Source organism: Gemmobacter sp. LW-1 (assembly GCF_001303875.1).
GTDB classification, from domain to species: domain Bacteria; phylum Pseudomonadota; class Alphaproteobacteria; order Rhodobacterales; family Rhodobacteraceae; genus Gemmobacter; species Gemmobacter caeni.
In genome coordinates, this window is sequence record NZ_LJSC01000048.1 from 58,163 (window position 1) to 103,162 (window position 45,000).

Genomic DNA, 45,000 nt, shown 5'->3' on the forward strand with positions numbered 1-45,000 from the left:
TCCGAGTCCGGCGCTCTGCCCTTAGGCAACACCGCCGGATCGCCGCTTTCCGCAAGCCACTCGATCAGGCCGGGCCAGTCGGCCTGCGGCAGCAGAAGATCGGCAAAGCCGCAATAGATCGCATCGCCGGGCGTCATGCGCGCGCCGGTCAGGCCCAGATACAGACCCGTCCGCCCCGGCGACCGGGCCAGAAGCGCGCTGGCGCCGACATCAGGCACCAGGCCGATCCGGGTTTCAGGCATAGCCATCTGCGTGGTCTCGCCCAGGATCCGGTGGCTGGCATGGCCGCCGATCCCGATCCCGCCGCCCATCGTATAGCCCTGCATAAAGGCGATGATCGGTTTCGGATACAGAGCGATCAGCGCATTCATCCGGTATTCGTCGCGGAAGAAATCGCGGCCAAAGGTGAAATCGCCCGCCTGCGCTGCCCTGACCACCGCGACCACATCCCCGCCAGCGGAAAAGGCACGATCACCCGCCGCATCGAAGATCACCAGCGCCACCGCCGGATCCGCCCGCCAGGCGTCAAGCGCGGCCAGGATCGCCAGGCACATCTCACGCGTCAGCGCGTTCAGCCGCGCCGGTCGGTTCAGCGTGATGCGCCCGGCACGGCCTTCGCGGCGGATCAGAACGGCGGGTTGGAACGGATCAGGCACGGGCATCTTCCAGCATCATCCTTGCGGCCTTTTCGGCGATCATGATGGTCGGGGAGTTGGTGTTGCCGCTGGTGATTGTCGGCATGACCGAGGCATCGGCGATCCGCAGCCGCCCCAGCGCACGCATCTTCAGCCGCCGATCGACGACCGAGCCGCCATCGCTGCCCATCCGGCAGGTGCCGGTCGGGTGGAAGATCGTGGTGCCGATATCGCCTGCCGCGCGGACCAGATCGTCGCGGCTGTCATAGGCCGGGCCGGGGCGAAACTCTTCCGGGCGGAAGCGGGCAAAGGCCGGTTGCGCGGCGATCTGCCGGGTCAGCCGGATCGAGCGCGCCGCCACCTCGCGGTCGCCCTCGGTCGACAGGTAATTCGGGCGGATCGCGGGTGCGCTGCGGAAATCGCCGCTTTTCACATGCACCGAACCGCGGCTTTCGGGCCGCAGATTGCAGACGCTGGCGGTGATCGCCGGGAAAGGATGCACCGGGTCGCCGAATTTATCCAGACTGACCGGCTGCACATGCCATTCCAGATCGGCACTGGCCTTTTCCGGGCCCGAGCGGGTGAAGATCCCCAGCTGGCTGGGCGCCATCGCCATCGGGCCCGAGCGTTTCAGCAGATATTCCAGCCCGATCACGGCCTTGCCGAACAGGCTTGAGGCTTTTTCGTTCAGTGTCGGCACGCCATGCACCTTGTAGACCAGGCGCAGTTGCAGATGATCCTGCAGGTTCTCGCCGATCCCGGGCACCTCTTTGACCGGCGCGATCCCCGCTGCGGCCAGCACCTCACCCCGGCCGATGCCCGACAGTTCCAACAGCTGCGGCGAGCCGATGGCACCGGCCGACAGCACCGTTTCACGCAGCGCCCGCGCCTCCTTGCGGCTGCCCTGATGGTGGAAGACGACGCCCCTCACCTCGCCTTCCTCGATGATCAGCCGTTCGGCCTGAGCGCCGGTCAGCACCCGGAGATTGGGCCGCCCCACTGCCGGGCGCAGGAAGGCTTTCGTGGTGTTCCAGCGGACGCCGCGACGCTGGTTGACCTCGAAATATCCCGCGCCCTCATTGTCGCCGCCGTTGAAATCGTCATTGCGCGGGATGCCAAATTCCAGCGCCGCATCGCGAAACGCATCCAGCACCTCCCAGTGCAGCCGCGCCTTCTCCACCCGCCATTCGCCGCCCGCGCCATGCAGCGCGCTGGCGCCAAGATGGTAATCCTCCTGCGCGCGGAACAGCGGCAGCACATCCTCCCAGCCCCAGCCGGTGCAGCCCGCCTGCGCCCAGCCGTCATAGTCCTGCGCCTGGCCCCGCATATAGATCATGCCATTGATCGACGAACAGCCGCCCAGCACCCGCCCGCGCGGGTACAGCAGCGACCGGCCGTTCAGCCCCGGTTCTTCCTCGGTGCGGAAACGCCAATCGGTGCGCGGGTTGTTGATGCAGTAGAGATACCCCACCGGAATATGGATCCAGGCGTAATTGTCACGGCCGCCCGCTTCCAGCAGCAGAACCCGGGTTTTCGGATCGGCCGAAAGCCGGTTCGCCAGCACGCAGCCCGCGCTGCCCGCCCCGATCACGATGTAATCATAGCTTTCCACTGACACCCCCTTCTCGCTGCCCAGCCCCAGCGCGGCCTGCATCGGGTCGCATCCCTGCAAGGGAAGCGGCCGCAGCCGAAGCTTCGATATGTTCATAATTGTTCAGGCCCTCCTCCGGACCGTCTTAGGAAAATGCGTCAGGATTTCTTTTCGGACAAGCCATTCAGGCTGATTGATTTCTCACAGGATGTGTACGAAAACGAACAGCATGACGCAGTTCAACTGGGACGACATGCAGTTCTTCCTGGCCCTGGCCCGGGATGGCCAGCTTAGCGGGGCCGCGCGCCAGCTTGGGTCATCGCATGTCACGGTGGCGCGGCGGATAGACCGGCTGGAGGCCGCGCTGCGCCAGCGCCTGTTCGAACGCTCGGCCCGAGGGTATGAGTTGACGGCCAGCGGCCGGCGTCTGGTCGAAACGGCTGAGCGGATGGAAGAAGCCTCGGGCGGGGTCATTCCCGGCGCGGGGCCGGGCCAGGGCCTGACCGGCAATCTGCGCCTTGCCGTGCCCGAAGGCTTTTCCAACTTCTTCAGCGAACATATGCTGGCGGCCTTCACCGCGCGGTTTCCCGATCTGTCGCTGGAACTGATCACTCTGACCCAGGTGATCTCGCTGTCGCGGCGCGAGGCAGATTTGACCGTGACATTGGACCCGGTGACGCGCGGGGGCTATCGCTCCGAGCGGCTGGCCGATTATCAGCTAAGGATTTATGCGGCCAAATCCTATATGGCCGCGCAAGAGCCGATCCGTTCGCGGGCCGATCTGCTGAAGCATCGCTTCCTGGGCTATATCGAGGAAATGCTCTTCGCCACCGGCCTCGACTATCTGGGCGAGGTGCATCCCGGCCTGCGACCCGCCTTCAAGAGCTCCAGCATCTACAGCCAGATGATCGCTGTGCGGCAGGGCAATGGCCTGAGTGTCCTGCCCTGCTACATGACCAAAGCCTGCCCCGATCTGGTGCCGGTTCTGCCCGACGAGATTGCGCTGACGCGCACCTACTGGCTGACCTGCCATCGCGACACGCGGCAGATGCGGCGCGAACGGGCGGTGATCAGCTTCCTCACGGAAGAAATCCTCCGCCACACCGATCTCTTGCTGGACCCCGCAGTCTGAACGCTCAAAACGCCGCGCGATACAGCGCCAGCGCGTCGGATTCGGTCACCGGAACCGGGTTGTTGCCCAGAAGTCGGGTCTGCAGCATGGCATCCGCAGCAAGAACAGGCAGACTTTCGGCACTGACGCCCACATCGCGCAGCCGGCGCGGCGCGCCGGAGCGGTCCATCAACGCCTCCATGCCGGCAATGAAATCCGTGGCCGCAGCGCCAAAGCCCAGAAGCGCACCCAGTTCGGCATAAAGCGGTGCTGCGGCGGGCAGGTTGTGACGCAGGACCGGCCCCAGCATGAGCGCATTGGTCAGCCCATGCGGCAGGTGATAGCGGCCCCCCAAGGGATAGGCCAGCGCATGCACCGCGCCGACCGGGCTGTTGGCAAAGGCCTTGCCGGCGAGGCAGGCACCATACAGCATCGCCTCGCGCGCAGGGCGGTTCTGCCCATCGGTGCAGGCGGTCACAAGGTTCGCGGCCAGCAGCCGCAGGGCCTCGCGCGCATAAAGATCGGAGAGCGGGTTCTTCTTGTGCCGCGAAGTATAAGCCTCGATCGCGTGGACCATCGCGTCGATGCCGGTGGCGGCGGTCTGGCCCGGCGGCAGGCCCAGAGTCAGCGCGGCATCCAGCAGCACCAGATCGGCATAAAGCTGCGGAGCAACGACGCCCATCTTGGTGGTCTCACCCGTGGTCAGGATGGTGATATTGGTCACTTCCGACCCGGTTCCGGCGGTGGTGGGCACCTGAACCAGCGGAAGACGACCGCCCTGCACCTTGTCGATGCCGTAAAGCCCCGCCAGCGGCTGGTCACTGTGCAGCAGCACCGCGGCCAGCTTGGCGATATCGAGCGACGAGCCGCCGCCGAAGCCGATCACCAGATCGGCCCCTGCGGTCCGGCCCAGCGCCACACAATCGAGGGCCGCCGACTCCGGCGGATCGGCCACCGTGCCGTCGAAGACGCTGACCCGGAACCCCGCCTCTTCCAGCGTGGCCAGGGCTGGCGCGATCACCCCCAAACGCACCAGCGGCGCATCGGTGACCAGCAACGCCCGGCGCGCCGAAAAGCGCGCGGCCAGCAGGCCGCCCAATCGCCGGGCGCCGTCCCATTCGATCTTCAGGGCGCCGGGCGCGTCAAAGGTGAAATCCTGCATCATGGCCCTCGCCCGGTTCAGATCGTCATATGGCGGTCGACCACCGCGTCGGTCAGGCCCGAGATATCGCCGCCTTCCACCACCGCGCCCTTTTCCAGCATCGCAAAGCGCGAGGCGGCACGGCGCAGGAAGCCGATATTCTGCTCGACCAGGATCACCGTCAGGCCAAAGTCGCGGCTCATCCGCAGGATCACCTTCTCGATATCCTCGACGATCGAGGGCTGGATGCCTTCGTTCGGCTCGTCCAGAAGCACCACATCCGGCTCGGCCGCAAGCGCCCGGGCGATGGCCAGCTGCTGCTGCTGCCCGCCCGACAGAAGCCCGCCGCGCCGGTCCATGTTTTCCGCCAGATAGGGGAACAGTTCGGGCACGATCTCGGGCACGGCGCGCTTGCCCGCACGGTTGGCAAAGCCGCCCATCACGATGTTTTCGCGCACGGTGAAATCAGGGATGATGCCGCGCCCCTGCGGCACATAGGCAATCCCGGCGCGGGCGCGCATATGGGTGGGCGCCGCCGAGATGTCGCGCCCGCCCAGCCGCACCACGCCCTTGGCGCTGTCGGTCAGGCCCATGATGGTCTTCAGCAGCGTCGTCTTGCCGGTGCCGTTGCGCCCCGCAATGCCGGTGATCTTGCCCTCGGGCACCTCGAGGCTGATGCCATTCAGCGCCCGCGACCGTCCATACCAGCTTTCCAGATTGGTCAGGCTCAGCATGCGGAAATCTCCTGTGACCCCAGATAGGCGGCGCGCACGGCCGCATCGCTTTCGATCTCGGCCACGGTGCCTTCGGCCAGAACGCGCCCCAGATGCAGAACCGTGATCTTCTCGGCAATGTCGCGCACGAAAGCCATGTCATGCTCGACCACCAGCATGGTGTGATTGCCCTTCAGCCGGTTGATGATCGCGGCGGTCTTGCCGGTTTCGGCCTGGGTCATGCCGGCGGTGGGTTCGTCCAGCAGAATGACCTCGGGGCTTTGGATCATCAGCATGCCCAGTTCCAGCCATTGGATCTGGCCATGGCTCAGTGTGCCGGCCTCGGTCTTCATCTGGTCCGACAGGCCGACCAGCTCGATCACCTCGTCCACCCGCGCCCGGTCGGCCGCGCTGCGCCCGATGCGCAGATTCGAAAAGACGCCGGGATGGCGCGACTGCGCCACTTCGATATTCTGCCGCACCGTCAGCCCGGTGAAGATCGAGGGGATCTGGAACTTGCGCCCGATCCCGGCCCGCGCGATGCGATATTCGCGCAGGTTGGTGACATCGCGCCCATTCAGCAGCACCCGCCCCGCGGTTGACCGGGTGCGGCCGCTGATCAGATCCATCAGCGTGGTCTTGCCGGCGCCATTCGCGCCCAGAAGCACCCGCAACTCGCCCTTCGCCACCTTCAGCGACACGCCATCCACGGCGCGGAACCGTCCGAAGCTGACGCCCAGACCTTCGGTCTGCAATGCATAGACGGTCATTGCCGCACCTCTTGATTCACGGCCTCGGGGCGCTGCCGCCCGGTCAGCCGGCGCATCATGTCATGGGCAAAGCCGCCAAGACCCTGGGGCAGCCAGATCACCACCAGCACGAAGATCAGGCCGACGATCGCCTTCCAGGCCTCGACCAGGGCTTCGGTTTCCGAGGCCCGCGCCTCAAGCACGTTGATCAGGATCGCCCCGATACAGGCTCCCAGGATCGAGCCGCGCCCGCCCACGGCCGCCCAGACCACCATCGACACCGAGAAGGTCAGATCCAGGAACGAGGGCGAGGCGAATTCCGCCACCACCACATAAAGCATCCCCGCCAGCCCCGAGATCGCCGCCGAAACGGCGAAGAAGAAGGTCTGATAGGCCGGCACGTCATAGCCCAGATACAGCGCCCGGGTCTGGCTGTCGCGGGTGGCCTGCAGCACGGTGCCGGCGCGGGTCGCAACCAGAAGCCGTGCCAGCGTCAGCACCACGATCAGCGCGATGGTGATGACGTAATAGGTGGTCACCGCATAGGGATCGAGCTCGGTTCCGAACAGGTTGAAATAGCCCAGGTCGGTCAACCCGTTGAAGCCGTTGGTCACGGGCTGGGCATCGACCAGCAGAAGCCGCGCCAGCAGCACCAGCGCCAGGGTGATGATCGACACGAAGACGCCAGAGATCCGCTGGCCGAAGATCAGCTTGCCCAGCAGCGTCGCCACGATCACCGGCGCGATAATCGCCATCGCCACCCCGAACCATTGCGACTGGAACGGGATCCACAGCCAGGATCCGGGCGTGATGCAGCACAGATCGGTCGAGGCGCCGGGCTGCGCATTCCACAGCATGAAATCCGGTACCGGCTGGTCGGACCCCTGTTGCAGGCTGGTATAGCTCGCGAGCTTCAGCGGCATCGCCATCGCATAGGCGCCGAGACCGAAGAACAGGCCCTGCCCCAGGTTCAGCACCCCGGCATAGCCCCATGTCAGCGCGATGGCGGCGCCCAGCATGCCGAAGCACAGATATTTCGCCACCCGGTTCAGCCAGAAGTCATCGCCGGTCAGCGGCAGCGCCAGCAGGACGGCGAAGAACAGCAGATAGGCCCAGATGCGGTAATTGGTCAGAAGGGAAGTCATGCCTCAGCGCCCCTTGAAGCTGAACAGCCCGGCGGGCCGGAGAAGGATCACAAGGATCACCACCAGCAGGACCGAGGCCCGCCCGGCAATCTCGTTGAAGAAGATGGCAACCAGCGCGTTGATCTCGCCCAGGATGCCAGCGGCGGCCACCGTGCCCAACAGGCTGCCCACGCCCCCGGTCACGACGACCATGAAGCCGTCGACCACCATCGTCGCCCCCATGTCGGGCGAGACCGAGCGGAAGCCCGCCATCAGCACCCCCGCCACCCCGGCGAGGCCCGAGCCAAGCGCGAAGGTGATCGCATTGGTGGCCTTGACATCAATGCCGCAGGCGGCGGCCATTTGCGGATTGCGGATGATCGCGCGCACCTTCATCCCAAGTGGCGTGCGATAGAGGGTGAACCAGGTCAGCCCCGCCAGAACCAGCGTCACCAGCACGATGAAGACGCGATAGCTGTTCAGTTGCAGCCCGAACAGGCCCAGTGTGCCTTGCAGGAACTGCGGCACCGGCACGTTTTGCAGGCCCGAGCCCAGACCCTCGACATGGATGCCGAAAAAGCTCAGGCCGAATTCCAGCCGGATCGCCTGTTGCAACAGGATCGCGATGCCCCAGGTGGCCAGAAGCGTATCCAGAAGCCGCCCGTAAAGCCGCCGCACCACCAGGCGCTCCAGCCCATAACCAAGCGCGGCGGTGACAAGGAAGGCCAGCGGTATCGTCAGCAGCAGGTTGGTGCCCAGCCAGATATTGGACAGGACCGCGACATAGGCGCCGATCATGACCATCTCGCCATGGGCCATATTGATGATGCCCATGGCGCCATAGGTGACCGCAAGGCCCAGCGCCACGAGCAGAAGGATCGAGCTGAGGCTCAATCCGATGAACAGAGTATCGAACACAGGCGACCGGCCTTTCGCGGAGGGTGGCGGCCCGGGCAGGCATGACCCGCCCGGGCACGGCAGATCAGAGTTTCGAGCTGTCGAGACCGGCGGCGGTGCAGAACAGGTTTTCTGCCGTCTCGCCATAGCCGGAATACGGCAGCGGCTTGATCGGCTTGCCATAGCTGTCGACGATCTTGCTCTGGCCGTCGTCCTGCCACTGACCAATATTCGGGGTCACCCAGGTGTGGAGGTTGTCGGGATCAACCTTCACCGGGCCACCGGGCGCATCATATTCCTGCCCGCGGATATTCTCGCGGATACCGTCCGCCGAGAAATCCCCTGCCTTCTCAACGGCCTGTTTCCACAGGAACAGCTGGAAATAGGCCGCTTCCAGCGAGTGATAGGTGATCGCTTTGGGATCATTCACGAAGGCGCGGTAGCGCTCGATGAAACTGCGGTTTTCCGGCCGGTCGATCGACATGAAATAGGGGAAGGAGGTGTAGCTGCCCGCCGCATATTCCGGCCCCATCGCGGCGATCTCGATCTCCGAGGTCACCGTGGCGCAGATCGGCAACTCGGCATGGCTGAGGCCCTGATTGCGGAATTCGCGGTAGAAGGAAATGATCGAATCGCCCACCACATGCGACAGGACCACATCGGCGCCGGACTCCTTGATCTTGTTGACCATCACCGCCCATTCGGAATGGCCAAGCTCCAGATATTCATCTGCCACCCATTCGGCACCGCCCGCCTCGATCAGGCTTTTCGAGACCTTGGCCATCTCGCGCGGATAGACATAGTTCGAGCCGACGATGAAGAATTTCTTCTTGCCCAGCGTGTTGATGATCCAGGGAATGTAGTTCGAGAGCTGCTGGTTCGGCACTGCGCCAAGGTAAACGACATTGCGCGAGCATTCGAAGCCCTCGTAATGGGTCTGGTAGAACAGCATCGCATTGCGGCGTTCAAAGATCGGCAGCACCGCCTTGCGGCTGGCCGAGGTGTGGCAGCCAAACACGGTCTGCACCTTGTCTTTGATCACAAGCTTCTGCGCTTTTTCGGCGAAAGTTTTCGGGTCAGAGGCACCGTCTTCGACGATTACCTCGATCTGCTTGCCCAGCACGCCGCCGGATGCATTGATCTCGGAGGCCGCAAGTTGCACGGCGCTGGCCAGCATCTTCTCGACCACGGAAAGCCCGCCGGTCTGCGAGTAAAGCGCGCCGACCTGAATAGTCTCAGCGGCGCGGGCGCTGCGGATATAGCCCGGCATGGCCAGAGCGCCCGCCGAAACCGCAGCAGTGGTCAGAAACTGACGACGTTTCAGTGTCATTGTTTTTCCCTGTTGTTGGTGGCCATGCACAGGCAAAGGCCATGCCTGCGATGGGGTTTCTTATGCTGGAATTACGACCGACAGCGCTGTCGAAACAAAAAAGCCCGCCTCGCTCCTGCAGAACGATTGCGGGCTGCATTGCCTATGGAACGGTCAGCCTGAGGCGGACCGTGCGGAGGTGGCCGGACAAGCCGGGGACCATCCTGAAGCGAAGTTAATCCGATTCTTTCGGATCGGACAAGAAAATTTCTTCCCCCACAGAGGCAATACCTGCAATTTGGGTGTGAGCACCGGCGATGATATCCTGAGCCACCGCTTCAATCGCGATACGGCGGCTCATGGCTTCGGCACGCAGCTCACGATGGGCCTGGTCCTCGTCGATATTGCGGGTGGCCATCAGGATGGTCTTGGCGCGGCTGACCGCCTGTTCCCCCTTGACCTTGCGCTTGTAGCGGCGTGCATCGCGGGCAAGGTTCTGGGTCTGGGTCCAGATATTGCGGGCAATCGCCAGATTGGTCAGCAGACCGAAGGGCTTGATCGGCCGCCCGATCACCGCCATCGCGCCGCTCTCCAGCACCAGTTGCAGCGTGGCGGGGTTTTCATAGCTGACAATTGCCAGAAGCGTGGGCGCTGGATTTTCCATGGTGCGAAACAGACGCCGCAGCGCTTCGCGCTGGTCATCGACAATCGCCACCAGCAAAATATTCGTGCCCTTGGGCAGCTTTTCCGGCACCGGCCAGACCAGCTGCGGCATGCAGCCGATCCGCCGCAGATGGTCGGTCAGGGCCATGCCCTCCTCGTCCATCGGATGCAGGACGACGACCGAGAGATTGCGCAATTCCTTAAGGAAGGCGTAGCTCATCATGAACCTCAGAAGCGCGCGGCGCTGAACGGAAAAGCGATGGGGTCGGTGTCTTCGGGCAGGCCCGAGATCCGCACCAGATAGGGGTCGGGCGCCACACGCTCGGTGGGCTGGCTGACGATGTCATAGGGGCCCTGCTCGCGGATCCGGGCGACGCGCGGCCAGAGATGGGTGTGATTGGTCAGCCGGTCCACCCGCACCGCCCCCTGCGGCGCATCGACCTCGACCTCGTACAGCGCCGGCAGCAGCGCCTCGATCCCGTCTTCGCCTGCCAGAGCCAAAGCCGCGGCGTAGAGATGAACCGAGAAATAGGCGGCCTCGGCGGGGGCTGTGGCCGGGATCGGCCCGCCCGCTGCCAGCCGGAAGGCGCGGGCGAAGGCCAGCGCGGCAGGGATGCGCAGCGAATCGAAGAACGGCGCTGCGATCACATGGCCGTCAGCCACGCCGGGCGGCATCCGCGCCACATCCACTTCGCTGGTCGACTGGCTGGCGATCGGGCAGGTCTGCGGATCGAATCCCGCCTCGCGATAAGCGGTGTAGAAGGGGATGATCCCGTCGCCCACCACGGTGGAATAGATCATATCCGGCTTATGGTCGCGAATACGGTCGATGATCTGGGTCACATGTTTATGCTTCAGATCCAGCGGCACATAGATCTCGTCGACCACCTCCCCCCCGCGCGAGCGCAGCAGGTCCGAGACAATGCGGTTCGATTCGTAGGGATAGACGTAATCCGAGCCGACGAGGAACAGCCGGCGCCCGAAGCTGCGATGCAGATAATCGACCAGTGGCACCGAATTCTGGTTCGGTGCCGCGCCGGTATAGACGCAATGGCGCGAATATTCGAAGCCCTCATACAGGGTCGGATAGAACAGCAGCGCGTTGTAGGCCTCGATCTCGGGCAGCATCGCCTTGCGCGTGCTGGACATATGGCCGCCGAAAATTACCTGAATCCGCTCGTCGCGGCACAGCTCCTGAGCATGGCTGCGATAGAGCGCGGGCGTCGATTTCGGATCGCGGAAGACCGCGTGCAGCTTGCGCCCCAGCACGCCGCCCATCGCGTTGATCTCGGCGATGGCAAGCCGCGTCGCCGCCAGCTGATTGCGTTCGATCGCACCTGTCACGCCGCTTTGCGACATGATCACGCCGATCCTCCAGGGGTCGTCTGTCATGCACCCGTCCGAAACCCGGCCCGGCTCCTCCGGCCCGTAAAAAAACAAAAAAGCTCTCGCCCGAAATCAATCGGAAGAGAGCTGCCCTGCTCAAGGATAGGATCATCAAGACTGAAGCCGAGCCGCTTGTCAAACCCCATTGCAGCAGATTCCGGCGCTGGCGCAAGATGGTGACAAATTGCGGCAAATTCTGCCTTGACGACAGGCAGAAACGAGGATCACATCGGATTGATCGTTCGCTTGCGGCTTCTGTGGTCCCTTGGTTCCGCCCGCCGCCAGCGGCCACGATCCCGGCATGGTAATAGCGCCAGGCCGTCGGGCAAGGCTTTGCCACGCCCCGCCTGACAAGGATGTCAGAGTTTCACCCGCATCGACCGGAAGACGGTCTCGGCCAGGGCCATTGGGCCTGGCGGCCGATATCGCTCTGATCCTGCGCTTTCCCTTCACCGTCCCGCTCTGCCTCCCGGCAGAGCGTCAGCTGCGCTTTTTCGCGCGGAAAGGCCCGAAATGTCTACCAACGCTGAGACCCCGCAGATCGATCTTGGCACTTTGACGATCACCCAAGCGCAGGCCGCCTTCGCCGATGGCAGCCTGACCTCCGAGTCGCTGACCCGCGCGTCAATCGCGCAGATGAAGGCACTGAACGGCAAGTATAATGCGGTGATCTTCGAATGCGACGACGCGCTGGATGTCGCGCGCGACATCGACCGCCGCCGCGCTGCGGGGGAAAAGCTCGGCCCGATGGCGGGGATTCCGGTGGTGATCAAGGACACGGTCGATATGGTCGGCTATCCCTCGACCGCAGGTTGGCGGCTTCTGTATTCCGGCACCGGCGGCGTCGATCTGATGCCCGAACGCGATGCGCCGGTGGCGGCGCGGATGAAGGCGGCGGGGGCGGTGATTCTGGGCAAGACCAATGTGCCGATCCTCAGCTGGACCGGCACCCATGCCAATGACAGTTGGGCCGGCCCGACGCTGAACGTGGTGCGGGAAGATCGCGCCCCCGGCGGCTCCAGCGCCGGCACCGCCAGCGCCGTTGCCGCGCATTTCTGCCTGACGGGCCTCGCCGAAGAAACCGGCGGCTCGATCCAGAACCCTGCCTCGGCCCAGGGGCTGGTGGGGATCAAGGCGACGATTGGCATGGTACCGAATGCTGGCGTCGTGCCGCTGTCGGGCAATCGCGATATGGTGGGCCCAATCGCGCGCACGGTGGAAGATGCGGCGATCTGCCTGGACGCGATTGCGGGCTTCACCACCGAAGACCCCAAGACACTGGCTTCGGTTGGCCATATCCCGCAGGGCGGTTTCGCGGCCAACCTGTCGAAGGACGGGCTGAAGGGCAAGCGCATCGGTCTCTATGGCCCGGGCTGGCGCAAGGATGTGCTCTCGCCCGAGACGGCGGCGCTGTATGAGCGTGCGAAAGCCGAACTGGCGGCCGCGGGGGCGGTTCTGGTCGAAGACCCGTTCTCGGGCACCGATTTCAACACGCATCGCCAGATCACCCCCGGTACGCCCTTCTTCGACGGGCGCGGGCTGGAATCGCTTCCCTACGATATCAGCTGCTATCTGAAGCGTCTGGGTCCCGATGCCGCACTGAAGACCTGGGAAGACTTCGTCGAGGCGACCAAGGCCGAAGATCCCTTCGCCAAGGGCGCGATCCTGGGCTATCTGCACGAACTGCCCGATTTCGCCGCAGTGCTGAAATCGCCCGCGACGCCGCCCGCGATGCCGCAATTTACTGCGTTGAAAGACACCTATCTGCGGCTGCTGCGCGAGGTCTTCACTCGTCACGATCTGGACGCGCTGGCCTATCCGCAGATGCTTGAGGAACTGCCGGGCCTGCATTCCGGCGATGCGATCCGCGAAACGACGGTGGGCGAGTTGAACATCGCCGGCATCCCCGGAATCACGGTTCCAGCGGGCTACTACGCCTCGGGTGCGCCGTTCGAGCTGATCTTCCTGGCTCAGCAATGGGACGATGCGGCGATCATCAACATGGCCTATGCCTACGAACAGGCGACGCTGCACCGCAAACCGGCGGTCTGACGCAGGCCATCTGTGAAAACGTATATCGGCCGCTCCTGATGACAGTTTCAGGAGCGGCCTTCGGCACAACGCGACGGGACAGGATCAGGCCATGAGGGCGGCGGCGGATTTGCGCAGCAGCGCCTGATCCGATCCGCAGACGAACAGCGTCACGCCCCTGGCGTGCCAAACCGGGATCTGCGCCGGGTCGCCCACGAAAAGCCCCACGGCGCGGCCCGCCGTGCGACATGCGGCGACCACCCGGTCGATGGCCGCGTCAAGCTCGGGCGACGGGAAGCCTACCCCCATGGACTGCGACAGATCCGCCGGCCCCACAAAAAGCAGGTCCACGTCATCGATGGCGGCCATGGCGTCGAGATGCTCAAGCGCGCTCTCGTCCTCGATCTGCACCATCGCGACGCTGGTCCGGTCGCTGGCCTCGCGGTAGGCGGGGATGCTCATGCCGCCATAGTTTCCTGCCCGCGGCGAGGGCGAGAGCCCGCGCTTGTTGCGCGCGAAGCGGACCGCATCGCAAACCGCCTCGGCGCCCGCGGCGTCCAGAACGTGCGGGACCATGACGCCGGTCAGTCCGAGGTCGAGCAGCGGCGCGATCCAGTCGGTGCCTTTGCCCCAGCGACGTGACAGCAACGGCAGGCCCACGGCGCGCCCGGCGAGCGAGAGCATATCCATTTGCCCCAGCTCGATCGGCGCGTGTTCCTGGTCGATCACCGCGAAGTCGAGCCCGGCATGGCCGAGGATCTCGACCACATGCGGCGAAGGTGTCTTGACGAAGGTGCCAACGAGCAGCTCGCGCGCCCTCACCCGGTCCCTGAAGGTGGTGGTCATGGTGGTGTTCCTCCCTGCTCTGTGACCTCAGGCGCCGAGCGCCTCGATGACCAGCGCGATACCCTGACCGCCGCCGATGCACATGGTGACCAGCGCGTGGCGACCGCCGATGCGCTGCAATTCGTGGATCGCCTTGACCGCGAGGATCGCCCCGGTGGCCCCCAGCGGATGGCCAAGCGCGATGGCGCCGCCGTTGGGGTTCACCTTCTCCGGATCGAGCCCGAGCAGCCGATTCACCGCGATCGCCTGTGCCGCGAAGGCCTCGTTCGATTCGATGACGTCCATGTCGGCAATCGTCAGCCCCGCCCGCGACAGCGCCAGCGGCACCGCCTCAACAGGGCCGAGCCCCATGACCTCGGGCGGCACACCCGCCACGCCCCAGGACAGGAGTCGCGCCATGGGCGACAGGCCGCGGGCCGTGACCTCGTCCTCGCCCGCCAGAACCAGTGCCGCGGCACCGTCATTGATACCGCTGGCGTTGCCCGCAGTCACACTACCGTCCTTGCGGAACACCGGACGCAGCCCGGCAAGTTGCGCGGCGGTGGTGCCGGGGCGCGGGTATTCGTCAACGGCCACGAGGGTCTCGCCACTGCGCGAGCGCACCGGCACCGGCACAATCTGCGCGGCGAAGCGCCCCTCGGCCAGCGCCACCCCGGCACGGCGCTGGCTTTCGGCAGCGAAGGCATCCTGATCGACGCGCGAGATGTTATGACGCTCGGCCACGTTCTCGGCGGTGATGCCCATGGCGCCGCAGCCGAACGGGTCGGTGAGCGCGCCCATCATCCAGTCGGTGGCGCCCGCATCCCCCATCTTGATGCCATGGCGCATGCCGTCGACCGAGAACGGCGCAAGGCTCATGGCCTCGGCGCCGCAGGCCAGCGACAGGCGGCTTTCACCCGCACGGATCATCCCCGCCGCGGTCGCGATGGCCTGCGCACCGGACCCGCAAAGCCGGTTGAGCGTCAGCCCCTGCGAGCTGTCCGGCAGCCCCGCCCCGATGCCGATGGCACGGCCAAGATACAGGTCGCGGGGCCTGGTCGGGATGACGTTGCCCACAACGGCGTTGTCGATCTGCTGCGCCTCGACACCGGCCCGGCGGATCGCCTCGGTGGCGGCGAGGATGCCGAGCGCGTCGGGCCCGAGCGACGACAATGCGCCGCCGAAACTGCCGATTGGCGTGCGTGCGGCACCGAGAATGAAAACATCCTGCATGACATGTCCTTGTCTGCGCGCGACGTGGCACCCTGCCCCGCGGCGCGGTTCGCTTGTGCGGTGCGCGAGCGTCCTTATGCGCGGCGTCAGCCGTCGAGGCCGATCACCTGCGCCGCGTTCGTCGAGACCATCGGCTTGATCTGCGCGTCGGTATACCCCAGCTCCAGACAGGTCCGGACCGCAGTGCGAAAGCCCTGCAACGGCGAGATCGTCCCCACCTGCCCCAGATCCGAGCACAGGATCGTCCGCTCGGGGCCGACGAGGTCGATATAGGCCTTGAGCTCTTCGTTGGAGCGGTTGCGAAACTTCGAGCCCTCGACGAAGAAAGCCAGCGAATGCTCGACCTGCGCGCCCATGTTCGCGATCTCGAGCGTGTCCTCCATCGAGGCGCCGACGATATCCTCGGGATGGGTGAAGATCAGCCGCTCGACCCCTCGCTTCTTCGCCTCGGCGAAGACCCTCTTCGTCTCGCTGACGTGGATGTGGCCGCTGGCCAGCGCCAGCCCCGTGGCGGCGCAGACATCCAGGATATCGAGCAGCTCGGGCAGCATGGCACCGTCGGCATCAAACAGCGGCACGGCACGCGCCGGGCGGATCTTCTGCGTCGAGGCCGGGTGCGACCAGTCGGACGAGGCCTCCCATGTGAGGTGGTTCTCGGCGGCGAGGGTCGGAAGCCAGACCACCTTGCCGCCCATCGCAGCGGTGTGCTCCACCGCATAGGGGTTGAGCCCGCCCACCACGTTGTTCAACACGATCCCCGAAAACACCTGTGTGCTCAGTTCAGGGTGGTGCGCCTTGATCAGTGCGGCACACATCACACCGGAATAGTCGTGGTCCTTGGTGACCACCGCCGAGAAGCCCGCGCCCGACAGCTCGCGGGCCAGATCGAGATGATCCACCGCGCGGGGCGCGATCGACGGACCGCTGTGGACATGGGGGTCCACTGCCCCCTGGAGGATCTCGGAAATGCGCGCCTCTTGGTCCAGCGCCAGCCCGTCCGCGGATGTCATCGTAGTGCCTCCCATGTGCTCTGCCCGGGGCAACTGCCCCGCGTTCGGTCATCGGCCTTCGACAGGCGTCGGCCAGATATGACTTTCAGCTTGTCCCGCTGAGCGAAACTATGTTCTATTATTTTTCAGATGGCGCCCGTGTCAAGCGGCGAAGTTTCAAGCGCCGGTTCCGGCGCGCCCCGGCGCAGTCGGTTGCAGCCTTGCACAGGGCGGTTGTAGAACCTCTTGGCGCGGCCAGAACCAGAAGGAGGCAGGATGCCGGAAGACGACAAGAAAATGGCCGAGGGGCTTCAGTCCGTCATTCTGACGATGCAGATCGTTGACCAGGTGGCGCGGACCGGCAAGGGCGTCGGGGTCACCAGCCTCGCCACCGCGCTCGGCACTTCCAAGAGCCGCATCCACCGGCACCTGCAGACGCTGGTGCAGCAGGGCTATGTGTTCCAGCACGAGGATTCCGAGCGCTATGAGATCGGCCACCAACTGGTATCTCTGGGACAGGCGGTGCTCGACAACAGTGGGCTCATCAGCTCGACCCGCGACTCACTTCTGGCGCTGCGCGACCGGCTCGGGCATTCCGCCGTGGCCTCGCAACTGACGCCGGACGGGATGCTGGTGATCGCAACCGTCCCCGGCCGCTCGCCCATCGAGATCGGCGTCCGCGTGGGCTCGCTTTTGTCCTTCCATGGCTCGGCGCAGGGCAAGGTGGCGACGGCGTTTTCCTCCGAGGCTTTCCAGCGGCGCGTGCTGACCGGCGCGTTGACCGCCTTCACCGAGCACACGCTCACCGACCCTGCCCTGCTGGCGGCCGAGTTCGAGGTGATCCGCCGCCGGGGCTGGGCCACCGCGCCCAACCAGGCGGCGCTTGGGCTCAACACCCTGGCGAGCCCGATTCTCGACGGCTCCGGCGCGGTCTGTGGCTCCGTGGGGATCGTCGACCTTACCCAGTCGCTGGCCGCCGATCCCGGCCCTGAACATACGGCCGCAGTGCTGGAGACCGCGCGGCAGATCTCGGTCCTTATGGGCCATTCCGGCCCGCTTCCCTTCGGCTGACACCCGCTATCCCCCGAAAGCAAGAGCGAGATTTGTCATCCGGTCGCCCCTGAGGCGCCGGAAAAGACGGGATTACGCCTGCCCGAAATGGGCCAGCCGACGCCGCATCAGCCGCATGGGCGCTCCCCGAACGCGAGGACTTGACAGCCCCGAGCGAGCATCCGTATGTTCCGTTTGCGAGAACGTTGTTCTGCTAAAAGAAACACGAACCACTCCGACCATGGCAAGAACGTCCCCGAGCCGGGGCCGCGGGACCGCCACCGGAATGCGAGGATAGCCCCTGCAAGGGCTGTGCCCGACGGGCTTGACGCTTTCACGGCACTGTCCGGAGAACGCGGAAGATACGAGAGACGGGCGGTCGGAGGGGCCGCCGGGAAAGGGAGAAGATGTACGACAAGTCCGATCCGCGCGCGTCGCTGGCCGCTTCGAAATCGGCGAGCATGCTGAACCAGACCGGCCTCGTGGCAGTCGAACAGGGCGCAACCTTCTACGACAGCGCGCCGCAGCTCTCCGACGCGTCGGGCCGCACCTGGTTGCACAGGGGACACAACTTCCTCGTGGCCTATAGCCTTGCCGAGCCGGGCGCCGTGTTCGCCCGTGACCCACAGGAAGACGAGTACTGTGTGCTGCTGCCGCAGAACGGTGCCGAGATCGAATGGAACGGCGAGACCGTGCAGGTCCCGGGCAACTCCATTGCCTTCGTGCCCGCCGGTGCCAGCCGTCTCACCAGCCGCGAGGGCGGCGAGCTCGTGCGGCTCTTCACCACGCGCAGCGCCGACCTCGTCGCGCTCTGCGGCAATGCGCGGGGCTATGACGTGCCGCGCCGTCACATCCCGCCGCTGCAGGACTGGCCAGCCCCGCCGGGCGGCTGGAAGGTCCGGCACTATTCGCTCGACGTGACCCCCGAAGCAGGCCGGTTCGGGCGTATCTTCCGGTGCACCACGCTGATGGTGAACGTGCTCGACCCGTTCGACGGGCCGCGCGATCCGTCGAAGATGTCGCCGCACCACCACGACGATTTCGAACAGGGCTCGCTGGCGCTGTCGGGTTCCTTCACCCATTACCTGCGCTGGACCTGGACCAGTGACATGGCGGACTGGAAGGAGGACAAGGCGCTGGAGATGGGGGCGCCGTCGCTGTTGGTGATCCCGCCGCCGGTGATCCATACCACCCGGGCCACCGGGCCGGGCCGCAACCTGCTCGTTGATATCTTCAGCCCCCCGCGCGCGGACTTCTCGGCGAAACCGGGATGGGTGCTGAACGCCGGGGATTACCCGAAGCCGGCCTGACCGGCCACGACTTGCGCCGGCTGGGCCGGCCCTGCGACCGGCGCAGGCAAGAGGAAGAGGGCCGCGCCGGGCCGCCTATCACGCCACCGAGGGAGGAAACCACAATGATCATCCACAGAAGAACCCTGCTGACCGGCGCCGCCGCCATGGGCATGGCGCTGGCCGCCCCCCATGTCGCCCGCGCCGCCGGGCGCCGCATGCGCTTTGCCCATGCCGCCAACGAGGTGCATCCGGGCCACCGCCTGGCCACCAGCTTTGCCGAGGCTCTGGAAGAACTGATGCCCGGCGGTTTCGAGGTGCAGATCTTCCCGAACCGCCAGCTGGGCGATGACAAGCAATTGCTGGAGGGGGGTGTCGCCGGGCTGATGGATGTGGTCGCCGTCTCTGGGGTGCTGATCCCGCTGGTCACGGGACGTCAGGCGATGAACGCCTGGCAGATGCCCTTCCTCATCCGCGACTACGACCATTTCGGCGAGCTGGCGCTCGGCGGCGTCGGACAGAAGATCCTCGACGATCTGCGCCCGGCGGGGCTGGTGGGCCTCGCGGTCGCCGACACTGGCCAGCGCAACTTCCTGTCGATCAACAAGGCTGTCACCACGCTCGCGGATTTCTCGGGGCTCAAGACCCGCATCGTGCCGGTGCCGCTGCACCAGCAGATCTGGGAGACGGTGGGCACCGCGCCCGTCGGCCTGCCCTATGGCGAGGTCTATGGCGCGCTGGAAACCGGGGTAATCGACGCTGTCGAGATCAACGTCTCCTCGATGCTGGGCGAAAACCTCTGGGAGGTCGGCAAGCACTTCACGCTGACCGGCCACTACCCGTGGCACATGTCGACGGTGATGTCCGAACGCTTCTTCGAAGGGCTCAACGACGAGGAGAAGGCCGCCGTGATCGAGGCCGGCCGGCGTTCGGTCACCGCGACGCTCGACTATGCCAAGACGCAGGATCTCGAGGGCCGCGAGGAGCTCAAATCCAAGGGCGTCGAGATCGTCGAGCTGAGCGAGCTCGACCAGATGCGTGATCGCGTGTCTGACCTGACGGCGGAGTGGTCCGGCAAGGATCCTCTCATCGCCGAGCTGGTCGCGGCAGCTGGCACGCCTTCCTGACACAGCCATCCCGCGAGGGCCTGAGCGCCACCGCGGGTCACCCTCACAGGGAGGATGAAACCGATGCAGGACAGAACCGGGCCCCTTACCCGCTTCGTTGCAAGCTACATATGGCTCGTGCGTACCCTCGCCGGGGTCAGCATGCTGCTGATCGTCGTGATCATGCTGGCGCAGGTGTTCTGGCGCTACATTCTGGGAGGCAGCCTGATCTGGGCCGAGGAGCTTTGCCGCTACCTGCTGATCTGGCAGACCTTTCTCGTGCTGGGCCTTGCCTTCTCCAAGGGCGAGTTCGTGGTGCTGGAGTTCGTGCCCTCGCTGCTGAGCCCGCGCCTGCGCTGGCTGCTGAAAGCGGTGATGGCGGTGCCGATCGTGGTCTTTCTCGGGCTCATGGCCTGGTACGGCTGGGATTTCGCCTCGCGCTTCGATCGCCAGACCATCCCCGCACTCGATTTCATCTGGACCGCGCTTTCGGGCGAGGCGCTGGGGCTCTCGATCCGCTGGGTCTATGTGAGCGTGACCGTGGGTCTCGCGCTGCTGGCGCTGCATGTGCTCGGAGACCTGGCGGTCAGCTTCCGCCGCCAGGTCATCAACAATCTCGAAGACACGGCGTCTGACGCCGACTGTACAGCGGCCGGAACCACATGAGCAGCTTCTTCCTCCTTTTCGCGGGCTTCCTCGCCACTGGCGTGCCCATTGCGCTGGCGCTCGGCATCGCGGGCACCGCCTATCTCTACCTCTCGGGCAACGGCATGATGGCGCTGATGCTGCCGCAGCGGATGATCGCGGGGGTCGACCAGTTCGTCCTGCTGACGATCCCGCTGTTCCTGCTGGCAGGCGCGCTGATGAATGTGGGCGGCGTCACCGAACGCATCGTGACCTTCGCCCGCGCCATGGTCGGCCACCGCCGGGGCGGCATGTCCTCCGTGTCGATCCTGTCCTCGGGTTTCTTCGCAGGGATCTCGGGCAGCGCCACCGCCGAAGCCTCGGCGCTTGGCTCGATCCTGATCCCGTCGATGGCCAAGCAGGGCATGCCCCCGGCCTATGCCGCGGCGCTGATCGCAGTAAGCTCGGTGATGGGGCCGATCATTCCGCCGTCGATCACCATGATCATCTACGGTGTGTTGTCGGGCGCCTCGATCGGGCAGCTCTTCCTAGCGGGCATCATGCCGGGCATCGGCATCGCCGTGGGGCTGCTGATCTACGCGAGCTGGCGCGCGCGCCGCGACGGCTTCCCGGTCACGCCCCGGATGACAGCGCGCGAGCGCCTCGCCGCAACCCGCCGCACCCTGCCTGCGCTGCTGCTGCCGCTGATCATCCTTGTGGGCATCAAGGCGGGGATCTTTACCCCGACCGAGGCCGCCGCCGTGGCGGTTGGCTATGCGCTCATCATCGGGTTCGTCTACCGTGACCTGACGATCGCGCGGGTCTGGGACGCGCTGATCGCCACCGCGCTGGTGTCGACCTCCATCCTCTTCATCACCTCGATGGCCAGCATCGTCTCCTTCGTCTTCACGCTGGAACAGGTGCCGCAGCTGATCGCCGATGCCATGCTGTCGCTGACCGAAAACCCGTGGATGATCCTGCTGCTGCTCAACATCTTCCTGCTGGTGCTGGGCATGTTCCTCGAGCCGATCTCGATCCTCATCCTGACGATGCCGATCCTGATGAAGTTCCAGGCGCTGATCGGCATGGACCCGGTGCATTTCGGCACCATGGTGGTGCTGAACGTGGTCATCGGCATGGCGACGCCGCCGGTGGGCATCCTGCTGTTCATCGCTTCGGCGATCTCGGGCGAGCCGGTGGGCAAAGTGATCCGCGAGGCGATGCCGATGGTGGGGGTCTGCCTGCTGGTGCTCACGGTGATCGCGCTGGTGCCGCAGGTGTCACTGTTCTTCCCGAGTTTCCTGAACTGAGGACTGACATGATCGCTCGCAACATCCTCATCGTCGTGGCCCACCCCGACCCGGCCTCGTTCAACCACGCGCTGGCCCGGGGCACCGCTGCGGCGCTGCGACAGGCCGGGCACCGGGTCACGGTCTCCGACCTCGCGGCCGAGGGCTTCCGCGCCGACGTGGGGGCCCATGACGTGACCGAGCGCGCCGACGCCGGGCGTTTTCATGTTCAGGCCGAGCAGGCCAATGCCGCCCGCCACGGCACCTACGCCGAGGACATCCGCCGCGAGCAGGCACGCGTGGCCGAAGCTGACAACGTGATCCTGCAGTTCCCGGTCTGGTGGGGTGGCCCGCCGGCACTGATGAAGGGCTGGATCGACCGGGTGCTGAGCTACGGCTTTGCCTATGTGGACGGACGACGCTTCGAAACCGGCCTGTTCCGGGGCCGCCGCGCGATGATCAGCGTCACCACCGGCGGCACACCCGAACGGTTCTCTGAGAACGGCGTCTACGGCCCGATTGATCCGCTGCTGATGCCGGTCCGCAAGCTGGCGCTGGAATACATGGGCTTCGAGGTGGCCCCCCTGCAGGTGGCCTACGGCGTGCCCCGCACCTCGCCCGAGGCCCGCGCCGCCCATCTGGCGGCCGTGGCGGAGGCGGCGCTGCAACTGGCGGCGCTGCCGGTCGAACGCACCGACGCCTGGCGCACCGCACTCGACGACGTTCCGGAAGGAGCCTGGGCGCGCAAAGCCTAGATTCCTGCGGATTTGTCCCCGCGTATGCGGTGGAGCCGATCAGAGGGTGATGCGCCGATGCACGGCCCAAGGTCTATCCCCGCGTATGCGGGGGAGCCGATTACGACTGGCGATGCCTACAATCTCACGGGGGTCTATCCCCGCGTATGCGGGGGAGCCCGTGGTGACTTCGACTTCTTGCTTGATCGTGCGGGTCTATCCCCGCGTATGCGGGGGAGCCAGTTTCGGGGATGCGGTGGCAATCCGCACGGAGGGTCTATCCCCGCGTATGCGGGGGAGCCTTCGGGATTCGGCCGCGCCGCATGGCGCGGGGGGGTCTATCCCCGCGTATGCGGGGGAGCCGAAGTCACCGCGCGCCTGCATAGCCTTCACCTGGGTCTATCCCCGCGTATGCGGGGGAGCCACTGAGGCGATTGCGGCGGCCCGTCCAACCTTGGGTCTATCCCCGCGTATGCGGGGGAGCCATGATCACGCCGGATACATCCTGTTTCGGCACGGGTCTATCCCCGCGTATGCGGGGGAGCCGATGCCGGAATGAAGGTGCCGGACCTGCCCGAGGGTCTATCCCCGCGTATGCGGGGGAGCCCGCTCGTCTCTGCCGATACCCGGCGCACATGGGGGTCTATCCCCGCGTATGCGGGGGAGCCTTTCTGCGCCGGTAGGGACGGTGTTGGAAGAGGGGTCTATCCCCGCGTATGCGGGGGAGCCTCAGGCTCAGGCTTCTGTTGCTCCTGCGGTCCGGGTCTATCCCCGCGTATGCGGGGGAGCCAATGGGTGATGGAACGCTGGGGCATTCAGGAAGGGTCTATCCCCGCGTATGCGGGGGAGCCCAGCGCATCCTGACCGGCGCGCAGGGTGGCGAGGGTCTATCCCCGCGTATGCGGGGGAGCCCCGATGCCCGCCCGCGCCCCGTCATCCAACCCGGGTCTATCCCCGCGTATGCGGGGGAGCCGCACTTTGCGGTTGCCGTGCCATGCCATAACGGGGTCTATCCCCGCGTATGCGGGGGAGCCCGCTACATGCCGGTGGTGGTGCGTGGTGTCAGGGGTCTATCCCCGCGTATGCGGGGGAGCCTTGAGCAAAAAGCCTCCATTGGGGGCTGAGTGGGGTCTATCCCCGCGTATGCGGGGGAGCCATCGCAGCTTCGAGTCGGGCGCGCCAAGGTGTGGGTCTATCCCCGCGTATGCGGGGGAGCCTCTTTGAGCTATATCTCTGTATTTCCACGAATGTCAAAGAGCATGAAGGCGAGTTGGCGTGATATTACTTTCGTTTTACGAGCAAGATGCCATCCGCATCCACAATGGTCTTGGCGGGCTCGCCCAGGGTTTCCATACGCAGGCTGCCTACCGCTTTCGTGTCACGCCATACCAGCGTCAGCGAGCCGCGGCCGAGGTCGGTCCACCAGTCCTGCATGACCGACCAGACCCGGGTGCGCACAGCGGCCGACATCTCGGGGGCGACATAGACGCCCGGGGCGATTTCCAGCATCACCGAGGTGAGGAAGCCGCGGTAACGCATCTCGACATCGCGGGTGACGATCATGGTCAGCGGCATCAGGGGTCCCGCCCTTCGATCAGGGCCTTGATCCGTTCGATCATCTCGGGAATCACGCCCTGCCGGGAGAGCGCGGCGCCTGTCATCCGGCGCGTCACCCGCTCGATGTTCTCGGAAGGGCGCTCCTCAACCAGCTTAGCCGCCTTGAAGGCGCAGGGAATGGTCAGGCTGTCACGGTAGAGATCCGCGATATCCAGAACAAAGCTCTGGCCCGGGTCTTCATGGATGAAGCCGAGTTGCGGGATGGTAGCCGTGGCGCAGACAGCGATCGCCGCAGCGGCTTCGACGGCACTGGCGGCGTGGTTCAGCGCCTGGTTTGCCAGGTCGGCAGCCATCGGGGCGCCCCGGTCATAGCGCCGGCCTTGCCACCTGATCCCGATCCGCTGTGCCTGCAGGGCATAGGTTTCCTTCATGCGCGCGCCCTCGATCCCGCGCAGGACATTAAGATCGGCATGGGGAAAAACCTCTGACAGACGCAGGGCATACATGCGCCGGGCCGTCATCACGCGCAGGTCATCATCGGCCCAGATCCGGGCCTGCAGGCGGGCGAGGCCCGAACGATCCGGGATCAGCGGCGGCGCGGTGTAAAGCCGGACGCCATCTTCCCCGACGGCGGCAAGCGCGGTGCGGGCATGGGCCAGCAGGCGCAGTGCATCATGGCTGACTGTCGATCCGGGCCCCAGCAGGATGATCGAAACCCCTTGCAGCGGGATGGCATAATCCCCCGGATCAAGCGCATCCGCCGCCGTTACCTCGCCCTGCAGAAAGGCGAGGGTGCCGTCCCGGGCAGTCAGCGCACCGCGCGCAAGATAAAGGCACCCGGCCCGGTCGGCATGGGGCACCTTGGCACTGTCAAGTCCGAGCCGCCCTTTCAGCATCAGGTCGCCCTTTGCGCCGGGCGCAGCAGAAGCATGCCGTAGCCATAGCTGCGATGGCGCCCCACGCCCCTTGCCAGCAGCGCGGCAAAGGCGGCGGGGTCGGCAATCGTCACAGTCCCGTGAAACACCGCATCGGGCCCTTCGAGCCGCTTGCCGTCCCGCTGGATGCGAGATCGCTGAAAACTGACCATCCGGGTGGTCGCGATTTCCAGATCGGCGGCCGGGCCCAGCCGGACTTGCAGCCAGTCGCGATAGGCATCTTCCCGAGTGGTGGTGGCGCCACGCAGGACAGCGGCCAGAAAGGCATCGACCTCTGCGCCCTTGCGGAAGCCCACCTCTGCGCCCGTTTCGTCCCGGCCTGCGAGTGCAGAGGCAAGGCGCACGACCGGGCGGATGCGCAGATCAAATCCGATGCGCTGGCCTGCCGCCCATGTGGTGACTGGCCGGGGGATAGACCGCAACCGGCCCAGCTCGACCACGGCCGCCAGATCGGGGATCAGGCTGAGCTGCGCCTTCCGACGAAGGGTTGCGGCATCCTCGGCGGCATAGGCATAAAGGTTGCCGCTCTCTGCCCCTGGGGCCACCATCAGGCGAAAGGGTTGCAGCATGGCCGGCCCGAAGGTTTCGCCCAACAGGTGATGCAGGGCAACCCCTTCATCAAAGCCACCGCCCAACCTGCGCGCGCCAGCCCATACATGCAGCGCCCTGAGCGAGAGCGGAAGTTCCACCAGATGCAGGGTCATGGGATCATCCTTTCACAGACCCTGCGGCCGCCGCCGTGCAGGCCAGTCACCCAGTTGCGCAGATCCGGCAGATCGAAACCGGGATCATCCCCCGTCATCGGCCAGAGCGCACGCCCTGGCGTGGCAAGCGCCAGCAACGCCGCTTGCACATTATCTGCATCGATCCAGCCTGCAAACAGGGGGGCCGTGGGCAGGCAGGGCTTGCGCCCGATGAACAGCGGGCGGGCCGGGCGCTCCAGCACCGCGGCAAGCCTGTCCAGATCGGGACCATCGCCCGGCAGCAGCCGCAGCACTACCCGGCAGTCGTGATCGGCCAGATAATCGCGGCGGCGGCGGTGCGGGCTGTCATATGTGGCGCCCGCCCGTTCATCCGGGCGGCCCCATGTCGTCCAGCCACGATCATTTCCGCCCAGCCTGGCATTCTGGTTGTCCGTCAGGACCCTGCCTTCCCGAGCGATCAGCGCACCAAAGATCAGCCGATCCTGGAGGGCCTGATGCGCGGCACCATCTTCACGGCGCCAGCCAAGCGCATTGGCAAACAGCCCGGTCAGCGCCGAGGCTGATGGAAAGTCACGGGTCGGCCCGACATGGTCGATGGACACGTCGCCAAAGGCCATCAGCGGCGCGGTCAGGCGCAGATGCAGCCAGCGCAGGGTCATGCCGCGGGTCCGGCCAGCTGCGCGGGCAGTTCCCTGGCGAAGCCGGCCAGATCGGCCAGCGTGCCAGGGGCCGCGCCGGGAACCTCGGCATTGGCCAGCGACATCACGCGCCGAACCTCGCCGGTGGCATAGGCGGCGTCCAGTGCCGCCAGATGGTCCGACAGCGCCGCAACCGCCTGCCCGGTTTCCGCGGGGCAGGGGCTGCGGAACGCCTCGGCCAGCGACCGGGGCTGGCGGTCGCCCGCCTCCACCAACAGGAGGGACGCGCGGGAATAGGGGGCGGTGGACCCCAGCTTGGCCCCCGGCGAGACTTCGGCGATCAGATAAAGCAGGTTGTGCAGAACATCACCCGCCAGCCGCGCATCGCCACCCAGGTTCGACAGCAGGCCGGGCAGATCGACCACGACATAGCCATAGAACAGGCCCGAGGTCAGCTCGGTTTCCTGAATGGTATCGGCGCCGGTATCCTCGTCCCGCGCCAGATCGTCGGCGGCGATGAAGTAATCGCCCTCTGCCTCTTCGGCGTGCACGGTGAAGGCATGGGCGACATGCACCGGTGCGTCGATATTGGCTTTGGGGTCAGAGGTGACCATCCGCCCGAACAAAGCACCCGTCAGACCGCCGGGCAGTTTTGCGCCTTCACTCATCGCCCGGAGATTGGCCTTGTGGGTCTTGTTCCATTCCTTTGCCAGCGCTGCCGCCGCCTTGGCGTCACCACCGGCCTCGGCCACCAGCCGCCTGGCCTCGGCGGTCAGATAGGCCACCTCCACCTCGCCCAGCAGCAGGGTCTGGCGGGATTTCTTGTCGGTGCCCTTGTCACCGTAAACCGCTGTCAGCATCGCGTCCCTGATCGGTTTCACGACCGCCGCGTCAACATCTGCCGCCCAATCGGCGAAAACCTTGCGATCCACCGTTTCGCGCGACCGGAACGCATCATCAGCCCCCGCGATGCGGTGCAGGCTGTGGGGGTCATCGGCCAAACGCCAGTGCCGCTTCAGGCATTGCGAACTGACGCGGGTGCGCAGATGCCCGCCATAGGGCAACCGCTTTGCCAGACCGGAGTCATCCCGGTTCAGCAGCGCCGCCGTATAGGGTGCCAGAAAATGGATCTGAAGGAAGCGCGGTTCAGTCATTTTGGATGTCCTCGGTCTGCGATTTGTCAGATTGCTTGTAATAGGCACGGGCCAGATGGCTGCCATCGTCAGGCCAGAACACGGCGCGGGCCAGATCGACGGTGTTCAGGCCGGTGGTCTTGCGGGCGATCATGCGGATGGCCCGTTCCAGCGCATCGTCGCGAGCGGCCCCGCGAGCCGCGATCAGCCGCGCCAGCCGCTGCTCGCTGAAACCCGCGTCGTGCAGAACCGCCCCCAGCGGCCGCTTGTCATCATGGACCGAGCTTTCCCGGCTGGCGGGCGTCATCAGAGCCACCAGCCGGGTGAAGCGCAGCCAGCCAGCCTCTTGCCAGCGCGGGATGCCCAGCCGCGCGACCTGCCGCCAGAACAGCGGCGAACCCGCAGGCCCCATGCGCCGCGCATCGGCCTTTTCCCCGGCATCGGCTGCGGCGATCGCGGCTGCGATCGCCAGCGCCCGGCTTGCCCTGTCATCGGTGTCGTCATGCATCGGCCTTCTCCTGTCTGTAAACCCGCATGGCGACATACAGCCCCCGCGCCAGCGCCTGAGCGCCCCGAACCTCGGCCCGCGGGCGCATCAGGCTGGCGCAGGGAATACCCGGCAGCGCCGCGTGAAATTCGGCGCGGGCCTCGGCGGCCAGCCGCTCCAGGAACGCAAGCCGCAGCGGCGCGAAATCGGCATCAGCCTTAATCGCCAACCGCAGCCAGAGTTCGGGAAAGAACAAGGCATCCGCCTTGCGTCGCAGCGCCGCCCGCGCGGGAAGGCTGCGGGCGTAATGCGGCTTGCCCAGCTTCTCTCTGTCGCCCCCGGCGGCCACGGTCGCAAGACCATTGCGCAACGCCAGATCGACTGCGGCGATATCTTCCAGGATCTCCGCCGCCACCAAAGCCGGCTTTTCGCCGAAGATATGTGCAACCATCGCCTTCGGCACCGGCACGACGCGGGATTTGAAGCCGTCGGTCTTGGAGTTGCCGCGTGAAAATGCCTCGGCCACCAGAAGCATCGGTTCCCGGGCTTCTTCGGCATGGCTGCGCGCCAGCGGGGGCGCATGCCATTCGCGGTTGTCCTTCTTGAACAGCAGGCGCACCAACAGCTCGTGCGTCCAGTCCTGTTCGCCCAGGGTGAAGCTTTTTCCTTCCGCAACATGCAGAGGCGCCCAAGGGTCGCCGGTATTGCCCTTGGCCTCCTTGCCGGCAACGCGGGGCCCCTTTGAGGTACTGCGTTCCGCGAGGATACGGCCATCCTGCACGACCAGCCGCACCCGACGGCAGATTTCGATGAACAGCGGATCAAGCGCTGCCAGTTCCAGCTCCCGCCCCTCGGGCCAGGGTTCGGGCCACAGAAGGGCCTTGCCCTCCGGCCCCTGCCGCGTCGCCAGCAGGCGGGCCACATCGCGCGCCCACCAGGCCGAGGGATCGACCTGCGCCGAACCCACCCGCGCCGGGGCCAGCCCCAGCATCACCCGCGAGGATGACCCGCCGTTCATCCGGGCGATGCCATAGTTTCCGGCGCCGCCAAATCCTTCCATCGTCTGCAGGCTGACCAGCGCAAAGATCCAGTCCTGCGGTGCGGCCTGTCGGGCGATCTCGCGCTTGATGTCATGGTTGCGCGAGGTGATCAGCATGTCGAGCGCATCGGGGGTCGCCACGGGCGACCATTTCAACCCGCCTGGATCGGCAGGTTGCAGAAAGGCGGGCAGGTTGCGATCGGCGCCCACCAGGTGCCAGGGCGCATCGCCCGGGAAAGCGGCGGTCAGCCCGCGCAGGGCGGCACACCAGCCCTCCTCGGCCAGCGGCAGCTCGTGCTGCCCGGCCTTATCCAGCGCCAGAACCGCGAGCTGCACGAGAAACATGTGCCAGGCCGGGCGCTGATGCGGGCGCAGCGCGGGAAAGCCCTGCACCTCGCCGCGCGCCATGGAGGCCAGCAGACCGGGCAGGCTGTGCCATCCCCGGTCGGTCTGGATCAGCGGTTCGTGCAGCAGATCATGGGTCATCCGTCGCTCCTTGCCTCAACCCTTCGGAACCGTAGGTCATCACCCTGTCAGAAACAGTCACCCGCACCGGCGGGCCTTCTTCGACGCAGACTTCCTCGTGCCCGGTCAGCCCGCGTGACCAATGGGCCGGCAGGGCCAGGCGGGTGATCGGCGCGCCGAAGGCACCCAGAGTGCCGGGGGGTAGTCGCAGCACCACGCCCTCTTCGCCCAGCCGGGTGCGGATATTTTCGTCATCGGGAAAGCATTCCAGCGGCTTGCTGCGGTTCAGCAGCAAAAGCCCCGCTGTCTGCATTTCTGCAAGGGCCTTGCCAGTCACACGCTGATAATAGGCCTGCCAGCCCCGCGCCTCGGCCAGCGACGAAAGGGCATCGGGGTGGGTTGCGGCCTCGACCAGCTGGCGGTTCATCGCGGGGATCTGCCAGACCGGGTGTGTCTCGATCTGGTCGAGCGTCGCGGCCAGCCCGGGCACATCGACATAGACCCCCGCAAGGCTTGGCCCGCCCTCGAATGCGCCCAGCCCATTGTCGGCCGCCCGCGTCAGCGGATCAAGTCCGCCTTCCGGGCACAGCACCACCGCCCGCGCGGTCTGATACCCCGCAGGCCGGGGCCGCTTGTGGCGGTGCAACCGCCCGAGGCGCTGCAGCAGAACATCCATCGGGCAAAGATCGGTGATCAACAGGTCGGCACAGAGATCCAGAGACTGTTCCAGCGTCTGGGTTCCGACAACGATCCGCCCCCCCAGCACGCTGTCCTTGCCGATCGCCTGTTCGACCGCATGATCGAGCAACGCACGATCCTCGGCGGCGAAACGGCTGTGATGCAGGGTTGGGATGCCATTCACGGCCAGGAGCAGATCGGCGGCCTGCGCATGGCAGGCGGCAAAGGTTTCCTGCGCCCGCGCCACCGTATTACGAATGACCAGCACCCGCGCGCCCTGTCGCGCCGCCCGCACCGCCAGATCTCCTGCAGCCGCGCCAGACCAGCCCGCCTGCGCCCGCACTTCGACCGTCTTGGCGCCATTGGGGTCGGGCGCCACCGGATGCAGCCCTGCCGAGGTCCAGGCCGCCGGATAGGCAAGCGCCGTGTCACGGGCAAGGCTGGCGGGGGCTTCGCCACGCCACCGCCGCCGTGCCGCTGCACCCAGAGTAGCCGACATCAGCAGCACATGCCCGCCCAGCCCAAGATGGCTGCGCACAAGGTTAAGCTGCACTGCGGTCATGTAGGGGTCTGACGCATGCACCTCGTCGATCACCAGCAACGCGCGCGACAGGGCGGTGCCGCGCAGATGCGCATATTTCACCTGCAACCCGCCAAGCGCCACCTGATCGACCGTGCCAACCGCCACCTGCGCGGCCAGATAGCGGGCGGAATGTTCCGCCGCCCATCGCGCCGGGTTCTCCCGCTCATCCTCCCAGAGCATTGTAAAATCCGGCAGGCGCGTGCCCTTCGCCTCGCCCGCCATGACTTGCCCAGGAATGGCCAGCACCGCCTCGGGGGCCGGATCGAACATGCGTTTCAACGCGGCGTTCACACGGCCGTGCAATTGCCGGGCGGCAGCCCGGGTCGGCACGGCGAAATAAAGCGCCTCCACCTCGCCGGCCGCAACCAGCGCAGCAAAGCGCCACAGCGCGGCCTCCGTCTTGCCCGATCCGGTTTCCGACTCCAGCAGAATGAGCCGTTCATCCTGTGGAATATCCCCCAGCGCCTGCTGTGCGGGCCTTGGCGCAGGATGATCGGAGATCAGCGGCCAGCCGACGGCCGCCTTCAGCGTCAGCTTGTCGGCGAGCCCGATTTCAGAGAGATGTCGCGCGGCCCGCGTCTGTGCGGTTGCCCAGTAATCTGGCTGGAACTGCGCAACGAAAGGAAAGGCCCGGCGATCCGATCCGACCCAGTCGGCCAGAGTCAGAAGCCCGCAGATGAAATGCAGGAATGCCGGTTCTGGTGGCGGGGGCCGGGCGACCGCGATCTCCGGGAACCATGCCCGCAGGGCCCTGCCCATGACCGCCTCCTCGCCCCGCCAGTCATAATCCGCAAGCATGGGAAATGCAGCCGCAGCCTGCCCGGAGCCGGGTTCAGGAACCGGCCTGCCATGATGCGCCAGGATCGCGGCAAACCAGTCTTGCACCCCCGGCCAGCCGGCCAGCGTGGAGATCACGCCATCCAGAGACCCGGCCTCTGTCTGCATCAGCCAGAGCCAGCCGCATTCCAGATGCCCCCTCAGCCGCAGGCCATGGCCATCGGGCCAGGCCTTGGCCTGAAAACCCGGCGCAAGCTTGCCGATGTCATGCAGAAAGGCGAGTGCTGAAAGGCAAGCGATCTCCTCGTCCCTGATCGCGCGCGCCAGGGCGCGCTCCGCGCGCTCGCGTCGATGCGGCTGGCGGAGAAGTGCCGAAAAAACAGCTGCGACATCGGCGGAGTGGTGCGCGAGGTGATGATACGATCCCGCGGCACGATCGGCTTTTCCCCAGGCTGCGGGCATCGGAACATGCATATCAAGACAACCAAAAAAACTAATGTTTGGAAAAAAACATCCCAGAACAGTATGAAAACAGGAATTTACTCCAACCTGCAATCAAATTCCTGCGGCACCGTGCCGGAGGCGCGAAGCGGTGCGGGCCGTCGGGGCGGCCATTGCCCGGCGGACACCTCGGACGGGCGAAACGCTCTTGCGGCAGGTTGACCTGCCAGGGGATTTTTCTTCCATCTGCGATTAGAGTCCGGCCTCTTGAGAGGACGGATGATGAAGAAGGCACGACTGACGGAAGAGCAGATCATTGGCATCCTTCAGGAGCATGAGGCAGGCGCGAAGTGCGCTGATCTCTGCCGCAAGCGCGGGATGTCGGAAGGCACGTGTCTCAGTGTGGAAGGCGAAATATTCCTGGATGACGGTGTCGGAGGGCCGCCATTATTGCGCCATTGGTCCGAGCGACAATGGCGGCGCGGCTGAAGGCGCTGGAGGATGAGAATGCCAAGTTGAAGAAGCTCCTGGCCGAGCAGATGCCCAACATGGCGGCGATGCGCGAGCTTCTCCAAAAAAAATGGTGACGCCCGCCGTGAAGCGCGAGCCTGTCGCGCATCTGAAGCCGATGCAGAATGGGTTTGTGGAAAGCTTCAACGGCAGGATGCGGGACGAGCTCTTGAACGAAACGCTGTTCCGCAACCTGGCACATGTGTAACGCGACAAAAACATGGGGTTTTTTAAGAGAGTGCGTTGCCCTATCCGTCGCTAGGTGTCGTTACCGTAGCCATCCGTCTTTCCTCAATAAAATAAGGCTCTTGCCGAGGCTATGAGGCTGTGGCGACGTGTCTGGGCGGCTCCGGGGCGGTGATCGCTGTCGCGGCGAAAATACCGGGCCAAACAGGTGGCCAGAGCGTGATCCGCGCCCTCGCTGGCGTCTGCAGGCCAGCCTGCGCGGGGTGGGCTGCGATTGCCTTGGCCTCGCTCGCGGCGTCTGGCGCGAGGTCGTCGGGCGGGAGCCGTTCCCGATCCCGCCTTACAGCCGCGATTGGGGCGAGATCTGCCCGCGCGAGGTGCAGGCCGACGGGGCGCGGGCGATGATGCCGGAGATCGCAGCAGCCGATGCGCCTCCCGGTGCACTGATCCTCTTCCGGATGATGCCGCGCGCTATCACCAAGCATGTCGGGATACTCACCAGCCCCGTCACCTTCCTCCACGCCTATGAACGTCTGGGCGTGATCGAGGAACCGCTGACCTCTGCCTGGCGGCGTCGCGTTCGCCTTCCTTTTCCCTGCTCGTTGAGACCTTCCGATGGCCACGCTCGCCCTTGGCGCTGCGGTTGCAGAAGATGAAGGGCGAGGTCGTCGATCGCGCCCGGGCGACGGCGATGGTCTTCGATCTGGCTCGTCGGGAACGCAACGCTTGGCTCAACTGGCCGCCACGCGTAGCTGCCGATACCGGCTGCAGATGCCGCCGCTGAAGGCGGCCTTCGAGGATGATCACATCGCGCTGATCGCCGACAGCGAGCATGTCTCCGACCTGCGCATGGTGAAACTGATCCGGGGCATCCCCCGCGTGCCCCCCGTCCGCGAGGGCGAGAAGGGCAGGAAGCGCCACGGCGATTATGCCATCGCGCTGGCGCTGGCATATTTTGCCAGCCGCATGCGCTGGGTCGAATACGGCTATGTGCCGGTCCATGACCAGAGGGTCGGCCACAACGGCGGCCCCGCAATGTTCGGGAGCGAAGAGGAGGGCTGGTGGCGCGGGCCGCTCGGCGCCCGGCTTCGCGGGAGTATCTGACCATGGCCCGCAATCTGATCCTGACCGACCGCTGGGGCTATGAGGTGGATCGCGCCAGCCTGACCCGCGATGTCGGGGCGCCGAGCCTGTCGGGCGCGCGCTCGCCGCTGACCTCCTATCCGGGCGACGGGCTGAACCCGCTGCGGCTGGCGCAGATCCTGCGCGCGGCGGATCACGGCGATCCGGTGCGCTATATGGAACTGGCCGAGGTGATCGAGGAACGCGACCCGCATTATCTGGGTGTGATCGGCACCCGGAAGCGGTCGGTCTCGCAACTCGACATCACGGTCGAGGCGGCCTCGGACGATGCCCATGACGGCAAGCTGGCGGATATGGTCCGCGACTGGGTCAAGCGCGACGAACTGCAGCAGGAACTGTTCCATATCCTCGACTGCCTGTCGAAGGGCTATTCCGCCACGGCGATCATCTGGGATCATTCCGAGGGGCAGTATCTGCCGAAGGAGCTGGCCTGGCGCGATCCCCGGATCATCCGGTTTGCCCGTCACGATCTGGCGCGGCCGCTGATGCTGGATGACAGCGGGCGCGAGGTGCCGCTGCCTGCCTTCCGCTTCGTCTTTGCCGATATCCCGGCCAAATCCGGCATGCCGACCGGCCGCCTGGTTGATATCGACCATCTGCGCAGTGATGTCGCGCGGGGTGTCATCCTTGTGGAGGGGCGGCTCTGAGGTCGGGTTGGGGTCGAACCAACATCGATCGGCCGAATGACGGCAAACCCCCCTTACCGGTCGGGCACACGACCTCAGAAAGGCAAATATAGTCATGTTCACGATTGAAATAAAGGATGCGGAGGTCGAGCGGGCGCTGGCCGGGCTACAGGCGCTGCTGTCCGATCTCAGTCAGGTGATGCGCCAGATCGGCGATGCGCTGGTGCAATCCACGCAGGACCGGATGCTGATCGGCCAGAGCCCGGACGGATCGCCCTTCGCCCCGCGCGCGGCCTCGACCCTGAAAGCCTATGAGAAGAAGGGCGGGAAACCCGGCCCCTATCCGCTCTGGCTGGAGGGGGACATGCGACGGGGCATCAACTTCCGGTCCGGCCCCGACTTCGTCTCGGTCGGATCAAATGCCCTGCAGGCTGCGGTCATGCAGTTCGGCGCGAAACAGGGCCAGTTCGGCGCCCGCATGGGCCGGACGAAGCAGAAAGACGGCGGCCCCGCCTCCCGCGACTATTTCCACCACCTGCCCTGGGGCGACATCCCGGCCCGGCCTTTCCTCGGCCTCTCCGACACCGACCGCTCCAACATCCTCGATATCGTCCGCGAGGCCTTCGAGGCGCAGGTGGGAGGGTGATTTGGACCCTCACCTTCAAGGGGTTGGTCATCGCTGCGGGGCGGCTTCTCCGAAGCAGCCTTTCGACACATTGTGCAGCATTTTTGTTTGCCAAAAGACTGTAATGCGGGACAAAGCGTTCATTCGCTGCTGAAGGTAATTGATGAGATACTTGCTCAGCTCCGTGCTCATCGCCCTGTCTACACATACAGCCTATGCCGAAGAACTGCTTCGAGCCGATCAGCCGTGGTGCCCATCGGTTGCAAACTGGCGGGTGCCGGAATGGGGAGATCCAGACTTGGTGCCCGATGGCGGCCTTGTGCGGGTAGGGGCGCGCATATTTCGATCCTGCACCAGCCCGCATAGCTCCTCCGAAGCTCCGCGCATCATTCGGCTGACACTCAATCCCGCGCTGATACCGAAGACTCTGAACCGACACGCGTGGCCGACCCTAACCTTGTCGGATTTGCTGCCAGGCGGTGAATGGCTACCTTCTATGCTGAGGAGTTATGTGGCCGTCGGCACAAGGATGTTCGGTGGCACCATATACAGAGAATATAGGCACCAAGAGAGTGTTAAGGTCGAGCACTCCAACCGCATCTTCGTGTATGAACCCACACTGAACCCAAATCTCGATCCCGAGCCGGATCACGCGATAAGCTGCCCAGACAAGGGTAGAAGTGCAGGACTTAGCGTCACTTGTTTCGTGTTCGTGTTCCACGAGGGCATCCGGGCATCCATAATGATGATCGGTGATGGAGAGGGCTTCCCACCCGTGCCGCGCCACGAGTTTCCCCAGATCGCAAGGGATATGCAGCAGGTGTTGTTTATCGCCGATGTGACGGTACGGATATCGCCCCTCAAAGCTAGCTTGCCCCAATTTAACTGATGCCCGAATGACCGCACCGCCGTATCGATCCGGTCGGTCCAAAGCGGGCACTCGTGACGATTGCAGCCAACGGCAGCTTCAAGCCCTCAGCGGCCATTCGCCCTTACTTGACCGGGGTTGCCAATGTGCCGTACGAGAACTTAGGGTTCGATCAGATCCCGAGAGGGCATGGAGATGCTGAAAAGGCTAGCTTTCGGCTTTCTGGCCTTCGCTTCTGCCGCGCATTCCGAGGAATCCTCTTCCGCCATTGGGCCGGTTCTTATAGGTGGTGACACCCGCTCCGAATGCGAGGCGGCATTGGACATGGCATCCGCAGCCTTTCTTTCGACAAGTCCTGTGCTCACTTGGCCCGTACCGGAGCCGGATGCAGGATTGGCTGCGCTGGTTCTGCGCCGCAAGGATCGCGATATCAGCGGTGGCGATGGAATTTGGGCCGATCCTGAAGTCTTCGAAAGGATGGAAGGGGACGAGCGGTTGCGTATGATCTTCCACTGGCAACGCGAAGCGCAGGACGGTCGGCGTATCCTGGTGGTCGAGACTCCGTTTAGCTGGCGGGGCAGTTTGTATTACCTGTTCATCTTGGACGGGGCGCTTGCCCCAGAGTCCTTTCCGCAAATCTATCGTGATGCCACTCGGGCAAATTTCCGCCCTCCGATGGATGGCCCGCCGATCCCGCTGCCCGTTCTATATCAGGGCAGTTGGGCCACTCCGACGATCCTGCGCGACGCAAGGTCCGGTGTCCTATGTCGCACTCGGCCATTTGCACCGCCCGCAATCGCTTGACGGCGGACGGGTGCGCTATTCCGGCTCTCCCTTCCCGCTTTCCGCCGCCGAGATCGCCTATGACCACGGCGTCACGCTTCTAGATCTGGATGAGGGCTTCGCGCCACGCCACATTCCAATGCCGCGTCCTGTCGCCATGCACCGCCTGCCTCCGCGCGGCACGGCCCCGCTGGCAGAAGTCGCGGCCGCAATGGCGGCACTGAACCTCTCGCCCGATACGCCGCGCAATGCGCAACCCTTCGTTTACCTGTCGCTCCTTGCCGACCGCCCGGTGACGCAGATCCTCGCCGAGGCCGAGGCGTTGATTGAGGCTTTGCCGCTACGCCTCGCGGGGCTCTCGATCATCCGGCCAGAGATTGCCGCAATCCCGGACGCACCGCCGCCCGACCTTTCCGAGACCACGCCCGAAGACCTGTTCATCACCGCCTTCCGGCAAGCACATGGGCAGGATCCGGGCAGCGCCCATCTGGCCGCCTTCCGCGACGCCCTGTCCGAAATCTGATCCCGGAGCTCCCCAAAATGCGCATCCTTTCCATCTCCGGCCAGAATATCGCGAGCCTTGCCCAGCCCTTTTCTGTGGATTTCACCACGGAACCGCTGGCGGGCGCGGGCCTTTTTGCCATCACGGGCGAGACAGGGGCGGGCAAATCCTCGATTCTCGATGCGATGTGCCTGGCGCTTTACGGCGATGCGCCGCGCCTTGCAGGCGGTGCGGCAACAGATGAAGTCCCCGACCCGTCCGGCGACGCAATCAAGGCCCGCGATTCCCGCGCCATACTGCGTCGCGGTGCGGCACAGGGTTGGGCCGAGGTCCGCTTTACCGCCCGTGATGGGCAGGACTACATCGCCCGCTGGCAGGCGCGGCGCGCACGCGACAAGGCAGATGGCCGTTTGCAGAACGTCTCCCGCTCTTTGTCCCGCGCGGCTGACGGCCAGCCGCTTGCCAACCAGCTCTCAGCCGTGAACGAGATGATCGTGACACTGAGCGGCTTCTCCTATGAGGAGTTCCACCGCACGGTCCTTCTGGCGCAGGGTGATTTCGACGCCTTTCTGCGCGCCGATACCAACGACCGCGCCGGCCTCCTGGAAAAGGTCACGGGCACCGGGCTTTACCGCGATGTCTCGATCCGCATCTATGAAGGGCATGACGCGGCCCGGCAGGCCCATGACGCGCTGATCCAGCAGCGGGCGGGCTACCGGCTGCTCTCGGACGAGGACCGCACCGCGATGGAAGCGGAGAACGTGGACCTGACCGAAGCCCATGAGAGCGGCATCACCGCAGCCAAGGCCTTGCAGGCGCAGCTTGACCTGCACACCCGCCACACTGCCGCCCTGCGGCAACTCACGCTGGCCGAGGCCGCAGAGGAACAGGCCATCGCCGATCACACCTCTGCCGCGCCCGAGCGCGGGCACCTGATGCGCATCGACCGCGCCGCCCCCCTGCGGGCTCCATGGCTGGCCGTCCAGACCTCTGAAACCCGGCTTGCAGCGGCGAACATCGCCCTTGTGGGCGCCCGGTCGCTGGCAGCCGAGGCAACGACAAAAACGGCAACGGCCCGACAACAATCGGATCGGGCCGAGGCCGAGTTCACCGCCCGGGAAGCGGAGTTCAAAGCCTTCGGCCCGATCCGGGATCAGGCGGCGGCGCTGGATCAGCAGATCCTGTCTGCGGCAACAGAGGTTGCGGCTGCAGAAGGTCAGGCAACCCGTGCAGCGCAGGAGGCAAGTGCCCTGCACGTCGCGCTCACCACCCTGCAGACCGAAGAAGCCAATCACCGCACAACCCTGACCGAAACGGAAACGGCACTCGCCAGCCTTTCGGCTGATGTGGGTCTGGCCGACATTTGGGGGCAGGTCCGCGCCCAGATCGCGGATCATGCCACGGCCAGAGAGGCACTGACCGCATCAGAAGGCGAAGCCGCCAAGCACACGGAAAAGCTGGCCAGGCTGGCGCAAGAACTGGCAACGCTGACCGCGCAGGACCAGACCGACCGGACCACCGAGGCCGATCTGGCCCGGCAATCGGCTGAACTTGCCACAGCCATCAGCGCGGTTGAGACAGCCCATCCCGCCCGCCGCGCCGGGGATCTCGCTGCGCTGTCCTCGGCTCTGGCCGATATGATCCGCGCCGGGGCAGATCACGCTGCGGCCAGCACCGACCTCGCAAACGCCAGGGCGAGCGGAGAGGCCGCCACAACCCTGCTGGCCACGGCGCAGGGCGATGCCACGCGCGCAACCGACGATCTGGCTCGGGCCGAGGCACAGGTCCCGGTCGCCCTTCTGATCGATGAAGCCTTTCCCGTCGTGGGCATCATGCCGTCCGGCTGAATGTCAGTGGTTGATATCGGCTGGGTTTTGTTCACGGGCGACGCGGACGACATCCCGGCCATCGCGACAGCCTGTAATCTGGGGCAGCAGCGGCTGCTGGACAATTACGCGGCTTATGAGGCGGACCTGACCCGACACATGACAGCACCCCACCTTGATCACATCGGCGGCCTGCCGGTAACGACAGCGCCCGATGGACTGCGGATCGTGCGTATGGACGACATCACGGTGCCGGAAGTTCGCGCAGCGCTTGATCGGCACATCGCAGCGCATGGCCTCAATCTGATCCTCGATCTCGAGGATGACCTGCCGATTTCATCGCCGCCGGACGGATACCTCTATGCAGATCCATGGTGGCGCTGGTGCCGGGTATGGGCCGAACTTCCACCGCGTCAATAGGGGCAAAGAATATCCCTTCGATTTTCGGGGGATTTTCTGAGTCACCTGATCGCATCGTTTTCCGCTTGTTTTGCGGTGAGAGGGTTTGTTCTCTATTCATATTCTTTTGCGCTTATCCCTTGACCGCCTCGCCAGGTGAAGATCTGGAATTGATTTTTCTATTATTTCTTTTCCAAGACAGGGAGATATTTTCCTTCTTCAATATTTTCGGCGGTAATATTTATTCTCATACTTTCGTCTTCTATTTTTCTCCAATTCCTGAATCAGGTCCCATGATTCACGCGACCAGCGATCAGCGCAGCGAATACGACATATAGATTTTCGCATATTTTTGGGTTGTCCACATAATAACAGATCCTGAGCCCATTTTACCTTCCTTTTCCGAATCCGGAGCGCCGCCCATGCCTTATATTAACTGTCAGCACGCTGGGATCGTTCCGGCAAACGTTCAGATCGATATGACCCACGGTGGCCACGACGCTTCCGGAGGGCGGGAGCACTCGGCCTATGGCACGGGAACGGAGAACACATGCGCGCGGGGCGGAGGGGCTGGAAGCGGTTCCTGCGACCGCTGGCGTGTCCGGTCCCGCTCCGCAGCCACGCGGCAAAGGCAAGGCAAAGCCCGCCCAGGATGGGTCACCCGCCATGGCACAAGATCGCGCCCTGTTCCTGCACCTGATCCGCGCGCTTGCGCGAGAGGCCGCGCGGGCCGACGATGTGGATGATTCCACCCGCGCCGGGCCCCGCGCCTGATAGCCCATCCTCGACTGCCCCCCTTCCGGGAGACCTGCCATGACCAAGCCCCCTTTGCGCGTTGCGATCTACGCCCGGTTCTCAACGGACAAACAGCGTGATGCCTCGATCGAACACCAGATCGACTCCTGCCGGGAACTGGCGGCGCGCGAAGGCTGGCACATCAACGGCACCTACCATGACCGCGCGACCTCAGGTGCCAGCATGTTCCGCCCCGGGATCGAGGCGCTTCAGCGCGACGCGAAGCTGGGCAAGTTCGACCTCGTCTTGGCCGAGGCGATGGATCGCCTGTCGCGCAAACTCGCCGATATCGCGAAGTTCCATGAACGGATGGTCCATCAGGGCATCAAGATCCATACCCTGACCGAAGGTGAAGTCACCGATGTGCTGATCAGCATGAAGGGGACGATGAACCAGATCCTGCTGCGCGACATCGCCATCAAGACCCATCGCGGCCAGAAGGGCCGGGTGAAGAAAGGCAAGCTGGCCGGGGGCAATGCCTATGGCTATGACGTGCTGCCCGGGGTGGAGGTGCGGGGCAAAGCCGAACACGGTGACCGCGCGATCAACCGCGTTGAGGCCGAAGTGGTGCGCCGGATCTTCCGCGACTATGCGCAGGGCATGTCGGCGGGCAAGATTGCGGAGGCGCTGAACCTTGAACGCATCCCTGGCCCGCGCGGCGGCTTCTGGGGCACCTCGACCATCCTGGGCAACCGCGACCGCGGCGCGGGCATCCTGAACAACGCGCTCTACGCTGGCCGCCTCGTCTGGAACCGCCTGCACTTCAGCAAGGATCCGGATACCGGCTATAGGAACTCACGGCTGAACCCCGAGGATTGCGTCCTCTCCGTCCCAGTGCCCCATCTGCGGATCATTGATGATGCCCTCTGTGATCAGGTGAAGGCGCGCCAGGGTGCGATGAAGACCAAGAGCACGGATGTGCCGATTTGGGACCGGCGGCGCCCGAAGTTCCCGTTCTCCGGCCTGATGGCTTGCGGCGGCTGCGGCGGCGGGTTCTCGAAGGTGTCAAAAGATGGCTTCGGCTGCTCCACCGCCCGCAAGAAGGGCGCGGCGGCTTGTGACAACATGGCCGTGATCAAACAGGCCGACCTCGAGACCCGGGTGCTTCACGCGCTGGAACATCACCTGATGGACAAAGAGGCGGTGCGCATCTTCTGCGAGGAATATGCCGCCGAGCGCAACCGACTGCAGGCCGCCCGCAGCGCTGGCCGCGCCGATCTTGAGAAGGAACTCGCCCGCGTCAGCACCGAGCACAAAAAGCTGGTCGATGCCATCCTGGCCGGGGTGCCGGCAGACCAGGTGAAGGACCGGATGATCGAGTTGGACGCGCGCCGCAAGGATCTGGAGCGCCAGCTCTCGGCCTCCCCTGCCCCGGACCCGATCCGTATCCATCCCGGCATGGCGAAGACCTACCGCACCCGGATCGGCCAGTTGATCGCGGGCCTCTTCGACGCCGAGCGGATGGACGAGGCGAAGGAGGCGCTGCGAGCACTGATCGAGAAGGTCGAGCTGGTGCCCATCCCCGCCGAAGATAATGGCAATGGCAAACCGGGCCTTTCGATCCACCTTCACGGGGCCTTGGCGAGCCTGTTGCGTCTGGCCTGCGGACTGCCGGTGCATGAGGTCTCAAACGCATCGGCCCAAACGCAAAAAGCCCCGCGGGAAGCGGGGCGTTTGGGATCAAACAGTTTGCACTCAGCGGAGGCTGATTTGCAAGCTTTTGATCTTGTTGGAGAATTAGTTTTGGTTGCGGGGGCAGGATTTGAACCTGCGGCCTTCAGGTTATGAGCCTGACGAGCTACCGGGCTGCTCCACCCCGCGTCCGGGTGTTTTTTGTATCGTTGATGGGGTCTTTTCTAGGTTTGGCGGTGACCTACTCTCCCACGTCTTGAGACGCAGTACCATTGGCGTGTTGGCCCTTAACGGCCGAGTTCGGGATGGGATCGGGTGTTTAGCCAGCGCTATGACCACCAAACCGAGGAAAGACCCGTTTATGAGGAACATCAGGCGCAGTAGCGCTTGTTCAGGTTTTGAGCTTTTGACCAGTCTTGCTGTTACTGGATCAAATCAAGCCTATCGAGCAATTAGTACCGGTCAGCTGAATGCATTGCTGCACTTACACCTCCGGCCTATCGACGTGGTGGTCTTCCACGGCTCTCAAGGGAGACCTTGTTTTGAAGGGGGCTTCCCGCTTAGATGCCTTCAGCGGTTATCCTGTCCGTTCATAGCTACCCAGCACTGCCGTTGGCACGACAACTGGTCCACCAGTGGAACGTTCACCCCGGTCCTCTCGTACTAGGGGCAACTCTTCTCAAGTCTCCTACACCCACGGCAGATAGGGACCGAACTGTCTCACGACGTTCTAAACCCAGCTCACGTACCTCTTTAAATGGCGAACAGCCATACCCTTGGGACCTGCTCCAGCCCCAGGATGAGATGAGCCGACATCGAGGTGCCAAACGATGCCGTCGATATGGACTCTTGGGCATCATCAGCCTGTTATCCCCAGAGTACCTTTTATCCGTTGAGCGATGGCCCTCCCACTTGGGACCACCGGATCACTATGGCCGACTTTCGTCTCTGCTCGACTTGTCAGTCTTGCAGTCAGGCTGGCTTCTGCCATTGCACTCAACGAGCGATTTCCGACCGCTCTGAGCCAACCTTCGCGCGCCTCCGTTACGATTTGGGAGGCGACCGCCCCAGTCAAACTCCCCACCATGCATGGTCCCGGACCCGGATGACGGGCCGCGGTTAGACATCAAGAGTGCGAAGGGTGGTATCTCAAGGGAGGCTCCACAGAAACTGGCGTCTCTGCTTCGATGCCTACCACCTATCCTGCACATCACAATCCTGATGCCAGTGCAAAGCTGGAGTAAAGGTTCATGGGGTCTTTCCGTCTAACCGCGGGAAGTGTGCATCTTGACACACAGTTCAATTTCGCTGAGTCCACATCAGAGACAGCGGGGAGATCGTTACGCCATTCGTGCAGGTCGGAACTTACCCGACAAGGAATTTCGCTACCTTAGGACCGTTATAGTTACGGCCGCCGTTTACTGGGGCTTCAATTCAGAGCTTGCACCCCTCCTTTTAACCTTCCAGCACCGGGCAGGCGTCAGACTGTATACGTCGCCTTACGGCTTCGCACAGCCCTGTGTTTTAAGTAAACAGTCGCCACCCCCTGGTTTGTGCCCCCCTCCCATGCTTGCGCACAAGAGGGGCTCCCTTCTCGCGAACTTACGGGAGCATTTTGCCGAGTTCCTTTGATGTGGTTCTCTCAAGCGCCTTGGTATTCTCTACCAGTCCACCTGTGTCGGTTTGGGGTACGGTCTGATGGAGGGCTATTTCCAGGAACCGCTCAGCAGCCCGGTCAATCCGATAAGACCGAACTACACCTGCGATCCGTCACATCCTCCTGGCCCACGAATATTAACGTGGTTCCCATCGACTACGCCTTTCGGCCTCGCCTTAGGGGCCGGCTTACCCTGCTCAGATTAGCTTTAAGCAGGAACCCTTGGACTTTCGGCGACAGGGTCTCTCACCCTGTTTGTCGCTACTCATGTCAACATTCTCGCTTCTGATCTCTCCACCGGATGCCTTACGGCCCGGCTTCACAGAAAGCTCCTTGCCTCCATGGCACCCCGAAGGGCACACAAGAGGCATTGAGCTATATCACAGAACGCTCCGCTACCACGCGTATTGCTACGCATCCTGAGCTTCGGCTCGTGGCTTGAGCCCCGTTACATCTTCGCCGCAGGACATCTTGACTAGACCAGTGAGCTGTTACGCTATCTTTAAAGGATGGCTGCTTCTAAGCCAACCTCCTGGTTGTTTTGGACGTCCCACATGCTTTCCCACTTAGCCACGAATTAGGGGCCTTAGCTGCAGGTCAGGGTTGTTTCCCTCTTCACGACGGACGTTAGCACCCGCCGTGTGTCTCCCGGATAGTACTCTCGGGTATTCGGAGTTTGCTTAGGCTCAGTAAGTCTGTGGGACCCCATCACCCATGCAGTGCTCTACCCCCCGAGGTATTCGTCCGAGGCGCTACCTAAATAGCTTTCGCGGAGAACCAGCTATCTCCAGGTTTGATTGGCCTTTCACCCCTAGCCACAAGTCATCCAGACCCTTTTCAACGGGTGTTGGTTCGGACCTCCAGTACGTGTTACCGTACCTTCATCCTGCTCATGGCTAGATCACCTGGTTTCGGGTCTGATCCAACGAACTCATGCGCCCTTTTAAGACTCGCTTTCGCTGCGCCTACACCTATCGGCTTAAGCTTGCTCGTTAGACCAAGTCGTTGACCCATTATACAAAAGGTACGCCGTCAGGGCTTATGCCCCTCCGACTGCTTGTAAGCGTCCGGTTTCAGGTACTGTTTCACTCCCCTCGTCGGGGTGCTTTTCACCTTTCCCTCACGGTACTGGTTCGCTATCGGTCAGCAAGGAGTACTTAGCCTTCGGGGGTGGTCCCCCGATCTTCAGACAGGATTTCACGTGTCCCGCCCTACTTAATATGTCCCGTGGAGCTTCCTGTACGGGGCTGTCACCCGCTATGGCCTGCCTTTCCAGACAGTTCCAGTCACTCTTCCAGGCTCGGCTGGTCCGCGTTCGCTCGCCACTACTAACGGAGTCTCTGTTGATTTCCTTTCCTCCGGGTACTTAGATGTTTCAGTTCCCCGGGTTCGCTCTAAAACCCCTATGTATTCAGGGTTAAAGTACCTGGCTCACCCCATTATTGATAGCGAAGCTAACAATAACAGAATGTCAGGTGGGTTCCCCCATTCGGAGATCCATGGATCAAAGCCTATTCCCGGC

39 protein-coding genes, 1 tRNA gene, 2 rRNA genes, 2 pseudogenes and 1 CRISPR repeat array (1 of these 45 running past the window's edge) are annotated in these 45,000 nt (G+C 64.5%); of the genes and pseudogenes, 20 read left to right on the forward strand and 24 right to left on the reverse strand.

Going from position 1 to position 45,000, the window contains the following annotated elements:
* Positions 1 to 656 (reverse strand): enoyl-CoA hydratase/isomerase family protein (locus AO684_RS22310; RefSeq protein WP_235451289.1); only part of this gene is annotated, 656 nt, incomplete at its 3' end.
* Positions 649 to 2,289: a GMC family oxidoreductase gene (locus AO684_RS13765; RefSeq protein WP_054303358.1), complete on the reverse strand. Its 1,641-nt coding sequence runs from the start codon at positions 2,287 to 2,289 to the stop codon at positions 649 to 651. The genes AO684_RS13765 and AO684_RS22310, both read right to left, overlap by 8 nt.
* A 166-nt stretch (positions 2,290 to 2,455) precedes the next feature.
* Between AO684_RS13765 and AO684_RS13770 the strand changes: the two genes are divergently transcribed.
* Positions 2,456 to 3,358, forward strand: coding sequence for a LysR family transcriptional regulator (locus tag AO684_RS13770; RefSeq protein WP_054303325.1), 903 nt, complete (start codon positions 2,456 to 2,458; stop codon positions 3,356 to 3,358).
* A gap of 4 nt (positions 3,359 to 3,362) precedes the next feature.
* Here the strand turns inward: AO684_RS13770 and AO684_RS13775 are convergent, their stop codons facing one another.
* From AO684_RS13775 to AO684_RS13810, 8 genes are all read right to left on the reverse strand, one after another.
* Positions 3,363 to 4,502, reverse strand: a complete 1,140-nt coding sequence (locus AO684_RS13775; protein ID WP_152968429.1) for an iron-containing alcohol dehydrogenase — start codon at positions 4,500 to 4,502, stop codon at positions 3,363 to 3,365.
* Positions 4,503 to 4,516: 14 nt separating this feature from the next.
* Positions 4,517 to 5,212 carry an urea ABC transporter ATP-binding subunit UrtE gene (gene urtE / locus AO684_RS13780; protein WP_054303326.1) on the reverse strand — a complete coding sequence of 232 codons (696 nt, stop codon included), beginning with the start codon at positions 5,210 to 5,212 and terminating at the stop codon, positions 4,517 to 4,519.
* Positions 5,206 to 5,961: an urea ABC transporter ATP-binding protein UrtD gene (urtD, locus tag AO684_RS13785; protein WP_054303327.1), complete on the reverse strand. Its 756-nt coding sequence runs from the start codon at positions 5,959 to 5,961 to the stop codon at positions 5,206 to 5,208. Before urtD ends, urtE begins: the two co-directional genes overlap by 7 nt.
* Positions 5,958 to 7,085, reverse strand: a complete 1,128-nt coding sequence (urtC, locus tag AO684_RS13790; protein WP_054303328.1) for an urea ABC transporter permease subunit UrtC — start codon at positions 7,083 to 7,085, stop codon at positions 5,958 to 5,960. The genes urtD and urtC overlap by 4 nt, the downstream gene beginning before the upstream one ends.
* 3 nt (positions 7,086 to 7,088) lie before the next feature.
* The gene (urtB, locus tag AO684_RS13795; RefSeq protein ID WP_054303329.1) at positions 7,089 to 7,982 is read right to left on the reverse strand and encodes an urea ABC transporter permease subunit UrtB; all 894 of its coding nucleotides are present in this window, start codon (positions 7,980 to 7,982) and stop codon (positions 7,089 to 7,091) included.
* Positions 7,983 to 8,046: 64 nt separating this feature from the next.
* Positions 8,047 to 9,291 (reverse strand): transporter substrate-binding domain-containing protein, encoded by a 1,245-nt coding sequence (locus AO684_RS13800; RefSeq protein WP_054303330.1) that lies wholly within the window; start codon positions 9,289 to 9,291, stop codon positions 8,047 to 8,049.
* A gap of 214 nt (positions 9,292 to 9,505) precedes the next feature.
* Positions 9,506 to 10,153, reverse strand: coding sequence for an ANTAR domain-containing response regulator (locus tag AO684_RS13805; RefSeq protein WP_082400995.1), 648 nt, complete (start codon positions 10,151 to 10,153; stop codon positions 9,506 to 9,508).
* A gap of 8 nt (positions 10,154 to 10,161) precedes the next feature.
* Positions 10,162 to 11,325 (reverse strand): transporter substrate-binding domain-containing protein, encoded by a 1,164-nt coding sequence (locus AO684_RS13810; RefSeq protein WP_054303331.1) that lies wholly within the window; start codon positions 11,323 to 11,325, stop codon positions 10,162 to 10,164.
* Between the two features lie 507 nt (positions 11,326 to 11,832).
* Between AO684_RS13810 and AO684_RS13815 the strand changes: the two genes are divergently transcribed.
* The gene (locus AO684_RS13815) at positions 11,833 to 13,371 is read left to right on the forward strand and encodes an amidase (protein ID WP_054303332.1); all 1,539 of its coding nucleotides are present in this window, start codon (positions 11,833 to 11,835) and stop codon (positions 13,369 to 13,371) included.
* Between the two features lie 84 nt (positions 13,372 to 13,455).
* Here AO684_RS13815 and AO684_RS13820 read toward each other — a convergent pair whose 3' ends face one another.
* The 3 genes from AO684_RS13820 to AO684_RS13830 all read right to left on the reverse strand — a co-directional run bounded on the left by AO684_RS13820 (position 13,456) and on the right by AO684_RS13830 (position 16,418).
* The gene (locus AO684_RS13820) at positions 13,456 to 14,196 is read right to left on the reverse strand and encodes an HpcH/HpaI aldolase/citrate lyase family protein (protein WP_054303333.1); all 741 of its coding nucleotides are present in this window, start codon (positions 14,194 to 14,196) and stop codon (positions 13,456 to 13,458) included.
* 27 nt (positions 14,197 to 14,223) lie between these two features.
* A complete protein-coding gene (locus AO684_RS13825; RefSeq protein ID WP_054303334.1) occupies positions 14,224 to 15,408 on the reverse strand; it encodes an acetyl-CoA C-acyltransferase in 1,185 nt (394 codons plus the stop codon).
* 86 nt (positions 15,409 to 15,494) lie between these two features.
* The gene (locus AO684_RS13830; RefSeq protein WP_054303335.1) at positions 15,495 to 16,418 is read right to left on the reverse strand and encodes a DUF6282 family protein; all 924 of its coding nucleotides are present in this window, start codon (positions 16,416 to 16,418) and stop codon (positions 15,495 to 15,497) included.
* A 255-nt stretch (positions 16,419 to 16,673) separates the two neighbouring features.
* Between AO684_RS13830 and AO684_RS13835 the strand changes: the two genes are divergently transcribed.
* From AO684_RS13835 to AO684_RS13860, 6 genes are all read left to right on the forward strand, one after another.
* Positions 16,674 to 17,468, forward strand: coding sequence for an IclR family transcriptional regulator (locus AO684_RS13835; protein ID WP_054303336.1), 795 nt, complete (start codon positions 16,674 to 16,676; stop codon positions 17,466 to 17,468).
* A 386-nt stretch (positions 17,469 to 17,854) separates the two neighbouring features.
* Positions 17,855 to 18,757, forward strand: a complete 903-nt coding sequence (locus AO684_RS13840) for a hypothetical protein (protein ID WP_054303337.1) — start codon at positions 17,855 to 17,857, stop codon at positions 18,755 to 18,757.
* Between the two features lie 104 nt (positions 18,758 to 18,861).
* Positions 18,862 to 19,863 carry a TRAP transporter substrate-binding protein gene (locus AO684_RS13845; protein WP_054303338.1) on the forward strand — a complete coding sequence of 334 codons (1,002 nt, stop codon included), beginning with the start codon at positions 18,862 to 18,864 and terminating at the stop codon, positions 19,861 to 19,863.
* Between the two features lie 63 nt (positions 19,864 to 19,926).
* Positions 19,927 to 20,508, forward strand: coding sequence for a TRAP transporter small permease (locus AO684_RS13850; RefSeq protein ID WP_054303339.1), 582 nt, complete (start codon positions 19,927 to 19,929; stop codon positions 20,506 to 20,508).
* Positions 20,505 to 21,776, forward strand: a complete 1,272-nt coding sequence (locus AO684_RS13855; protein WP_054303340.1) for a TRAP transporter large permease — start codon at positions 20,505 to 20,507, stop codon at positions 21,774 to 21,776. Before AO684_RS13850 ends, AO684_RS13855 begins: the two co-directional genes overlap by 4 nt.
* An 8-nt stretch (positions 21,777 to 21,784) precedes the next feature.
* Positions 21,785 to 22,510 carry an NAD(P)H-dependent oxidoreductase gene (locus tag AO684_RS13860; RefSeq protein ID WP_054303341.1) on the forward strand — a complete coding sequence of 242 codons (726 nt, stop codon included), beginning with the start codon at positions 21,785 to 21,787 and terminating at the stop codon, positions 22,508 to 22,510.
* A gap of 8 nt (positions 22,511 to 22,518) precedes the next feature.
* Positions 22,519 to 23,706: direct repeats of the CRISPR family, unit length 29 nt; unit sequence GGGTCTATCCCCGCGTATGCGGGGGAGCC.
* A 64-nt stretch (positions 23,707 to 23,770) separates the two neighbouring features.
* Here the strand turns inward: AO684_RS13860 and cas2e are convergent.
* From cas2e to cas3, 8 genes are read right to left on the reverse strand one after another with little or no spacing between them, the layout of a single operon-like run.
* Entirely contained in the window at positions 23,771 to 24,064 is a 294-nt protein-coding gene (gene cas2e, locus AO684_RS13865; protein WP_054303342.1) for a type I-E CRISPR-associated endoribonuclease Cas2e, read from the reverse strand.
* Positions 24,064 to 24,942 (reverse strand): type I-E CRISPR-associated endonuclease Cas1e, encoded by an 879-nt coding sequence (cas1e, locus tag AO684_RS13870; protein WP_054303343.1) that lies wholly within the window; start codon positions 24,940 to 24,942, stop codon positions 24,064 to 24,066. The genes cas2e and cas1e overlap by 1 nt, the downstream gene beginning before the upstream one ends.
* Entirely contained in the window at positions 24,942 to 25,685 is a 744-nt protein-coding gene (locus tag AO684_RS13875; protein ID WP_054303344.1) for a type I-E CRISPR-associated protein Cas6/Cse3/CasE, read from the reverse strand. Before AO684_RS13875 ends, cas1e begins: the two co-directional genes overlap by 1 nt.
* On the reverse strand, positions 25,682 to 26,344 hold the full coding sequence (gene cas5e, locus AO684_RS13880; RefSeq protein ID WP_054303345.1) for a type I-E CRISPR-associated protein Cas5/CasD: 663 nt from the start codon (positions 26,342 to 26,344) through the stop codon (positions 25,682 to 25,684). Before cas5e ends, AO684_RS13875 begins: the two co-directional genes overlap by 4 nt.
* Positions 26,341 to 27,477, reverse strand: coding sequence for a type I-E CRISPR-associated protein Cas7/Cse4/CasC (cas7e, locus tag AO684_RS13885; protein ID WP_054303346.1), 1,137 nt, complete (start codon positions 27,475 to 27,477; stop codon positions 26,341 to 26,343). The genes cas5e and cas7e overlap by 4 nt, the downstream gene beginning before the upstream one ends.
* Positions 27,470 to 27,964: a type I-E CRISPR-associated protein Cse2/CasB gene (locus AO684_RS13890; protein WP_054303347.1), complete on the reverse strand. Its 495-nt coding sequence runs from the start codon at positions 27,962 to 27,964 to the stop codon at positions 27,470 to 27,472. Before AO684_RS13890 ends, cas7e begins: the two co-directional genes overlap by 8 nt.
* The gene (locus AO684_RS13895) at positions 27,957 to 29,468 is read right to left on the reverse strand and encodes a hypothetical protein (protein WP_054303348.1); all 1,512 of its coding nucleotides are present in this window, start codon (positions 29,466 to 29,468) and stop codon (positions 27,957 to 27,959) included. The genes AO684_RS13890 and AO684_RS13895 overlap by 8 nt, the downstream gene beginning before the upstream one ends.
* Positions 29,458 to 31,947 carry a CRISPR-associated helicase Cas3' gene (cas3, locus tag AO684_RS13900; RefSeq protein ID WP_161806018.1) on the reverse strand — a complete coding sequence of 830 codons (2,490 nt, stop codon included), beginning with the start codon at positions 31,945 to 31,947 and terminating at the stop codon, positions 29,458 to 29,460. Before cas3 ends, AO684_RS13895 begins: the two co-directional genes overlap by 11 nt.
* 261 nt (positions 31,948 to 32,208) lie before the next feature.
* Here cas3 and AO684_RS13905 point away from each other — a divergent pair.
* The 12 genes and pseudogenes from AO684_RS13905 to AO684_RS22610 form a co-directional block, all read left to right on the forward strand.
* Positions 32,209 to 32,551: pseudogene (locus AO684_RS13905) on the forward strand (transposase); the annotation flags it as partial.
* Positions 32,540 to 32,632 (forward strand): annotated as a pseudogene (locus AO684_RS22605) (integrase core domain-containing protein); the annotation flags it as partial. The pseudogenes AO684_RS13905 and AO684_RS22605, both read left to right, overlap by 12 nt.
* Before the next feature lie 232 nt (positions 32,633 to 32,864).
* Complete coding sequence (locus AO684_RS21355; RefSeq protein WP_152968434.1) at positions 32,865 to 33,278, forward strand: NlpC/P60 family protein; 414 nt, start codon at positions 32,865 to 32,867, stop codon at positions 33,276 to 33,278.
* 115 nt (positions 33,279 to 33,393) lie between these two features.
* Positions 33,394 to 33,726 carry a hypothetical protein gene (locus tag AO684_RS13910; RefSeq protein ID WP_054303350.1) on the forward strand — a complete coding sequence of 111 codons (333 nt, stop codon included), beginning with the start codon at positions 33,394 to 33,396 and terminating at the stop codon, positions 33,724 to 33,726.
* Between the two features lie 2 nt (positions 33,727 to 33,728).
* Positions 33,729 to 34,412 (forward strand): DUF935 family protein, encoded by a 684-nt coding sequence (locus AO684_RS13915; RefSeq protein WP_082401005.1) that lies wholly within the window; start codon positions 33,729 to 33,731, stop codon positions 34,410 to 34,412.
* Between the two features lie 94 nt (positions 34,413 to 34,506).
* Positions 34,507 to 35,037 (forward strand): phage virion morphogenesis protein, encoded by a 531-nt coding sequence (locus AO684_RS13920; RefSeq protein WP_054303351.1) that lies wholly within the window; start codon positions 34,507 to 34,509, stop codon positions 35,035 to 35,037.
* A 142-nt stretch (positions 35,038 to 35,179) separates the two neighbouring features.
* Positions 35,180 to 35,905, forward strand: coding sequence for a hypothetical protein (locus AO684_RS21620; protein ID WP_152968431.1), 726 nt, complete (start codon positions 35,180 to 35,182; stop codon positions 35,903 to 35,905).
* Between the two features lie 168 nt (positions 35,906 to 36,073).
* Positions 36,074 to 36,688, forward strand: a complete 615-nt coding sequence (locus AO684_RS21625; protein WP_152968432.1) for a hypothetical protein — start codon at positions 36,074 to 36,076, stop codon at positions 36,686 to 36,688.
* A complete protein-coding gene (locus AO684_RS13930) occupies positions 36,642 to 37,190 on the forward strand; it encodes an exonuclease SbcCD subunit D C-terminal domain-containing protein (protein WP_200907820.1) in 549 nt (182 codons plus the stop codon). Before AO684_RS21625 ends, AO684_RS13930 begins: the two co-directional genes overlap by 47 nt.
* Positions 37,191 to 37,207: 17 nt before the next feature.
* Positions 37,208 to 39,016, forward strand: coding sequence for an AAA family ATPase (locus AO684_RS13935; RefSeq protein WP_054303353.1), 1,809 nt, complete (start codon positions 37,208 to 37,210; stop codon positions 39,014 to 39,016).
* A gap of 6 nt (positions 39,017 to 39,022) precedes the next feature.
* Complete coding sequence (locus AO684_RS13940) at positions 39,023 to 39,415, forward strand: hypothetical protein (RefSeq protein ID WP_152968433.1); 393 nt, start codon at positions 39,023 to 39,025, stop codon at positions 39,413 to 39,415.
* A gap of 792 nt (positions 39,416 to 40,207) precedes the next feature.
* Positions 40,208 to 41,977, forward strand: a complete 1,770-nt coding sequence (locus tag AO684_RS22610) for a recombinase family protein (RefSeq protein WP_082401009.1) — start codon at positions 40,208 to 40,210, stop codon at positions 41,975 to 41,977.
* Here the strand turns inward: AO684_RS22610 and AO684_RS13955 are convergent.
* The 3 genes from AO684_RS13955 to AO684_RS13965 form a co-directional block, all read right to left on the reverse strand.
* A tRNA-Met gene (locus AO684_RS13955) sits at positions 41,934 to 42,010 on the reverse strand. The genes AO684_RS22610 and AO684_RS13955 overlap by 44 nt on opposite strands.
* Before the next feature lie 39 nt (positions 42,011 to 42,049).
* Positions 42,050 to 42,164 (reverse strand): 5S ribosomal RNA (gene rrf / locus AO684_RS13960).
* An 88-nt stretch (positions 42,165 to 42,252) separates the two neighbouring features.
* Positions 42,253 to 45,000: ribosomal RNA gene (locus AO684_RS13965) — 23S ribosomal RNA — on the reverse strand (it continues 85 nt past the right edge of the window).

Excerpts from the sequence above, each read along its gene's own strand:
- AO684_RS13815 (WP_054303332.1), top strand. The coding sequence starts at position 11,833 with ATGTCTACCAACGCTGAGACCCCGCAGATCGATCTTGGCACTTTGACG.
- AO684_RS13810 (WP_054303331.1), bottom strand. The coding sequence starts at position 11,325 with ATGACAGACGACCCCTGGAGGATCGGCGTGATCATGTCGCAAAGCGGC.
- AO684_RS21625 (WP_152968432.1), top strand. The coding sequence starts at position 36,074 with ATGGAGATGCTGAAAAGGCTAGCTTTCGGCTTTCTGGCCTTCGCTTCT.
- AO684_RS13850 (WP_054303339.1), top strand. The coding sequence starts at position 19,927 with ATGCAGGACAGAACCGGGCCCCTTACCCGCTTCGTTGCAAGCTACATA.
- AO684_RS13845 (WP_054303338.1), top strand. The coding sequence starts at position 18,862 with ATGATCATCCACAGAAGAACCCTGCTGACCGGCGCCGCCGCCATGGGC.
- cas1e (WP_054303343.1), bottom strand. The coding sequence starts at position 24,942 with ATGCTGAAAGGGCGGCTCGGACTTGACAGTGCCAAGGTGCCCCATGCC.
- cas7e (WP_054303346.1), bottom strand. The coding sequence starts at position 27,477 with ATGACTGAACCGCGCTTCCTTCAGATCCATTTTCTGGCACCCTATACG.
- AO684_RS13765 (WP_054303358.1), bottom strand. The coding sequence starts at position 2,289 with ATGCAGGCCGCGCTGGGGCTGGGCAGCGAGAAGGGGGTGTCAGTGGAA.
- AO684_RS13775 (WP_152968429.1), bottom strand. The coding sequence starts at position 4,502 with ATGATGCAGGATTTCACCTTTGACGCGCCCGGCGCCCTGAAGATCGAA.
- urtC (WP_054303328.1), bottom strand. The coding sequence starts at position 7,085 with ATGACTTCCCTTCTGACCAATTACCGCATCTGGGCCTATCTGCTGTTC.
- urtD (WP_054303327.1), bottom strand. The coding sequence starts at position 5,961 with ATGACCGTCTATGCATTGCAGACCGAAGGTCTGGGCGTCAGCTTCGGA.
- AO684_RS13935 (WP_054303353.1), top strand. The coding sequence starts at position 37,208 with ATGCGCATCCTTTCCATCTCCGGCCAGAATATCGCGAGCCTTGCCCAG.
- AO684_RS21620 (WP_152968431.1), top strand. The coding sequence starts at position 35,180 with ATGAGATACTTGCTCAGCTCCGTGCTCATCGCCCTGTCTACACATACA.
- AO684_RS13830 (WP_054303335.1), bottom strand. The coding sequence starts at position 16,418 with ATGACATCCGCGGACGGGCTGGCGCTGGACCAAGAGGCGCGCATTTCC.
- AO684_RS13835 (WP_054303336.1), top strand. The coding sequence starts at position 16,674 with ATGCCGGAAGACGACAAGAAAATGGCCGAGGGGCTTCAGTCCGTCATT.
- AO684_RS13915 (WP_082401005.1), top strand. The coding sequence starts at position 33,729 with ATGGCCCGCAATCTGATCCTGACCGACCGCTGGGGCTATGAGGTGGAT.
- urtE (WP_054303326.1), bottom strand. The coding sequence starts at position 5,212 with ATGCTGAGCCTGACCAATCTGGAAAGCTGGTATGGACGGTCGCGGGCG.
- cas5e (WP_054303345.1), bottom strand. The coding sequence starts at position 26,344 with ATGACCCTGCGCTGGCTGCATCTGCGCCTGACCGCGCCGCTGATGGCC.
- cas3 (WP_161806018.1), bottom strand. The coding sequence starts at position 31,947 with ATGCCCGCAGCCTGGGGAAAAGCCGATCGTGCCGCGGGATCGTATCAT.
- AO684_RS13820 (WP_054303333.1), bottom strand. The coding sequence starts at position 14,196 with ATGACCACCACCTTCAGGGACCGGGTGAGGGCGCGCGAGCTGCTCGTT.
- AO684_RS13895 (WP_054303348.1), bottom strand. The coding sequence starts at position 29,468 with ATGACCCATGATCTGCTGCACGAACCGCTGATCCAGACCGACCGGGGA.
- cas2e (WP_054303342.1), bottom strand. The coding sequence starts at position 24,064 with ATGCCGCTGACCATGATCGTCACCCGCGATGTCGAGATGCGTTACCGC.
- AO684_RS13770 (WP_054303325.1), top strand. The coding sequence starts at position 2,456 with ATGACGCAGTTCAACTGGGACGACATGCAGTTCTTCCTGGCCCTGGCC.
- AO684_RS13890 (WP_054303347.1), bottom strand. The coding sequence starts at position 27,964 with ATGCATGACGACACCGATGACAGGGCAAGCCGGGCGCTGGCGATCGCA.
- AO684_RS13875 (WP_054303344.1), bottom strand. The coding sequence starts at position 25,685 with ATGACCCTGCATCTGGTGGAACTTCCGCTCTCGCTCAGGGCGCTGCAT.
- AO684_RS13920 (WP_054303351.1), top strand. The coding sequence starts at position 34,507 with ATGTTCACGATTGAAATAAAGGATGCGGAGGTCGAGCGGGCGCTGGCC.
- AO684_RS13910 (WP_054303350.1), top strand. The coding sequence starts at position 33,394 with ATGCCGCCGCTGAAGGCGGCCTTCGAGGATGATCACATCGCGCTGATC.
- AO684_RS13840 (WP_054303337.1), top strand. The coding sequence starts at position 17,855 with ATGTACGACAAGTCCGATCCGCGCGCGTCGCTGGCCGCTTCGAAATCG.
- AO684_RS13860 (WP_054303341.1), top strand. The coding sequence starts at position 21,785 with ATGATCGCTCGCAACATCCTCATCGTCGTGGCCCACCCCGACCCGGCC.
- AO684_RS13800 (WP_054303330.1), bottom strand. The coding sequence starts at position 9,291 with ATGACACTGAAACGTCGTCAGTTTCTGACCACTGCTGCGGTTTCGGCG.
- AO684_RS13805 (WP_082400995.1), bottom strand. The coding sequence starts at position 10,153 with ATGAGCTACGCCTTCCTTAAGGAATTGCGCAATCTCTCGGTCGTCGTC.
- AO684_RS13855 (WP_054303340.1), top strand. The coding sequence starts at position 20,505 with ATGAGCAGCTTCTTCCTCCTTTTCGCGGGCTTCCTCGCCACTGGCGTG.
- AO684_RS13825 (WP_054303334.1), bottom strand. The coding sequence starts at position 15,408 with ATGCAGGATGTTTTCATTCTCGGTGCCGCACGCACGCCAATCGGCAGT.
- AO684_RS22610 (WP_082401009.1), top strand. The coding sequence starts at position 40,208 with ATGACCAAGCCCCCTTTGCGCGTTGCGATCTACGCCCGGTTCTCAACG.